The organism is Acidovorax benzenivorans (genome assembly GCF_028680575.1).
GTDB classification, from domain to species: domain Bacteria; phylum Pseudomonadota; class Gammaproteobacteria; order Burkholderiales; family Burkholderiaceae_C; genus Acidovorax; species Acidovorax benzenivorans.
The window spans coordinates 1-57,671 of record NZ_JAPCKI010000016.1 but is presented as its reverse complement, the minus strand read 5'-3'; the positions used below and the strand labels follow the sequence as shown (position 1 = coordinate 57,671).

At 65.3% G+C, this 57,671-nt stretch carries 47 protein-coding genes and 1 pseudogene (1 of these 48 running past the window's edge); 19 read left to right on the top strand and 29 right to left on the bottom strand.

The window, feature by feature from the left end:
* The 4 genes from kdpB to OIN59_RS20465 all read right to left on the bottom strand — a co-directional run.
* Positions 1-1,977, bottom strand: partial view of a potassium-transporting ATPase subunit KdpB gene (gene kdpB, locus OIN59_RS20480; RefSeq protein WP_274113329.1) — the 5' portion only. It extends 123 nt beyond the left edge of the window; only the first 1,977 of its 2,100 coding nucleotides appear in the window; the start codon lies at positions 1,975-1,977; its stop codon lies beyond the left edge, outside the window.
* A 9-nt stretch (positions 1,978-1,986) separates the two neighbouring features.
* Complete coding sequence (kdpA, locus tag OIN59_RS20475) at positions 1,987-3,792, bottom strand: potassium-transporting ATPase subunit KdpA (RefSeq protein ID WP_274113326.1); 1,806 nt, start codon at positions 3,790-3,792, stop codon at positions 1,987-1,989.
* A gap of 1 nt (position 3,793) precedes the next feature.
* Positions 3,794-3,892, bottom strand: a complete 99-nt coding sequence (locus tag OIN59_RS20470; protein WP_108616196.1) for a potassium-transporting ATPase subunit F — start codon at positions 3,890-3,892, stop codon at positions 3,794-3,796.
* A 229-nt stretch (positions 3,893-4,121) separates the two neighbouring features.
* Complete coding sequence (locus tag OIN59_RS20465) at positions 4,122-5,096, bottom strand: magnesium and cobalt transport protein CorA (protein WP_274113322.1); 975 nt, start codon at positions 5,094-5,096, stop codon at positions 4,122-4,124.
* Between the two features lie 172 nt (positions 5,097-5,268).
* Between OIN59_RS20465 and OIN59_RS20460 the strand changes: the two genes are divergently transcribed.
* Positions 5,269-6,000, top strand: coding sequence for a TorF family putative porin (locus tag OIN59_RS20460; RefSeq protein WP_274113320.1), 732 nt, complete (start codon positions 5,269-5,271; stop codon positions 5,998-6,000).
* A 33-nt stretch (positions 6,001-6,033) separates the two neighbouring features.
* Here the strand turns inward: OIN59_RS20460 and OIN59_RS20455 are convergent, their stop codons facing one another.
* Complete coding sequence (locus OIN59_RS20455; protein ID WP_274113318.1) at positions 6,034-6,987, bottom strand: helix-turn-helix transcriptional regulator; 954 nt, start codon at positions 6,985-6,987, stop codon at positions 6,034-6,036.
* A 93-nt stretch (positions 6,988-7,080) separates the two neighbouring features.
* Between OIN59_RS20455 and OIN59_RS20450 the strand changes: the two genes are divergently transcribed.
* Entirely contained in the window at positions 7,081-7,689 is a 609-nt protein-coding gene (locus OIN59_RS20450) for a glutathione S-transferase family protein (protein ID WP_274113316.1), read from the top strand.
* Positions 7,690-7,713: 24 nt separating this feature from the next.
* On the opposite strand, the gene rng is transcribed toward OIN59_RS20450, so the two are convergent.
* The 7 genes from rng to OIN59_RS20415 all read right to left on the bottom strand — a co-directional run bounded on the left by rng (position 7,714) and on the right by OIN59_RS20415 (position 14,629).
* Entirely contained in the window at positions 7,714-9,204 is a 1,491-nt protein-coding gene (rng, locus tag OIN59_RS20445; RefSeq protein WP_274113314.1) for a ribonuclease G, read from the bottom strand.
* Between the two features lie 25 nt (positions 9,205-9,229).
* On the bottom strand, positions 9,230-9,844 hold the full coding sequence (locus tag OIN59_RS20440; protein WP_274113312.1) for a Maf family protein: 615 nt from the start codon (positions 9,842-9,844) through the stop codon (positions 9,230-9,232).
* A gap of 100 nt (positions 9,845-9,944) precedes the next feature.
* Positions 9,945-10,412, bottom strand: coding sequence for a 23S rRNA (pseudouridine(1915)-N(3))-methyltransferase RlmH (rlmH, locus tag OIN59_RS20435; protein ID WP_007858784.1), 468 nt, complete (start codon positions 10,410-10,412; stop codon positions 9,945-9,947).
* Between the two features lie 71 nt (positions 10,413-10,483).
* On the bottom strand, positions 10,484-11,350 hold the full coding sequence (gene rsfS, locus OIN59_RS20430) for a ribosome silencing factor (protein WP_274113306.1): 867 nt from the start codon (positions 11,348-11,350) through the stop codon (positions 10,484-10,486).
* 193 nt (positions 11,351-11,543) lie between these two features.
* Positions 11,544-12,515 (bottom strand): oxygen-dependent coproporphyrinogen oxidase, encoded by a 972-nt coding sequence (gene hemF / locus OIN59_RS20425; RefSeq protein WP_274113304.1) that lies wholly within the window; start codon positions 12,513-12,515, stop codon positions 11,544-11,546.
* Entirely contained in the window at positions 12,515-13,795 is a 1,281-nt protein-coding gene (purD, locus tag OIN59_RS20420; protein ID WP_274113302.1) for a phosphoribosylamine--glycine ligase, read from the bottom strand. Before purD ends, hemF begins: the two co-directional genes overlap by 1 nt.
* A 114-nt stretch (positions 13,796-13,909) precedes the next feature.
* Positions 13,910-14,629 (bottom strand): YebC/PmpR family DNA-binding transcriptional regulator, encoded by a 720-nt coding sequence (locus OIN59_RS20415; RefSeq protein ID WP_274113300.1) that lies wholly within the window; start codon positions 14,627-14,629, stop codon positions 13,910-13,912.
* Positions 14,630-14,709: 80 nt separating this feature from the next.
* Here OIN59_RS20415 and OIN59_RS20410 point away from each other — a divergent pair, with 80 nt between their 5' ends.
* From OIN59_RS20410 to OIN59_RS20355, 12 genes are all read left to right on the top strand, one after another.
* Positions 14,710-16,248, top strand: coding sequence for a helicase HerA-like C-terminal domain-containing protein (locus OIN59_RS20410; protein WP_274113298.1), 1,539 nt, complete (start codon positions 14,710-14,712; stop codon positions 16,246-16,248).
* A gap of 198 nt (positions 16,249-16,446) precedes the next feature.
* Entirely contained in the window at positions 16,447-17,253 is an 807-nt protein-coding gene (locus tag OIN59_RS20405) for a glycine-rich domain-containing protein (protein WP_274113296.1), read from the top strand.
* Positions 17,254-17,404: 151 nt separating this feature from the next.
* Positions 17,405-18,247, top strand: coding sequence for an enoyl-CoA hydratase-related protein (locus OIN59_RS20400; RefSeq protein WP_274113294.1), 843 nt, complete (start codon positions 17,405-17,407; stop codon positions 18,245-18,247).
* A gap of 198 nt (positions 18,248-18,445) precedes the next feature.
* Positions 18,446-19,420: a threo-3-hydroxy-L-aspartate ammonia-lyase gene (locus OIN59_RS20395; protein ID WP_274113292.1), complete on the top strand. Its 975-nt coding sequence runs from the start codon at positions 18,446-18,448 to the stop codon at positions 19,418-19,420.
* 88 nt (positions 19,421-19,508) lie between these two features.
* Positions 19,509-20,138 carry a uracil phosphoribosyltransferase gene (upp, locus tag OIN59_RS20390; protein WP_274113290.1) on the top strand — a complete coding sequence of 210 codons (630 nt, stop codon included), beginning with the start codon at positions 19,509-19,511 and terminating at the stop codon, positions 20,136-20,138.
* Positions 20,139-20,439: 301 nt separating this feature from the next.
* Positions 20,440-21,450: a BMP family protein gene (locus OIN59_RS20385; RefSeq protein ID WP_274113288.1), complete on the top strand. Its 1,011-nt coding sequence runs from the start codon at positions 20,440-20,442 to the stop codon at positions 21,448-21,450.
* 124 nt (positions 21,451-21,574) lie between these two features.
* A complete protein-coding gene (locus OIN59_RS20380) occupies positions 21,575-22,540 on the top strand; it encodes a 5'-methylthioadenosine/S-adenosylhomocysteine nucleosidase (RefSeq protein ID WP_274113286.1) in 966 nt (321 codons plus the stop codon).
* Positions 22,541-24,097 carry an ABC transporter ATP-binding protein gene (locus tag OIN59_RS20375; RefSeq protein WP_274113284.1) on the top strand — a complete coding sequence of 519 codons (1,557 nt, stop codon included), beginning with the start codon at positions 22,541-22,543 and terminating at the stop codon, positions 24,095-24,097.
* A 24-nt stretch (positions 24,098-24,121) separates the two neighbouring features.
* Entirely contained in the window at positions 24,122-25,183 is a 1,062-nt protein-coding gene (locus OIN59_RS20370; RefSeq protein ID WP_274113282.1) for an ABC transporter permease, read from the top strand.
* 114 nt (positions 25,184-25,297) lie between these two features.
* A complete protein-coding gene (locus OIN59_RS20365; protein ID WP_274113280.1) occupies positions 25,298-26,221 on the top strand; it encodes an ABC transporter permease in 924 nt (307 codons plus the stop codon).
* The gene (locus OIN59_RS20360; RefSeq protein WP_274113278.1) at positions 26,222-26,860 is read left to right on the top strand and encodes a LysE family translocator; all 639 of its coding nucleotides are present in this window, start codon (positions 26,222-26,224) and stop codon (positions 26,858-26,860) included.
* Between the two features lie 30 nt (positions 26,861-26,890).
* Positions 26,891-28,165 carry an amidohydrolase family protein gene (locus OIN59_RS20355; protein ID WP_274113276.1) on the top strand — a complete coding sequence of 425 codons (1,275 nt, stop codon included), beginning with the start codon at positions 26,891-26,893 and terminating at the stop codon, positions 28,163-28,165.
* A gap of 58 nt (positions 28,166-28,223) precedes the next feature.
* Here the strand turns inward: OIN59_RS20355 and OIN59_RS20350 are convergent, their stop codons facing one another.
* From OIN59_RS20350 to OIN59_RS20305, 10 genes are all read right to left on the bottom strand, one after another.
* Positions 28,224-29,357: an ABC transporter permease gene (locus OIN59_RS20350; RefSeq protein ID WP_274113274.1), complete on the bottom strand. Its 1,134-nt coding sequence runs from the start codon at positions 29,355-29,357 to the stop codon at positions 28,224-28,226.
* A gap of 1 nt (position 29,358) precedes the next feature.
* Entirely contained in the window at positions 29,359-32,133 is a 2,775-nt protein-coding gene (rbbA, locus tag OIN59_RS20345) for a ribosome-associated ATPase/putative transporter RbbA (protein WP_274113272.1), read from the bottom strand.
* Positions 32,130-33,200: an HlyD family secretion protein gene (locus OIN59_RS20340; RefSeq protein ID WP_274113270.1), complete on the bottom strand. Its 1,071-nt coding sequence runs from the start codon at positions 33,198-33,200 to the stop codon at positions 32,130-32,132. Before OIN59_RS20340 ends, rbbA begins: the two co-directional genes overlap by 4 nt.
* Positions 33,201-33,410: 210 nt before the next feature.
* Positions 33,411-34,070, bottom strand: coding sequence for a DUF1569 domain-containing protein (locus OIN59_RS20335; RefSeq protein ID WP_274113268.1), 660 nt, complete (start codon positions 34,068-34,070; stop codon positions 33,411-33,413).
* Positions 34,071-34,236: 166 nt separating this feature from the next.
* Positions 34,237-35,460 carry a GGDEF domain-containing protein gene (locus OIN59_RS20330; RefSeq protein ID WP_274113266.1) on the bottom strand — a complete coding sequence of 408 codons (1,224 nt, stop codon included), beginning with the start codon at positions 35,458-35,460 and terminating at the stop codon, positions 34,237-34,239.
* A gap of 128 nt (positions 35,461-35,588) precedes the next feature.
* Positions 35,589-36,881 carry a hypothetical protein gene (locus OIN59_RS20325; RefSeq protein ID WP_274113264.1) on the bottom strand — a complete coding sequence of 431 codons (1,293 nt, stop codon included), beginning with the start codon at positions 36,879-36,881 and terminating at the stop codon, positions 35,589-35,591.
* Positions 36,882-37,050: 169 nt separating this feature from the next.
* Entirely contained in the window at positions 37,051-37,812 is a 762-nt protein-coding gene (locus OIN59_RS20320) for a hypothetical protein (protein WP_274113262.1), read from the bottom strand.
* A gap of 5 nt (positions 37,813-37,817) precedes the next feature.
* On the bottom strand, positions 37,818-38,393 hold the full coding sequence (locus OIN59_RS20315) for a hypothetical protein (protein ID WP_274113260.1): 576 nt from the start codon (positions 38,391-38,393) through the stop codon (positions 37,818-37,820).
* The gene (locus OIN59_RS20310) at positions 38,390-38,686 is read right to left on the bottom strand and encodes a DnaJ domain-containing protein (protein ID WP_274113258.1); all 297 of its coding nucleotides are present in this window, start codon (positions 38,684-38,686) and stop codon (positions 38,390-38,392) included. The genes OIN59_RS20315 and OIN59_RS20310 overlap by 4 nt, the downstream gene beginning before the upstream one ends.
* Before the next feature lie 84 nt (positions 38,687-38,770).
* On the bottom strand, positions 38,771-39,484 hold the full coding sequence (locus OIN59_RS20305) for a YebC/PmpR family DNA-binding transcriptional regulator (protein ID WP_274113256.1): 714 nt from the start codon (positions 39,482-39,484) through the stop codon (positions 38,771-38,773).
* Positions 39,485-39,753: 269 nt separating this feature from the next.
* Here OIN59_RS20305 and OIN59_RS20300 point away from each other — a divergent pair, with 269 nt between their 5' ends.
* Positions 39,754-40,983: a nucleoside recognition domain-containing protein gene (locus OIN59_RS20300; protein WP_274113254.1), complete on the top strand. Its 1,230-nt coding sequence runs from the start codon at positions 39,754-39,756 to the stop codon at positions 40,981-40,983.
* Between the two features lie 63 nt (positions 40,984-41,046).
* Here the strand turns inward: OIN59_RS20300 and OIN59_RS20295 are convergent, their stop codons facing one another.
* The 3 genes from OIN59_RS20295 to sbcB all read right to left on the bottom strand — a co-directional run bounded on the left by OIN59_RS20295 (position 41,047) and on the right by sbcB (position 45,293).
* Positions 41,047-42,375 carry a protein kinase domain-containing protein gene (locus tag OIN59_RS20295; RefSeq protein WP_274113252.1) on the bottom strand — a complete coding sequence of 443 codons (1,329 nt, stop codon included), beginning with the start codon at positions 42,373-42,375 and terminating at the stop codon, positions 41,047-41,049.
* Between the two features lie 51 nt (positions 42,376-42,426).
* Complete coding sequence (locus OIN59_RS20290; protein ID WP_274113250.1) at positions 42,427-43,674, bottom strand: cystathionine gamma-synthase family protein; 1,248 nt, start codon at positions 43,672-43,674, stop codon at positions 42,427-42,429.
* A 170-nt stretch (positions 43,675-43,844) separates the two neighbouring features.
* Complete coding sequence (sbcB, locus tag OIN59_RS20285; protein WP_274113248.1) at positions 43,845-45,293, bottom strand: exodeoxyribonuclease I; 1,449 nt, start codon at positions 45,291-45,293, stop codon at positions 43,845-43,847.
* Positions 45,294-45,614: 321 nt separating this feature from the next.
* On the opposite strand from sbcB, the gene OIN59_RS20280 reads away from it, so the two are divergent.
* The 3 genes from OIN59_RS20280 (at position 45,615) to OIN59_RS20270 (ending at position 49,662) form a co-directional block, all read left to right on the top strand.
* Positions 45,615-46,895: a lytic murein transglycosylase gene (locus tag OIN59_RS20280; protein ID WP_274113444.1), complete on the top strand. Its 1,281-nt coding sequence runs from the start codon at positions 45,615-45,617 to the stop codon at positions 46,893-46,895.
* Between the two features lie 444 nt (positions 46,896-47,339).
* On the top strand, positions 47,340-49,094 hold the full coding sequence (locus OIN59_RS20275) for a methyl-accepting chemotaxis protein (protein ID WP_274113246.1): 1,755 nt from the start codon (positions 47,340-47,342) through the stop codon (positions 49,092-49,094).
* A 67-nt stretch (positions 49,095-49,161) separates the two neighbouring features.
* A complete protein-coding gene (locus OIN59_RS20270; protein WP_274113244.1) occupies positions 49,162-49,662 on the top strand; it encodes a chemotaxis protein CheW in 501 nt (166 codons plus the stop codon).
* A gap of 116 nt (positions 49,663-49,778) precedes the next feature.
* Here OIN59_RS20270 and OIN59_RS20265 read toward each other — a convergent pair whose 3' ends face one another.
* From OIN59_RS20265 to OIN59_RS20250, 4 genes are all read right to left on the bottom strand, one after another.
* Positions 49,779-53,042: an error-prone DNA polymerase gene (locus tag OIN59_RS20265; RefSeq protein ID WP_274113242.1), complete on the bottom strand. Its 3,264-nt coding sequence runs from the start codon at positions 53,040-53,042 to the stop codon at positions 49,779-49,781.
* Positions 53,043-53,061: 19 nt separating this feature from the next.
* Positions 53,062-54,654: a Y-family DNA polymerase gene (locus tag OIN59_RS20260; protein ID WP_274113240.1), complete on the bottom strand. Its 1,593-nt coding sequence runs from the start codon at positions 54,652-54,654 to the stop codon at positions 53,062-53,064.
* Positions 54,617-55,507: a translesion DNA synthesis-associated protein ImuA gene (imuA, locus tag OIN59_RS20255; protein ID WP_274113238.1), complete on the bottom strand. Its 891-nt coding sequence runs from the start codon at positions 55,505-55,507 to the stop codon at positions 54,617-54,619. The genes OIN59_RS20260 and imuA overlap by 38 nt, the downstream gene beginning before the upstream one ends.
* 223 nt (positions 55,508-55,730) lie before the next feature.
* A complete protein-coding gene (locus tag OIN59_RS20250; protein ID WP_274113236.1) occupies positions 55,731-57,041 on the bottom strand; it encodes an HD-GYP domain-containing protein in 1,311 nt (436 codons plus the stop codon).
* A 528-nt stretch (positions 57,042-57,569) separates the two neighbouring features.
* Between OIN59_RS20250 and OIN59_RS20245 the strand changes: the two are divergent.
* A pseudogene (locus tag OIN59_RS20245) lies at positions 57,570-57,671 on the top strand (DUF4148 domain-containing protein); the annotation flags it as partial.

Here is a 57,671-nt window from a genome sequence, read left to right as displayed (position 1 = left end):
GCGGTAGCGCACACCGCGCAAGGCCAGGGGAATCAGGAACACGATCACCAGTGCATTGAAGATCACGGCCGACAGGATGGCGGACGAAGGGCTTGCCAGCTGCATGACGTTGAGCGCGGACAGCTGCGGGTAGGTGGACACGAAGATGGCTGGCACGATGGCGAAGTATTTCGCCACATCGTTCGCGATGGAGAAGGTGGTGAGCGAGCCGCGTGTCATCAAGAGCGCCTTGCCGGTCTCCACCACTTCCAGCAACTTGGTGGGGTTGGAGTCCAGATCCACCATGTTGCCCGCCTCCTTGGCGGCCTGCGTTCCGCTGCCCATGGCCACGGCCACGTCGGCCTGGGCCAGCGCGGGGGCGTCGTTGGTGCCGTCGCCGGTCATGGCCACCAGGCGGCCTTCGGCCTGGTACTTGCGGATCAGCTCCAGCTTGTCTTCGGGCGTGGCTTCGGCCAGGAAGTCGTCCACCCCCGCCTCGGCCGCAATGGCCGCCGCCGTGAGCTTGTTATCCCCGGTGATCATCACGGTCTTGATGCCCATGCGGCGCAGCTCGATGAAGCGCTCCTTGATGCCCGCCTTGACAATGTCCTTGAGCTCGACGATGCCCAGCACATGGCTGCCCTCAGCCACCGCCAGGGGCGTGCTGCCCCGCAGGGCCACCTGGTCGGCAGCGCTCATGACATCCTGAGGCATCTTGCCGCCCAGGGCTTCCACATGCTTGGCCAGTGCCAGCACGGCCCCCTTGCGCAGCATGGTGAGAGCAGATTCCGGCGGCCCCTCGCCTGCGGGCAGGTCCACGCCGCTCATGCGGGTCTGGGCCGTGAAGGGCACCAGCTTGACGCCCTGCGGGTTCTGTCCATCCACGCCAGCGCGGCGGGCCAGCTCCACAATGCTGCGGCCTTCAGGCGTTTCATCTGCCAGCGACGCCAGCAAGGCGGCGCGCGCAAGGCGCTCTTTGGACACACCCGGCGCAGGCAAAAATGCGCTGGCCTGGCGGTTGCCGTGGGTGATGGTGCCGGTCTTGTCCAGCAGCAGCACATCCACATCACCGGCCGCCTCCACGGCCCGGCCCGAGGTGGCGATCACATTGGCCTGCATCATGCGGCTCATGCCAGCCACCCCCACGGCAGACAGCAGGCCGCCAATGGTGGTGGGGATCAGGCACACCAGCAGGGCCACCAGCGCGGTCAGCGAGACCACGGTGCCCGCGCCCGACGCCTGCACGCTGAAGATCGAAAACGGCAGCAAGGTCACGGTAACGACCAGGAACACGATGGTCAGCGCCACGAGCAAAATGGTCAGAGCGATCTCATTGGGCGTCTTCTGGCGCTTGGCGGCTTCCACCATGCCGATCATCCGGTCGAGGAACGACTCGCCCGGGTTCACTGCCACGCGCACCACCAGCCAGTCGGACAACACCCGGGTGCCGCCGGTCACAGCAGAAAAATCACCACCGGATTCGCGCACCACAGGGGCCGATTCGCCGGTGATGGCGCTCTCGTCCACCGAGGCCACGCCCTCGATCACCTCGCCGTCCAGCGGGATCACATCGCCAGCCTCCACCAGCACCACATCGCCCCGGCGCAGGTTGGTGGCCAGCTCGGGCAAAAACGCAGCACCGTGCACAGGCTCCTTGAGCTTCTTGGCCCAGGTCTCCTTGCGCAGCCCACGCAGCGAGGCGGCTTGCGCCTTGCTGCGCCCTTCTGCCAGTGCTTCGGCAAAATTGGCAAACAGCACGGTGAACCACAGCCAGACCGTGATGGCCAGCACAAACGCCGGGCGCATGCTCGCATCCTCAGGCGCATTGAGTGCATGCAGCCACAGCAGCGTGGTGAAGATGCTGCCGATGTACACAATGAACATCACCGGGTTGCGCCACTGCACCAACGGACTGAGCTTGGCCAGCGCACCCCAGAGCGCGGTCTTGATCAACGCTGCATCCAGCAGCGAAACGGAAGAAGTTTTTTTCTTGGTCATTGCCATACCTCACTGAACCCGGAGCATCAGGTGCTCCACCATCGGACCCAGGGCCAGGGAGGGCACGTAATTGAGAAGACCCACCAGCAGCACGGTGCCGATCAGCAGCGTGACAAACAAGGGACCGTGTGTGGGCATGGTGCCCGCCGTGACTGGCAAGCGCTTCTTGGCCGCCAGCGAACCCGCAATGGCCAGCACCGGCACGATCACGCCGAAACGGCCCAGCCACATCGCCAGCCCCAGCAGCACGTTGTAGAACGGCGTGTTGGCCGACAGGCCCGCAAACGCGCTGCCGTTGTTGTTGGCGGCAGACGTCAGCGCATACAGAATTTCAGAGAACCCATGCGCGCCCGGGTTGGCGATGCCCGCCCTGCCCGCGGCCGTGGCCACGGCAATCGCCGTGCCCACCAGCACCAGAATGGGCGTGACCAGGATGGCGGCCGAGGTGAGCTTCATCTCACGCACCTCGATCTTCTTGCCCAGGTACTCCGGCGTGCGGCCAATCATGAGGCCCGCCATGAAGACGGCGAGGATGGCAAACACCAGCATGCCGTAGAGGCCCGTGCCAACGCCACCAAACACCACTTCGCCCAGTTGCATCAGCACCAGCGGCACCATGCCGCCCAGGGGCGTGAAGGAGTCGTGCATGGCGTTCACGGCACCGCATGAGGCGGCAGTGGTCACGGCAGCGAACAGTGCCGACGCATTGATGCCGAACCGTACCTCCTTGCCTTCCATGTTGCCCCCCGCTTGCAGGGCACTGGCGGTTTGCTCCACGCCCAGGCCCACCCATTGCGGATTGCCGACTTTCTCAGCGGAAACCACAGCGATCACGGCCACCACAAACATCACCGCCATAGCCGCCAGGATCGCAAAGCCTTGGCGCTGGTCGCCTACGATCCGACCAAACGCAAAACACAGCGCGGCGGGAATCAGAAAAATCGCCAGCATCTGCACGAAGTTGGTCAGGGCCGTCGGATTCTCATAGGGATGGGCGGAGTTGGCGTTGAAAAAGCCACCGCCGTTGGTGCCCAGCATCTTGATGGCTTCTTGCGATGCCACCGGGCCCATGGCCAGGGTCTGGGTGTTGCTGGTCTTGGCTTCCATCACCGGCGCGCCATCGCTGCCCACCACCGGCTGGCCCGATGCGTCGAGCTTGGGCACTTCATAGGCCGTTGTCTCCAGCGTCGCCACATCCTTGTAGGCGTCAAAGTTCTGGATCACGCCCTGCCCGACCAGCACGATGGAAATCACAAACGCGATGGGCACCAGCACCCATGCCGTGATGCGCGTGACATCGGCCCAGAAGTTGCCCACAAAGCCCTGGCCATCGGTGCGGCGCGCAGCAAAGCCGCGCGCCAGCGCAAACGCCACGGCGATGCCAGTAGCCGCCGAGAAGAAGTTCTGCACCGACAGGCCCAGCATCTGCGTGAGATAGCTCATCGTGGACTCGCCCCCATAGCCCTGCCAGTTGGTGTTGGAGACAAAGCTGATGGCGGTGTTGAACGAAGAATCGCCCGACACTGCGGCCATGCCCTGCGGATTGAGCGGCAGCAGATGCTGCAAACGCTGCAGGCCATACACAAAGAGAGCTCCGATGGCATTGAAAGCCAGCAGCGCCAGCGCATAACTGCGCCAGTGCATCATCTGATCAGGTGCCACCCCGGCCAATTGGTACAAAGGTTTTTCGGCGGCATGCATCCAATTTGGGAGCCGTCCTTCACAGACTGCAGCCAGCCATTTACCAAGCGGCCACGCCAGCACGCCCAGCACGATCAAGAAGAGCCCCAGCAGGCTCCAGGCAGAGGTATCCATATCAGAACTCCTCCGCGCAGATCAGCGCAAACACCAGATAGGCCAACAAGACCAGGGCCACGATGGCACCAAAGCCGTAGAGCATTTCCATACTGATCATGAGCGCTCACCCTTGGCCGGGCCAAACTTGCCCAGCAAAACAACGGCCTCGGCCATGACCACCCACAACGCCGCCAACGCGGCCATCCATATCACGTCCATCGACAACTCCTGCATCAAAACGTATGTTTGATTCTCAGAAAGTGGCCGTAAAAAGTGTGCACAGACTGCAGGGGGCGCCGTAAAAACGGCGTAAAAATGCCAGACAGGACAACGGATCGCAGGCTGATCTACAGCCAGCCCGCCTTGCGAAAGCGGTAATACAGATAACCACAGGTGCTCGCGATGAGCGCGAGCGCAGTCGCATAGCCATAGCGCCATTTCAGCTCGGGCATGCTGTCGAAGTTCATGCCCCAGATGCCCGCAAACGCCGTGCACACGGCGAACAGGCTGGCCCATGCAGCCAGGCGCTTGACGACCTCCCCGTCCTCGATGGTGACCATGGAGAGGTTGACGTGGATGGCGGTGCCAATGGTGTCGCGAATGGAATCAATCGAAGTGTTGATCCTGCTCAGGTGGTCCACCACGTCACGAAAGTACTCCTGCGAGCCCATGCAGATCTGCGGAACACGCCCGCCGTGCAGCTTGGCCGTCCCTTCCAGCAGCGGGGCCACCGCATGCTTGAGCACCGTGAGACGCTGTTTGAGTTCATACAGCCGCCGGATGCTGGCTCGCGCAGCGCCTTGCGTAAAAATCTGCTGCTCGATGGTTTCCAGCTCCACCTCCAGCGCATCAATGACGGGGAAGTAGCGGTCCACCACCGCATCCATGAGTGCGTACAGCACGAAGCCCGGCCCATTGCGCAATAGCTCGGGTTCCTGCTCGCAGCGCGCACGCACATCCACAAAGCCACGTTGACTGCGGTTGCGCACCGACACAACATAGTTCTTGCCCACAAAAACATTGAGTTCACCAAGCCGTGACACCGGATCGGCAGCACCGCTGGATTCAAGCAAGTGCAGCACCACGAAGAGAGAGGACGCGTACTCTTCGACCTTGGGCCGCTGATGGCCATGCCGGGCGTCTTCTACCGCCAATGGGTGCAGGCCGAACTCGGCCTGCAGCTCATCCAGTTCTTCGGCCGTTGCATCCTGCAAGGCCACCCACACGAAGCACCCAGGCAGCGACATGTGCTCGCTGATCTCGCTGACGGGGATGTCGGCCAGCTTGGTGCCATTCTCGTAAACAACACAATTGATCAACACCGCAGCACTCCTTGCAACACAGACTTGAAGATGCCAGCGATCTTGCCATTGCCACCACGCCCCGCACCCAAGGGCTTGCGCAACATTTACGGGGTGGGCTGCAATTTTTGCGAACTTTATACGCAGGCTTTTCTACGCTTGCGCTCTTGTCTTTTTCTCAAAACTTGCTGCCATGAATCCCGCTTCTTCCAAAGTATTCGCCGTCGCCCTGCTGGCCGCGCTGCCCGCGCTGGCCAGTGCCCAGCTCACCGGCAACATCAGCCTGACCACCAACTACAAGTTCCGTGGCCAGGACCAGAACGCCACCAAGGCCAAGGCCATCAAGCCCGCGCTGCAAGGCGGCTTCGACTACGCCTTTGGCGACAGCGGCTGGTACGTGGGCAACTGGAACTCCAGCGTGGACTGGCTGGCCAACAATTCGCTCGAATCCGACCTGTATGGCGGCTACAAGTTCAAGGCTGCAGGCGCCGACTTCGACGTGGGCGCGTTGACCTACATCTACCCCGGCAACAGCAACGGCAATACCACCGAGCTGTATGGCGCGGCCACCATGGGGCCCTTCACCGCCAAGTATTCGCACACCCTCTCCAAGGACTACTTCGGCTTTGCCGGCGCCAAGGCTGGCTCGGGCCTGAAGGGCCGCAACACGGGCTACCTGAACTTCGGCTTTGCCCAGGAAGTGGCGCCCAGCATCACCGTGAAGGCCTCGGTGGGCTTCACGCGTTTTGCCAGCGACATCAAGGACCTGGGCGTGCCCAACTACATGGACTACCAATTGGGCGGTGCGTATGACTTCGGCGGTGGCCTGTCGCTGGGTGCGGCCGTGGTCGGCGCCAACAAGAAGGCCTTCTTCGGCCACGTCAACAAGTCGCGCGTGATTGTCACGCTGACCAAAACCCTGTAGCCCTCCTACTCCTCGGGTGCCTGTCGCACGCCTTCACAACGTGCACCGCAGAGCCCGCTCTCCCGCCACGCGCAGCCGCGCCTTCAGCGATGCAGGCGCAAGCACCTCGAATTCAACGTCGAGGGCCATCAGCCAGTACACCAACGAGTCATTGGCAACGCATTCCAGCTGGCAGCGCTTCCCTTGGTCCAGGGTGAACACCACGCCAGCGGACTGCGGGATGCGGCGTGACATCACGGCGTAGGGCGCGTGCAGCACCACCTGCGCCTGTTCGGCATGGTGTGGTGCAGAGATGGAGCGCGACACATAGCCCTTCAAATCGCCCCCATCGGGAGAGGCCCGGGGCGCAAAATGCGCGCCCACCTGCGGGTCACCCACGATGCGATCGATACGGAAGGTGCGCCAGTCGCGGCGCACCCTGTCCCACGCCACCAGGTACCAGCGTTGGCCGGTGTGCACCACGCCCTGCGGTTCTACCGAGCGCTGTGCTCTGCGACCCTGGCCGTCCTCGTAATTGAATTCGGTGCGCAACTGGTCGCGGCAGGCGGACGCCAGCGCGGCCAGCAACGATGCCTCCACCACTGGCCCCGTGCGATCGAGCGGCAGGATGGCCGAGCGCAGCGCGTCCACCCGCTTGCGCAAGCGCGCCGGCATGGCCTGCTCCAGCTTGACCAGTGCGCGCAGTGCGGGCTCTTCAATGCCGCCAACGGCACCGGCGGTGGCAGTGCGCAGCGCAATGGAGACGGCCAGGGCCTCTTCATCGTCCAGCAGCAGCGGTGGCAACGCCTGCCCGGCCCGAAACGCATAGCCGCCCGCCACGCCACTGCTGGCATGCACGGGGTAGCCCAGCTGGCGCAGGCGGTCGATGTCGCGCCGCAGCGTGCGCGGATGCACTTCCAGGCGTTCAGCCAACTCTGCGCCCATCCAGTGAGCACGCGTTTGCAACAGCGAAAGCAAGCGCAGCAGGCGGGTCGATGAACTGAGCATGTGGGCAATGTACTTTTTATTGAGGACCGAAATTGTCCGCAATGGTTTTTACAGTGGCAACACCTTTTTTCCACAACCCCAAGGAGCTCTTGTATGTCCGTCATCCTCTACTGGTACCCCATGTCCAGCGCCACACCCGTCGCCTGCGCCCTCGCCGAACTGGGCGTCCCCCACGAGCGCGTGAAGATCGACATCCGCGCTGGCGAGCAGCGCCGCCCCGAATACCTGGCCCTGAACCCGAACGGCAAGGTGCCTACGATGACTGTGGACGGCACGCCCATGTTCGAGGCCCTGGCCATCCATTTGTGGCTGGGCCATCGCTACGGCATCGAGCGCGGGCTTTGGCCCGCTGCAGGCACGCCCGAGGCGCTGCAGGCCCTGTCATGGTGCACTTGGTCCTATGTGACCTACGGCGCGCTGGTGGGACGCCTGCATGTGGCGACCCAGGGCGAGGAGGTTTGGCGAAGCGCCACCCAGGCCGAAGCCACCATGCGCGGACTGAACGAACTGCTGGCCGTGCTGGATGCTCGCCTGGCCATGCAGCCCTGGATGCTGGGCGCCGACTATTCGCTGGTGGACCTGGTGGTGGGGTCGGTGCTGGGCTACAGCCTGTACCTGGGCGCGCCCGTCAACGCGCACCCGCATGTGCAGGCCTGGCTGGCCCGGGTGCAGGCACGCCCGGCGATGCAGATCGAGGCCTGAGCACGCGGTCGATCAACGCTGCTGCTACAGCAGCACGATGTCGTACTGCTCCTGCCCCATCGCACTTTCGGCCTGCAGCGAGATGGGTTTTTTGATGAAGTCCGAGAGGCCAGCCAGGTGCTGGCTTTCTTCGTCCAGAAACAACTCCACCACCCGCGCCGAGGCCACCACGCGGAACTCGCGTGGGTTGAACTGGCGCGCTTCACGCAGGATCTCGCGCAGGATGTCGTAGCACACGCTGCGCGCGGTTTTCACGCTGCCCTTGCCCTGGCACACCTCGCAAGGCTCGCACAGCATGTGGGCCAGGGATTCGCGGGTGCGCTTGCGCGTCATCTCCACCAGGCCCAGTTGCGAGAACGTGCCGGACGACATGGTTTTGACGCGGTCGCGCGCCAGCTGCTTCTTGAACTCCGCAAGCACGGCCTGCTGGTGGTCGTCGCGCACCATGTCGATGAAGTCCACGATGATGATGCCGCCCAGGTTGCGCAGGCGCAGCTGGCGGGCAATGGCCTGGGCGGCCTCCAGGTTAGTCTTGAAGATGGTGTCGTCGAAATTGCGCGCGCCCACGTAGCCACCGGTGTTCACGTCGATGGTGGTGAGCGCCTCGGTCTGGTCCACGATGAGGTAGCCGCCCGATTTCAGGTCAACCCGGCGGCCCAAGGCCTTGGCCACTTCTTCGTCGATGGAGTACAGGTCAAAGATGGGCCGCTCGCCCTTGTAGTGCTGCAGCTTGCCAGCAGCAGCGGGCATGAACTCTTGCCCGAACGCACGCAAGCGGTGGAACTGCTCCATCGAGTCAAGCCGGATCGTCTGGGTGTGGTCACCCACCAAATCGCGCAGCACGCGCTGCAGCAAATCCAGGTCCTGGTGCAAGAGCGAGCCCGCAGGCAGCTTGAGCGAGGCTTCCTTGATGCGCGCCCAGGTCTTGCGCAGGTAGGCAATGTCTTCGGCCAACTCTTCGTCTGTGGAGTCTTCGCCGTTGGTGCGCAGGATAAAGCCACCACCACCGCCCGTGGACTTGTCTCCCACCAGGGCCTGCAGCCGCCCGCGCAGTGCATCGCGCTCGGCGGGCGGGATCTTCTGCGACACGCCCACATGGTCGTCCTGCGGCAAAAACACCAGCAGGCGGCCTGCGATGCTGATCTGCGTGGACAAGCGCGCGCCTTTGGTACCGATCGGGTCCTTGATGACCTGCACCATAAGAGCCTGGCCCTCGAACACCTGTTTTTCAATCGGCACCTGGGGCTCGTTCTTGCGGGCGAATGCGGGCGGCTCACCATCGGGCTGGCGCTGCCACACATCGGCCACATGCAAAAAGGCTGCACGCTCCAGCCCGATGTCGATAAAGGCCGACTGCATGCCAGGCAGCACGCGCGACACCTTACCCAGGTAGACGTTGCCCACCAGGCCACGCTCCAGCGTGCGCTCAACGTGCAACTCCTGCACGGCGCCGTGCTCCACCACGGCCACGCGGGTTTCCTGGGGTGACCAGTTGATCAGGATGTCTTGTTGCATGACTGGGTAAGCCTGTTGTTTTTGCTTATAGAGGGAAGCCCGCCGCGCGCAACAGTTGCGCTGTCTCGTACATGGGCAGGCCCATGATGCCCGAATAGCTGCCCGCCAGGTGCTCTACATACGCCGCCGCCCGGCCCTGGATGCCATAGGCGCCCGCCTTGCCCAGCGGCTCGCCCGTGGCTACGTACGCATCGATCTGCGCAGGCGTCATGGCGGCAAATGTGACACGCGACACCGACAACGCGCTGAGGCGCTTGGGGCCCACCTGCAGCGCCACGGCGGTGAGCACGCGGTGCTCATGCCCGGCCAGCTCGGCCAGCATGCGCGCGGCATGCGATGCGTCGTCGGGTTTTCCGTAAATCGTGCGGCCCAGGGCCACGGTGGTGTCAGAACACAGGATGGGCGCATCCGGCAACCCCCGGCGCGCACGCCGGGCCACGGCCGCGTCGAGCTTGAGGCCAGTCACGCGCTCTACATAGGCCGTGGGCGCTTCGCCGGGCAGCACCGCCTCGATGGCTTCGGCGTCTTCAGCCTCGTCACCCGCCACATTGGGCAGCAGCAGTTCGTGGCGCACGCCCAGCTGTTCGAGCAGCTGGCGCCGGCGGGGGCTCTGGGAGGCAAGGTAGATGAAGTCAGGCATGAACGGATTTTGAATAAAAACCAGCTCTAGCGCTTATTCATCAAGCGCGAGCAGCTATAAAAACAGGAGTAATCCAGGCCATCATTAACACGGACCCAGATCATTCACGGTGGTAAGGATGCCCGGCATTCACCGACCAGGCGCGGTACAGCTGCTCGATGAGCAACACCCGCACCATGGCGTGTGGCAAGGTCAGGTCGGACAGGCGAATGCGCTCGTGCGCAGCCTGACGAAAGGCCGGGTCCAGCCCGTCGGGGCCGCCAATGACCAGCGCCACGTCGTCACCGCCCAGTTGCCAGCCCTTGAGCCGCTCGGCCAGGGCCTTGGTGGTGAGGTTGGTGCCACGCTCGTCCAGCGCCACCACGCGGGTGCCGCGTGGGATGGCGGCTTCGATGCGCTCACGCTCGGCGGCGTACAGCGTCTCCAGCGTCTTGGAGCCGCGCGGCTCGGTCTTGACGGCCTTGAGCTCCACCTTGAGTTCGGGCGGAAAACGTTTGGCGTAGTCGTCGTATGCGGTTTGCGCCCAGTCGGGCACCCGCTGACCAACCGCCACTATCAGCAGCTTCATGGATCAACCTGGATGCTTGAGTGACCTCCGCAGCGCGCGCAAGGGATAGAGCGCGCTGCAGCGGAAACGGATCAGCCCCTGCTGCGAGCAGGTGCCTTCTTGGCCGCAGGCTTGGAGCCCGATGCGGACGCTGGCTTGGCAGCCGCGCGTGCAGGGGCCTTGGCAACTGGCGACTTCTTGGCCGCAGGCTTCTTGGCGCCACCGGGCTTGACCACCACCGTCTTGACAGGGGTCTTGGTGGCCGCGGGCTTCTTGGCAGCGACTGCGCCAGTGGTCTTGCTGGCTGGCTTGGCGGTGCTTGTCTTGGTAGCGCTGGTCTTGGCCGCCGATTTGGCGGGTGCGGCCTTGACTGCAGTTTTTGCAGCGGGCTTGGGTGCTGTTTTGGCGGCGGTCTTGGCGACCGCCTTGACGGTGGCCTTGCCCGAACGGGCGGCTACGGTGGGGGCCGCCGCCTTCTTGGCTGGCGCCTTGCCCGCCGCCTTGGCGTCCGACTTGGCCGCCTTCTGGGCCGACTTCTTCTCGGCCAACTCCGTGGCCGCGCTGGACACCGGCTTGGCCGCGCCAAGCTTCAGGCGCACGGGGGTGTCGCCCCACAGCTCTTCCAGGCGGTAGTACTGGCGGATGGCCGGTTGCATGATGTGCGCCACAGCCGCGCCGCAGTCCACGATGATCCATTCGCCGTTGTCTTCACCTTCGATGCGGGGCTTGGAAAAACCAGCTTCCTTTACCGCATCGCGCACACTGGCGGCCAGGGCCTTGGTCTGGCGGTTGGAGGTGCCCGATGCCACGATCACCCGTTCAAACAGTGGCGAGAGATGCTCGGTGTTGAAGACCTGGATGTCTTGCGCCTTGACGTCTTCCAGGCCATCAACGATGGCGCGCTGGAGTTTGGTGACGTCTTTTTTGGCGGCGGTTTCCGATTTGGTGGAGGTGGTCATCAGGCGGTGATTAGAAAGGGAATGGAATCAATATAGCGTGCAACGCAGCGCACAGCCAGCGGGCTGAGCCTTGGATGTTGCGCGGGTGTTGTGCTGGGGCGCTGCAGCAATGTGAGGTGTTTTTGGCCTCTTGCGCTCATGTGAAAAGCGCTGGCAGCTATTGAAATTATAGCTTTTGCGCTTTTCAAGGCTTTCAGGCGACCGTGGCAGGCCCGCCACCGAGCCAGTCGCGCCGCACCAGAAAGCGCTGCAGCAACGCGGCCTCCGCCGAATCCGCAGCATCAGAGCGCTGGTAAGACCACGACACCAGCGGCGGCATGGACAACAAAATGGACTCGGTGCGCCCACCCGACTGCAGGCCAAAGTGTGTGCCCCGGTCCCACACCAGGTTGAACTCGACATAACGGCCCCGGCGGTAGAGCTGGAAGTCGCGCTCGCGCTCACCGTAGGACATGCCCTGGCGCTTCTCGACAATAGGCAGGTAGGCGCTCAGGAACGCATCGCCCACTGACTGCGTCATGGCCAGGCTTTGTTCAAAACCCAGCTCCGAGAAGTCGTCATAGAACACGCCACCCACGCCACGCTGCTCGCTGCGGTGCTTGAGGTAGAAGTATTCGTCGCACCACTGCTTGAAGCGCGGGTACTTGTCGTCGCCAAAGGCGCTGAGCGCATTGCGGCAGGTGCGGTGAAAGTGCACCGCGTCCTCTTCAAACCCGTAGTACGGCGTGAGGTCCATGCCGCCACCAAACCAGCAGGTCGGGGCCTGGCCGGGGTGCCCGGCCGCGATCATGCGCACGTTCATGTGCACCGTGGGCACATAGGGATTGCGCGGGTGGAACACCAGCGACACACCCATGGCCTCGAACGGAGCGCCTGCCAGCTCGGGCCGGTGCTGCGTGGCCGATGGTGGCAACTGGGGGCCGCGCACATGGCTAAAGCCACAGCCCGCGCGTTCGAACACGCGGCCACCTTCCATGATCTTGGTGATGCCGTCGCCCTGCAGCGGCTCGCCGGGCGACTTGCTCCAGGCATCGGCCAGAAAGCGTGCTCCGCCCTCGCCTTCCACCGCTTCCAGTGCATCGGTGATGCGTGCCTGCAGGCCCACCAGGTAGCCGCGCACACGGGTCACCGTGTCTGCGGGGTTCAAGGTCTGAGCGTCTGCCATCAGCTTTTCAGGGCACGAAAGCCAATATCGCGACGGTATTGCGCACCATCAAACTGGATGCCGCGCGCCACGTCATAGGCACGTTGCTGCGCCTGCTTGACGCTGTCGGCCAGCACCGTCACGCACAACACGCGGCCACCCGTCACGCTGACCACGCCGTCTTTCAGCTGCGTGCCTGCGTGGAACACCACGGCATCATCCGCCTCGGCAGGCAGGCCGGTGATGGGGTCGCCCTTGCGCGGGGCCTCGGGGTAACCGTGGGCGGCCATGACCACGCCCAGCGCAGTGCGACGGTCCCATTGCAGTTCCATCTGGTCGAGCTTGCCGTCAGCGGCAGCGGCCATCACGTCGCTGAAGTCGCTTTTCAGGCGCATCAGGATGGGCTGCGTTTCGGGGTCACCCATGCGGCAGTTGAATTCGAGCGTCTTGGGGTGGCCCTTGGCGTCAATCATCAGGCCGGCATACAGAAAACCGGTGTAGGGAATGCCGTCTTTTTCCATGCCACGGATGGTGGGCAGGATGATCTCGCGCATCGCGCGGGCATGCACATCGGCCGTGACCACGGGCGCGGGCGAATACGCGCCCATGCCACCGGTGTTGGGGCCTTCGTCGCCGTCTTTGAGGCGCTTGTGGTCCTGGCTAGTGGCCAGAGCCAACACGTTTTTGCCGTCGCACAACACGATGAAGGAGGCTTCTTCGCCTTCGAGGAATTCCTCGATCACCACACGCGCGCCGCCTTCGTTATGGGTCACGCCGTATTTGTTGTCCACCAGCATGAAGTCCACGGCGTCATGCGCTTCTTGCAGCGTCATGGCCACCACCACGCCTTTGCCAGCCGCCAGGCCGTCGGCCTTGATGACGATGGGTGCACCCAGCCGGTCGACAAACGCGTGGGCAGCAACCGGGTCGGTGAAGGTGTCGTAGTCGGCCGTGGGGATGCCATGGCGGCGCATGAAGGACTTGGAAAACGCCTTGGAGCTTTCGAGCTGGGCCGCAGCCTTGGTGGGGCCGAAAATGCGCAAGCCATTAGCACGGAACTCATCGACCACACCGGCCGCCAATGGTGCCTCGGGGCCCACTACCGTCAGCGCGATCTTTTCGGCCTGCGCCCACACACGCAGTTCGCGCACATCGGAGATCGCCACGTTTTCGAGCTTGGGGTTCAGGGCCGTACCACCGTTGCCGGGTGCCACAAACACCTTGGTCACCTTGGGGGACTGGCTCAGTTTCCACGCCATCGCGTGTTCACGGCCGCCGCCACCAATCACAAGTACTTTCATAGGAGCCTTTGGTGAACCCGGCCCGCAGTGCTGTACTGCTGGGCAGGATTCGGGGGAATATCAGTCGGAAAACAGGTCAGGGCAAGAAAAAAGCGGTTATCCACGGGTGCAGAGTCACAATGCCGCGTTGTGATAGACCTCTTGGGTGTCGTCCAAGTCTTCCAGTACATCCAGCAGCTTCTGCATCTTGGCGGCGTCTTCGCCCGTCAATTCAATGGTGTTTTCGGGCCGCATGGTCACGCCCGCCACCTCAGCCGTCAGGCCTGCGGCCTCCAGCGCGTTCTTCACGGTTTCAAAGTCAGCCGGGGCGGTGAGCACCTCTACCGCGCCGTCTTCGTCAGTCACCACGTCTTCGGCACCCGCCTCCAGCGCCACTTCCATCACCTTGTCTTCGCTGGTGCCGGGGGCAAAAATCAGCTGGCCGCAATGCTTGAACTGGAACACCACCGAGCCCTCGGTGCCCATGTTGCCACCGTGTTTGCTGAACGCGTGGCGCACTTCGGCCACGGTGCGCACCCGGTTGTCGGTCATGGTATCGATCATGATGGCCGCGCCGCCAATGCCATAGCCTTCGTAGCGGATTTCTTCGTAGGTCAGGCCTTCGGCGTTGCCCGTGGCCTTGTCGATGTTGTATTTGATGCGGTCGGCGGGCATGTTGGCCGCCTTGGCCTTGTCCACCGCCAGACGCAGGCGGGGGTTGGCAGACAGATCGCCGCCGCCCGAGCGGGCGGCTACGGTGATTTCGCGAATGATGCGGGTCCAGATCTTGCCGCGTTTTTCATCCTGCCGCCCCTTGCGGTGCTGGATATTCGCCCATTTGCTGTGTCCTGCCACGAGAAGTCCTTTTGTATTGATTTAATCTACTGAGCGCGATTTTACTTTTTGCCTGACCCGCACCCCCGAGGAAACCCGAAATGGCCGACCCCCTCTTGATTGCCAAGCACGACACCATTGAATGCCACCTGCTTCCAGGGCTGGCCAACCGCCACGGGCTCATCACCGGCGCCACAGGCACCGGCAAGACCGTGACCCTGCAGACCCTGGCCGAAAACTTCTCACGCATTGGCGTGCCCGTGTTCATGGCCGATGTGAAGGGCGACCTCACGGGCGCCAGCCAGCCCGGCAAGATCGGCGACAAGCTGGCCGCCGTGCTCAAGGAGCGTGGCCTGGACCTGCCCGCCCCCCTGGCCTGCCCCACCACGCTGTGGGACGTGTTTGGCGAACAGGGCCACCCGGTGCGCGCCACGGTGTCCGACATGGGTCCGCTTCTGCTGGGCCGCATGCTCAACCTGAACGAGACCCAGCTGGGGGTACTCAACCTGGTGTTCAAGATTGCCGACGACAACGGCATGCTGCTGCTGGACCTGAAGGACCTGCGCGCCATGCTGCAGTACGTGGGCGACAACGCCAAGGAATTCACCACCGAATACGGCAACGTCAGCGCCGCCAGCGTGGGCGCCATCCAGCGCGGGCTGCTGCAGATCGAGCAGCAGGGTGGCACGCAGTTCTTTGGCGAGCCCATGCTCAACATCCAGGACTTCATGCAGACGGTGGACGGCCATGGCGTGGTCAACATCCTGGCGGCCGACAAGCTCATGAATTCGCCGCGCCTGTACGCCACCTTTTTGCTGTGGATGCTGTCGGAGCTGTTCGAGCAACTGCCCGAAATCGGCGACCCCGAGCAGCCCAAGCTGGTGTTCTTCTTTGACGAGGCCCACCTGCTGTTCAACGAGGCGCCCAAGGTGCTCGTCGAGCGCATCGAACTGGTGGTGCGCCTGGTGCGCTCCAAAGGCGTGGGTGTGTATTTCGTCACGCAGAACCCGCTCGACATCCCCGACAGCGTGCTGGCCCAGCTGGGCAACCGCGTACAGCACGCTCTGCGCGCCTTCACCCCGCGCGACCAGAAGGCCGTGAAGGCCACAGCCACCACCATGCGCCAGAAACCCGGCCTGGACATTGAGACCGCCATCACCGAGCTGGCCGTGGGCGAGGCGCTGGTGAGTTTTCTGGACGCCAAGGGCCGCCCCAGCGTGACCGAACGCGTGTTTGTATTGCCCCCGGGCAGCCAGCTCGGCCCCATCACTCCACAGCAGCGGCAGGCCCTGATGGCCAACTCGCTGGTCGCGGGCGTGTATGAAAAGGTGGTGGACCGAGAGTCCGCCTACGAAAAACTCAAGGGCCGCGCCACCGAAGCGGGCGAGCAGGCGGGCAATGCTGCGGGCGGCGGCAACGGCAAGGTCGCTACCGGGGCGCCCGCCGAAGACGGCGGCGGCCTGCTGGGCGGTCTGAACGACGTGCTGTTTGGCAGCACCGGCCCGCGTGGCGGCAAACGCGACGGCCTGGCGCAGACCATGGCCAAGTCCGCCGTGCGCACCATGGGCACCACGATTGGCAAGGAGATCCTGCGGGGCGTGCTGGGCGGCATCTTTGGCGGCGGCAGCAAACGCCGTTGAGAGAGGCGATGGCGGCGCAGGGCCCTCCGTGCCTGCGCCGCGCAGCAGCCATGTTGGCTGCGCCGGTTGCCCGCCCCCCTGGTGGACCGCCGGACAAGGTGCCCTGTGACCATTTGACGACATCCCGTACATCGTCACAAATCAGTCACATGACCGCCGTGAAATCGCAGCACACAACAACAAAAAGAAGGAGGGACGATGACACGCATCGAAAACGTTCTGCTGCGCTGGGGCGGCAAGGTCATGCTGCTGGCGATTGGCGTGTGGGTGGCGGCCATCATCGGCATCTTTGCAGGCGCCTGGCGCTTGCGCTGGCCCTGGGTCCTGTACTTTTTAGCCACCGTCATCATCACGGCGCTGGTGACGCAGTGGACCAATGCAGTGCGCCAGCGCTACATCCGCGAAGCCCCCCTGCCCCGTTTTCTGCAGCGCAAGCTGCGCGAAACCTACCCCCACCTGAGCACGCGCGACTGCGAGCTGGTCGAACGCGGCCTGCGCCAATTCTTCATGGCCTGCCTACGCGGCAACCGGCAGTTTGTGGCCATGCCCTCCAAGGCGGTCGATGCGCTGTGGCACGAGTTCATCCTGCACACGCAGGCCTACAAAGCCTGGTGCCACAACGCCCTGGGTTTCTTCTTGCACCACACCCCCGCCGAGGCACTGGGAACAAAGGCCCGCCACAACGACGGCCTGCGCCGCTGCTGGTACTGGGTGTGCAAGGAAGAATCCATCGACCCCAAGGCCCCCAGCCGCCTGCCCCTGCTGTTTGCGCTGGATGCCAAGTTCGCCATTGCAGGCGGCTTCACCTACGTGCCCGACTGCTCCGACATTGCCCGCAAGAGCGACGCCGGTGGCAGCGGCGGCGACAGCTACTGCGGCACCAGCTTCTCGGACGGCGGCTACAGCGGCAGTTCGGACGACTTTGGCGGCGCCGACAGCTCGGATGGAGGTGGCAGCGACGGCGGAGGGGATGGCGGCGGTTGTGGAGGTGGGGGCGGCGATTGACAGGCTGCACCCCACAGACCTCGGCCGCCGCACACAAAGCTCCTGTTTTTATAGCTGCTAGCGCTTATCAGATAAGCGCTAGCAGCCAAAATCCCCCAAAGTCACCCAGGCGACGACCCAGCCTGCGTTCACCGGTCTACAGTGGCACCCCATGAACACCCTCACCTGCTTTTCCCTCAGCATCACCGACCACGTGGCCCATCTGGTTCTGAACAAACCCGAGGCCATGAACACCATGCACCCCACCTTCTGGCGCGAGCTGGACGCGGTGCTGGCCCAGCTGCACCAGGCGGGCGAGGCGCGGGCGCTGGTCATCAGCAGCACCGGCAAACATTTCAGCGCGGGCATGGCGCTGGAGACCTTTGGCGGCGCCATCACCATGGACGACCAGAGCCCCGAAGGCCGCGCCGCCATCTTTGACCTGCTGACCGACATGCAGGCCACCTTCACCCGCATCGACAACCTGCGCATCCCGGTCATCATGGCCATCCATGGCGGCTGCATTGGCGGTGCGGTGGACATGGTCACGGCGGGCTGCATCCGCTATGCCACGGCCGACGCGTTCTTCTGCATCCAGGAGATCAACATCGGCATGGTGGCCGACGTGGGCACACTGCAGCGCCTGCCCAAGCTCATCCCGCTGGGCGTGGTCAAGGAGCTGGCCTACACCGGCCGCCGCTTGAGCGCTGCCAAGGCCCTGGGCTACGGCCTGGTCAACGAGGTCTTCGACACACAAGAAGCCATGCTGGCCGCCGCGCTGCAGTGCGCCAAGGAGATTGCATCCAAACCCCCCGTGGCCATCTGGGGCACCAAGCAGGCTGTGAACTACGCCCGCGACCACAGTGTGGAAGACAGCCTGCGCCAGATGGGCTGGCTGCAAGGCGCCATCTGGAGCAACCAGCATGTGCGTGAATCGGTCACGGCCATGAAGCAAAAGCGGGCGGGCGAGTTCCCGGCGCTCACACCCCTGCAGCGGTTCAGCGAGCTGGGCTGACCCACACCGGGCCGCGCCATGCGGCCTGCCTTGTCGGGCGGTCGCAGGCGTGCGCCACATCAAAATGTATAGCTGCCCAGGCATACAGCACTAGCGCTTGCAGGCCATTTTGCTTGAAATGGCAAGGCAAAGGGCTATCATCTGGCCACCGAGCGTGGTGGACCGCCGCCCCGCCCCAGCCACAAGGATGCTGCCACCATGACGCTGCCCAGCCTGACCCCTCCCACCTACGACGATGTGGCCGCCGCCGCACACCGGCTCAAGGGCATGGCGCACCGCACGCCCGTGCTGCGCTCCAGCACCGCCGATGAGCGGCTGGGCGCACAACTGTTCTTCAAGTGCGAGAACCTGCAGCGCACCGGCGCCTTCAAGTTCCGGGGCGCCTTCAACACCCTGGCGCAGTTCACCGACGACCAGCGCGAGCGCGGCGTGCTGGCCTTCTCGGCCGGCAACCACGCCCAGGCCATTGCGCTGTCGGCGCGGTTGCTGGACATGCCCGCCGCCATCGTGATGCCGGAAGACGCCCCTGCCTCCAAGATGGCCGCCACCCGCGAATACGGTGCGCAGGTGGTCACCTACAACCGCTACACCGAAGACCGCGAGGCCATCAGCCGCCGCCTGGCACTGGAGCGCGGCATGACGCTGGTCCCCCCGTTCGACCACCCCCATGTGATCGCGGGCCAGGGCACGGCGGCCAAGGAGTTGTTTGAAGAAGTGCCCGACCTGGACTACCTCTTCGTCTGCGTGGGCGGTGGCGGCCTGCTGGCGGGCAGCCTGTTGGCCGCCGAGGCCCTGGCGCCGCAATGCCGGGTGGTGGGTGTAGAGCCTGCAGCGGGCAACGACGGCCAGCAATCGGTGCGCGCAGGCCATGTGGTGCAGATCCCCACGCCCCACACCATTGCCGACGGCGCGCAGACCCAGGCACTGGGCCAGCTCACCTTCCCCATCATCCAGCGCCTGGCTGACGAGATGGTCACCGCCACCGACGAGCAACTGGTCGAGGCCCTGCGTTTTTTTGCCGAGCGCATGAAGATCGTGGTGGAGCCCACGGGCGCCCTCGCGTTTGCGGGGGCCCAACACGGCAACGTGGACATCCACGGCGCGCGCGTCGGCATCCTCATCAGCGGCGGTAATGTGGATTTGTCGCGCTACGCCCGGTTTCTGGCAGACTAGCCCACACTTTTTTACTCACTGTTTCACTGTTTGGCAGAGCGTGACTGTGCATCGGCACAGAAGCCTCTGCCCTCCTTTCAGGTTCCCCATGAGCAACGTCACCGTCATCACCCACCCCCTCGTCCAGCACAAGCTCACGCTGATGCGCAAGAAAGACGCCAGCACCAACAGCTTTCGCCGCCTGCTGGGCGAGCTGTCCACACTGATGGCGTACGAAGTAACCCGCGACATGCCGCTGCAAGATGTGCAGATCGAAACCCCGCTGGAAACCATGACCGGCAAGATGATCGACGGCAAGAAGCTGGTGCTGGTGTCCATCCTGCGCGCGGGCAACGGGTTCCTCGACGGCATGCTCAACGTGGTGCCCGGCGCCCGCGTGGGCCACATCGGCCTGTACCGCGACCCGGCCACGCTGCAGCCCGTGGAGTATTACTTCAAGATGCCGTCCGAGATGGACGAGCGCGACATCATCGTGGTGGACCCGATGCTGGCCACCGGCAACTCGGCCGCCGCGTGCGTGGACCGCCTCAAAAAACTCAATCCCCGCTCCATCAAGTTCGTCTGCCTGCTGGCCGCGCCCGAAGGCATCGCCACGCTGCAAAAGGCGCACCCCGATGTGCCCATCTTCACTGCCGCCATCGACCGCGAGCTGAACGACCACGGCTACATCCTGCCAGGCCTCGGCGATGCGGGCGACCGGATTTTTGGCACCAAATAAGCACACAACGGCAGCGCCCGTGCACCAGCCACCGTAGGGCCTTGCCGCCCAGCGGTGGCTTTTTTTCATCACCGGGCCTCTCTGCGTTGCGTAATAGTCAATTTGGGGCCCTACCCTGGTGGGGTGCCCCAGCCTGGTTTCCGGATGCGCTGCACGCGTGCACCATTTTTTTACCAACTGGTGGCTTTCCTCTGGCAGACTTGCCGCTGGTTTGCAGCTACACAGTCCACCGACTGGCGCGCTCCTTGCTTGGTAGCAGCACACTCAACCTCCTTGTTTGCTTGTCTGAAGGAACCCCACCATGACCACTCGCCGCATCTTCACCGGACGCCTGCTCTGCACCTCCATGGCCCTCTCGGCCGCCATGGCGATGGCGCCCTCTTTGGCCACAGCGCAGTCCAAGCTCAAGGTCGCGGCGATCTACACGGTGCCCTTCGAGCAGCAATGGGTCAGCCGCATCCACAAGGCGCTCAAGGCGGCCGAAGCACGCGGCGAGATCGAATACAAGGCCAGCGAAAACGTCAGCAACGCCGACTACGAGCGCGTGATGCGCGAGTACGCCACGGGCGGCAACCAGCTCATCCTGGGCGAGGCCTTTGCGGTAGAGGCCGCTGCCCGCAAGGTAGCCAAGGACTTCCCCAAGACCTCCTTCCTGCTTGGCTCGTCGGGCAAGCCACAGGCGCCCAACTTCAGCGTGTTCGACAACTACATCCAGGAGCCCGCCTACCTCTCCGGCATGGTCGCGGGTGGCATGACCAAGACGAACAAGATCGGCATGGTGGGTGGCTTCCCCATCCCCGAGGTCAACCGCCTGATGCACGCCTTCATGGTGGGCGCCAAAGAGACCAACCCCAAGGTCGAGTTCACCATCACCTTCATCAACAGCTGGTTTGACCCACCCAAGGCCAAGGAAGCCACCTTTGCCATGATCGACAAGGGCGCCGATGTGCTCTATGCCGAGCGCTTTGGCGTGAGCGACGCTGCCAAGGAAAAGGGCAAACTCGCCATCGGCAACGTGATCGACACCCAGCCGCAGTACCCCGACACCGTGGTGGCATCCGCCCTGTGGCACATGGAGCCCAGCATCGACCGCGCACTCAAGCTGGTCAAGGACGGCAAGTTCACCGCCGAGGACTACGGCCCGTATTCGATGATGAAGCACAAGGGCTCTGAACTCGCGCCGCTGGGCACGTTCGAGAAGAAGGTACCGGCCGACATCGTCGCCAAGGTCAAGGCCAAAGAGGCCGACATCCTGGCGGGCAAGTTCACCGTGAAGGTGGACGACAGCCAACCCAAGTCCACGGCCAAATAAGCACAGAATGCAGCGGGCACCCTGCCCGCGTTTTTTCTTGCTGAGCGCAGGCCACCCCAGCAACGCGGTGGCCTGTTCGCTTTTACGCTCACCCCTATTTCCGCTCTGACGAAGCACTCCCACCATGCACGCACTCCACACCGCCAAGCCCACCCTGATCTCCCGGTGTTCACGCCTGCTGGGCGCACTGGCCCTGGCCGCGGTGGTAGTTGGCTGCGCCGCCACGGCACCCGGCAAAACGGCATTGCGGCTGGATGACACACCGCGCATCGCCGTCATCTCCGCCTTTGCGCCCGAGCTGACCGTGCTGCTGCCGCAGGTGCAGCAACCCACCCGGCACAGCATCAACGGCGTGGAATTCACCACCGGCACGCTCGAAGGCAAGCCCGTGGTGGTGTTCCTCTCCGGCATCAGCATGACCAATGCGGCCATGAACACCCAGCTGGTGCTGGACCGCTTCAACGTCAGCCACGTGGTCTTCAGTGGCATTGCGGGCGGCGTCAACCCCAGCCTGCACATTGGCGACGTCACGGTGCCCGCGCAGTGGGGCCAGTACATGGAGTGGCTGATGGCGCGCGAAGACCAACCCGGCCAGTACAGCGCCCCCGCCTGGATGAAAAGCGAGCTGACCATGCCCGCCTTCGGCATGATGCACCCGCGCCCCGTCGAGGTGCGGTCTGCGGCCAACCCCAAGCTCAGCAAGAAATTCTGGTTTGAAGCCGACCCCAAAATGCTGGCCACCGCCCGCAGCCTGCAGAACGTGGGCCTGGAGCATTGCCTGGCCGCCACCTGCCTCAAGCAGCGCCCGCAGGTGGCGGTGGGCGGCAACGGCGTATCCGGCCAGGCGTTTGTGGACAACAAGGCCTTCCGTGAATACGCCTTCAAGACCTTCGAGGCCAACGTGCTCGACATGGAAACCGCCGCCACCGCCATGGTGGCGCACAGCAATGGCGTGCCTTACATCGCGTTCCGATCACTGAGCGATCTGGCGGGAGGTGGCGAAGGAGAAAACGAAATGGGCACCTTCATGGGCTTGGCGGCGGCCAACTCGGCCAAGGTGTTGCGGGCGTTTCTGGCGGCCTGGAAGTAGATGGCCTCCACCATCGCCCCCGTCCTGCGCCTGTCGGGCATCACCAAACGCTTCGGCAAGCTCGTCGCCAACGACAGCATCAGCCTGACCCTGGCACGCGGCGAAGTGCTGGCCCTGCTGGGCGAGAACGGCGCGGGCAAGTCCACGCTGATGTCCATCCTGTTCGGGCACTACGTGGCCGACGAAGGCAGCATTGAAGTCTTTGGCCAGCCTCTGCCGCCCGGCCAGCCGCGTGCGGCGCTGGCGGCGGGCATTGGCATGGTGCACCAGCACTTCACGCTGGCCGACAACCTCACGGTGCTGGACAACGTGCTGCTGGGCAGCGAGCCGCTGTGGCAGCCCTTCTCGCGCCGTAGCGAGGCACGCGCCAAGCTGCTGGCCGTTTCGCAGCAATTTGGCTTGCCTGTCAGCCCCGATGCGAAGGTCGGCAGCCTCTCGGTGGGCGAACGCCAGCGCGTTGAAATCCTGAAAGCCCTCTACCGGGGCGCCCGCATCCTCATCCTGGACGAACCCACCGCCGTGCTCACCCCGCAGGAGAGCGAAGCCCTGTTTGACACCCTGGCACAGATGGTGGCGCAGGGCCTGTCCATCATCTTCATCAGCCACAAACTGGGCGAGGTGCTGCGTGTATCGCACCGCGTGGCCGTGCTGCGCCAGGGCAAGCTGGTGGCCGAGGCGCCTGCACAGGGCACCACCCAAGGGCAACTGGCGCAGTGGATGGTGGGCCATGCCATCGAGGCCGCAGAGCGCCGCCCAGCGCGAAACGTGGGCGCGCCCATCTGCACCCTCAGCAACGTGAGCACCGCCCCCACCCGGCGCGACCGGTTGAGCGATGTATCCCTCACCCTGCGCGCAGGCGAAATCGTGGCGATTGCAGGCGTCAGCGGCAACGGCCAGGTGGCGCTGGCCGATGTGCTGTGTGGCGTGCGTGCCGCCACCGCAGGCCAGGTCACGCTGCGGGGCGCGCCATTACAGGCCCACCCCGCCTGGGTGGTGAACCAGGGCGTGGCCCGCATCCCCGAAGACCGCCACGCCGTGGGCGTGGTGGGCGATTTGCCGGTGTGGGAGAACGCCGTGTCCGAACGCCTGCGCGGCCCCTGGTTTGCGCACCCGTGGTTCCGCGCCTTCTGGGTCAAACGCCGCGCCGCACGCCAGCACGCACAGCGCGTGGCCGAGACCTTTGACGTACGTGGCGGCGGAGCCGATACACCTGCGCGGTCGCTGTCGGGAGGCAACATGCAAAAGCTCATCCTGGGCCGGGCGTTGATGCCGCCACAGGACGCCGCAGGCAACACTGCAGCCGCGCCCAAGCTCATCGTGGCCCACCAGCCCACCTGGGGGCTGGACATTGGTGCAGTGATTTTTGTGCAGCAGCAGCTCATTGCAGCGCGCGATGCGGGGGCGGCCGTGCTGCTGATTTCAGATGACTTGGACGAAGTGCTGGCCCTGGGGGACCGTGTGGCGGTCATGCACGACGGGCATTTGAGCGAGGCGCGGCCCGCAGAAGACTGGACACGCGGAGCCATCGGTCTGGCCATGGCCGGTGCTGCCCACTGAGCGACATCCACAACAACAACCCCCATGAGACTCGAAAAACGCAACCACACCTCCCCCGCCGCCTATGTGCTGGCGCCCGTCGGCGCTGTTGTCTTCACCCTGCTCATCAGTGCCCTGCTGGTGCTCTGGGCCGGGGCGCCTGTGGGCCAGACCTACACACTGTTGTTGCAAGGCGCGTTCGGCTCGGTGTTCGCACTGACCGAAACCCTCACCCGCGCCACGCCGCTGATCCTGACGGGGCTGGCGGCCGCCGTGGCCTTTCGGGCGCGGCTATTCAACATTGGGGCCGAGGGGCAGCTTTATGCTGGAGCGCTGGCCGCTGTGGCCGTGGGCGGCATGCATGGGGGCACGGGGCTGGAGTGGTCGCCGTATGTGCTTTTCCCGCTGATGATGCTGGCGGCCGCGCTGGCGGGCGCCGCGCTGCTGCTGGGCCCGGCGCTGATGAAGGCGCGGCTGGGGGTGGACGAGGTGGTGACCACGCTGCTGCTCAACTTCATCATGCTGCTGCTTGTCTCAGCCTTGCTGGACGGGCCGATGAAAGACCCGCTCTCCATGGGATGGCCGCAGAGTGTGGCGCTGCAGGGCGATCTGGAACTGTCCAAGTTGGTGCCGCAGACACGGCTGCACACCGGGCTGCTGTGGGCCGTGTCGCTGGCCGTGATGCTGTGGGCGCTGCTGGCGCGCACGATGCCGGGGTTTGACATTCGCGCCGCCGGGGCCAACGCACGGGCAGCGGCGTTTGCTGGCGTGCCCATCACGCGCACCGTGGTGCTGGTCGCCCTGCTCTCGGGCGGGCTGGCCGGGCTGGCGGGCGCCATCGAGGTAGCGGGCCGCACCAGCTACGTAACGCTCGATATGTCACCCGGCTATGGCTACAGCGGCATCGTGATTGCCATGCTGGCGGGGCTGCATCCGCTGGGCGTGATCGCGGCGGGCACCTTTGTGGCGGGCGTGCTGGTGGGGGCCGACAGCATGAGCCGCGCGGTGGGCGTGCCCACCTACATTGCGGACGTGATCGTGGCGACCTCGTTGATTGCGGTGCTGCTGGCTGGCTTGCTCACCCAATACCGCGTTCGCTGGAAATGAGGACGCCATGAACAAGCGCGTGCACCAAAATTTCAAGCCGAATTGGCCTCTAGCGCTTATTCAGCAAGCGCAAGCAGCTATTAAAAATGAAGTAAACAATACTGAGGCGGGTGCATGACCGAACTGCTCGACATCCTCGCCAACCCCGCGTTCTGGATCGCCACGTTGCGGGTGGCCACGCCGCTCATCCTGGGCACGCTGGGGGTTCTCATGTGCGAACGCGCCGGGGTGCTCAACCTGGGCATTGAAGGGATCATGGTGGCGGGTGCATTCACCGGCTGGCTCACCGTGTATGCAGGCCATGGACTGTGGACCGGCGTGCTGGTGGCAGCGCTGACTGGCGCGGTGTTTGGCCTGCTGCATGCCTGGCTCACCGTGGGGCTGGCGCTGTCGCAGCATGTGTCTGGGCTGGGTATCACGCTACTGGCCACGGCGCTCAGCTATTACGGCTACCGCGTGAGCTTCCCCAAGGTCAACACGCCGCCCACCATCGAGCCCTTTGCGCCGATGGAGTGGCTGGGCATCCCCATCCTGGCGGACCAGACGCCGCTCACGCTGTTGGCGTTGGTGCTGGTGCCGCTGCTGGCCTGGGTGCTGATGCGCACCCCGCTGGGGCTGGCGGTGCGCATGGTGGGCGAGAACCCGCAGGCGGCCGAGGGCCAGGGCATCTCCGTAGCGGCGACGCGCACGGGCGCCATCGCGCTCGGCTCGGCGCTGATGGGCGTGGCGGGGTCGTTCCTCACGCTGTCGGCATTCAACGCCTTCTTCTTCAACATGATCAACGGCCGTGGCTGGATCTGCGTGGCCCTGGTGGTGTTTGCCTCCTGGCGGCCTGGCAAGGCGCTGCTGGGCGCCCTGCTGTTCGCATTCTTCGATGCGCTGCAGTTGCGCCTACAGCAAGCGGGCGACGCGTGGCTGCCGTACCAGGTGTATTTGATGCTGCCCTACCTGCTGTCCATCCTGGCGCTGGTGCTGGTGGCACGCAAGGCGGCTTATCCTCAGGCCTTGATGAAACCTTATCGCAAAGGAGAACGCTGAATGCCCACGCTGCAAACCCTCTTGATGTTCGCTGCCGCCTCGCTGGCGCTGGCGGTGATCCCTGGCCCCACCATGCTGCTGGCGCTGGCCAATGGCATGGCGGGCGGTATGCGCCGCGCAGCCTGGGGCATGGCGGGCGCCGGGCTGGGCGCAGGCATCCTCATCGTGGTGGTCGCGGTAGGGCTGGGTTCGCTGCTCAATGCGTCGGCCACGCTGTTCAATGTGGTGCGTATTGCGGGCGTGCTGTACCTGCTGTGGCTGGCGGTGCAACTGTGGCGCAGCCCACCCGTCGATGTGCAGGCCGCGCTGGCCCATGTGCCCGGCCAGCAGGCCGTGGGGCGTGCCGCCTTCGCGCGCAGCCTGGGCGTAGCACTGTCCAACCCCAAAACGCTGCTGTTCTTTGCAGCCTTCCTGCCGCAGTTTGTGGACCCCGCCCAACCCCAGGCGGTGCAGTACGCCGTGCTGGGTTCGCTGTTCGTGGGACTCGATACGCTGGTCATGGTGGCCTACGCAACGGCTGGCTGGCAGGCCGTGCGCTGGATGTCGCAACGCGGGCTGCGCTGGCTCAACCGGGGCTGCGCCGCGGGCATGGCTGTGCTGGCCGCCTTGCTGGCAGGCTACCGCAGGCATGGCGCCTGATTCGTTCCGTCGTCCTTTTTGCCGATCACCATGCTCGACCTGCTCATCCACAACGCCACCCTGCCCGACGGGCGCCAGAACATGTCCATCGCCGTGCAAAACGGCCGCATCACCGAAGTGACTGAGGGCCTGCAAGCCCCCGCGCACGAAACGGTGGATGCGGGTGGCCTGCTGGTGAGCCCGCCGTTTGTGGACGCGCACTTCCACATGGATTCGACCCTGAGCTACGGCCAGCCGCGCGTGAACGAGAGCGGCACGCTGCTCGAAGGCATTGCGCTGTGGGGCGAACTCAAGCCCACGCTGACACACGATGCCATCGTGCAGCGCGCGCTGCAGTATTGCGACATGGCCGTGGCGCGCGGGCTGCTGGCCGTTCGCAGCCATGTGGACACCAGCCACCCCAGCCTGCTGCCGGTGCAGGCCCTGCTTCATGTCAAGCAGCGCGTGGCGCCCTATCTGGACCTGCAATTGGTGGCCTTCCCCCAAGACGGCGTGCTGCGCGCGCCCGGCGGGCTCGACAACCTGAAACGCGCGCTGGACATGGGTGTGGACGTGGTGGGCGGCATTCCGCACTTCGAGCGCACCATGGCCCAGGGGGCCGAGAGCGTGAAGATCCTGTGCGAACTGGCGGCAAGCCAGGGCAAGCGCGTGGACATGCACTGCGACGAATCGGACGACCCGCTGTCACGCCATGTCGAAACCCTGGCCTTTGAAACCCAGCGCCTGGGCCTGCACGGCCGCGTGACGGGCTCGCACCTCACCTCCATGCACAGCATGGACAACTACTACGTGAGCAAGCTCATCCCGCTGATGGCCGAGGCCGACCTGGGCGTGGTGGCCAACCCGCTCATCAACATCACGCTGCAAGGCCGCCACGACACCTACCCCAAGCGCCGGGGCATGACCCGCGTCCCCGAACTGATGGCCGCGGGCCTGACGGTGGCGTTTGGCCATGACTGCGTGCTGGACCCCTGGTACAGCGGCGGCAGCGCCGACATGCTGGAGGCCGCGCACATGGGCCTGCACGTGGGCCAGATGACCAGCCAGGCGGCGATGCGGCAGTGTTTTGATGCAGTGACGGTGAATCCCGCCAAGCTGCTGGGGCTGGAGGGCTACGGCATCGAGCCGGGCGCGTATGCCGACTTTGTGCTGCTGCACGCGCGCAATCCGGTGGAGGCCATCCGCCTGCGCGCAGCGCGCCTGGGCGTGTGGCGGCGCGGCAGGCTGCTGGCCAGCAGCCCGGCACCCGTGGCGCAACTGCACCTGCCGGGGCGGCCCGACAACGTGAATTTCACGTCAAATTAGCCTCTCACGCTTATGTATCAAGCGCAAACAGCTACACATTCAATAGCATTTTTAGCGTTCACGCCATCCGCGCAATCGTTTTGCGAAACCGTGCCAGCGCCAGGCTGAACAGCACGGCCCCAATCCCCAGCAGCCACACCAGCGACGGCCACACCACCGCCCAGCCCGCACCCCGGTAGAGGATGGCCTGGGCCAGCTCGGTGAAGTGCGTGGTGGGCGCCAGGGCCATCCCATACTGCACCCACAGCGGCATGCTCTCGCGCGGGGTGACGCCGCCCGACAGCATCTGTAGCGGCATCATCACCAGCACCATCAGCAGCCCAAACTGCGGCATGCTGCGCGCCACCGTGGCCATGAAGATACCCATGGAGGTGGTGGCAAATAGGTGCAGTGTGGCCCCCAGCAGGAACAGCGGCACCGAGCCCTCGATGGGCACACCAATCGCCCAGCGGATCACCGCCGTGAGCGACACCCAGGTAGCGACCAGCACCACCAGCGCCATGGCCCAGACCTTGGCCAGCATGATTTCGCCAGGGGTTACGGGCATCACCAGCAAATGCTCCACCGTGCCATGCTCACGCTCGCGGATCAGCGCGGCGCCGGTGAGGATGATGGAGAGCATGGTCACGATGTTGATCAGCTCCATGAGCGAGCCGAACCACGCGGGGTTCAGCGCCTGATTGAAGCGCGAGCGCACCGTGAGCTCAATGGGTTGGTCGGCCACGGTGCGGTCATGCTGCACAAACTCAGCCGCCTCCAGCTGCACGATCTGCTGCACCGCCCCGTTGGCCGCAAACGCCTGCCCCATGCGCGTGGCGTCGATGTTGAGCTGCACCTGCGGCACCCGGCCCGCCAGCACGTCGCGCTGGAAGTGGGCGGGGATGTGCAGCACCAGCGTGAAGCGGCCAGCATCCAGCCCCGGGTCCACCTCGCGCATGCTGATCATGGCGGGGCGTGTGAACTGGGGTGCGTAGAACGCGGTGGCGATGCGCTGGGACAGCGCCGAGTCGTCCTCGTCCACGATGGCAATGGGCACGTGGTGCAGCGTCTCGGGCTGCGCCATGCCTGCCGAATACACCGCCAGCGTGGTGGTGTAGACGATGAGGAACAACATGGCCGGGTCGCGCCACAGGCTCCACAGCTCCTTGATGCCCAGGCGGAAAATATTGGACCAGCGGCCACGCAGCGCCATGTCAGGTCTCCTGCTTTCTGAGGAGCGCAATGGCGGCGCCAATGATGACCGGCACAGCCACCAGCATGGGCCAGAACTCGGTCTGCAGGTCTTGCAGGCCCAGCGCCTTGTTGAACACGCCCCGGCTGATGGTGAACATGTGGCTGGCCGGGTAGACCTCGCCCACCCAGCGCGCAAAGCCCGTCATGGACGACACGGGGTTGATGAGCCCCGCAAACTGCACGGCCGGGATGAGCGTGCCCACCATGGCAAAAAACATGGCCGCAATCTGGCTGCGCGTGACGGTGGAGGCCAAGAGGCCCATGCCTGTGGAGCACAGGCTGAACAGCACGGCGCCCAGCGTCAGCGTGGCAAAGCTGCCGGTGATAGGCACGCCAAACACCGTCACCGCCGCCAGGCACATCAAGCCAAAGTTGAACAACGCCAGCAGCACATAGGGCAGCTGCTTGCCCAACATGAATTCGGTGCGCGTGGTGGGCGTGACATACAGGTTGATGATGGAGCCCAGCTCCTTCTCACGCACCACGGCCAGCGCGGTGAGCATGGCGGGCAGCATCAGCAAGAGCAGCGGGATCACGGCGGGCACCATGGATGGCAGGCTGCGCACGTCGGGGTTGTAGCGGTAGCGCGGCTCCACCTCCAGCAAGCCCCGGGGCACGGTGCCCGTGCGGCTGCGGCTTTGCTCCACCAGCCACTGCTGGTGCAGGCCCTGGGCGTAGCCGATGACGGTTTCGGCGCGCTGGGGCATGGCGCCATCCACCCACGCGCCGATCTGCACCGGCTGGCCGCGTGCCACGTCGCGTGCAAAGCCAGGCGGGATCTCCAGCGCCAACGATATCTCGGCGGAGCGCATGCGCGCGTCCAGCTCGGCATAGGTGGCCAGCGGTGGCTGCTCGGTGAAGTAGCGCGAGCCCGCCAGGTTCAGCGTGTAGGCGCGGCTCAACGCGGTCTGGTCGCGGTCCAGCACGGCAAAACGCAGGTTCTCCACATCCATGCTGATGCCGTAGCCCATCACAAATAGCAAAATCAGCGAGCCCAGTAGCGCCATGGCGCCACGCACCGGGTCCCGGCGCAACTCCAGCGATTCGCGCCACTGGGTGCTGTGGATGCGGGCCAGGCTCTGGCGCAGGCGGGCGGGCCAGGTGGGCGCGCTGAGGGTGGGCACGGGAGCTAGCGCGGGCTGCTCTGAAGGCTCAACAGGTGTCTGGGCCGGTGTGGTGCCCGCAGCATCCTCCAGGTAGCCGATGAAGGCTTCTTCGAGTGTGGCGGCGCCGCGCTTGGCCACGATGTCCTGCGGCGCAGCGCTCTCCAGCACACGCCCTGCGTGCATCAGCGAGATGCGGTCGCAGCGCTCGGCCTCGTTCATGAAGTGGGTGGAGATGAAGATGGTGACCTTGTCGCGCCGCGCAAGCTCCACCATCAGGCGCCAGAAGTTGTCGCGCGCCATCGGGTCCACGCCGGAGGTGGGCTCGTCCAGGATCAGCAGCTCAGGCTGGTGCACCATCGCCACGGCCAGAGACAGGCGCTGGCGCATGCCCAGTGGCAGCTTCATCGGTAGCGAGCTGCGTGCGGCCTGCAGGTCAAAGCGCTCTAGCATGGCCGTGACGCGCGCAGGCACTTCGGCCTCGGGCACGTGGAACAGGCGGGCGTGCAGCACCAGGTTCTGCTCTACCGACAACTCGCTGTACAGCGAAAACGCCTGCGACATGTAGCCCACCCGCCGCCGCGTGGCCATGTCCTTGGGGTCCACCGGTTGGCCGAACAGCCAGGCCTGCCCGTCGCTGGCGGGCAGCAGACCCGTGAGCATCTTCATGGTGGTGGACTTGCCGCAACCGTTGCTCCCCAAGAAGCCAAAAATCTCGCCGCGCTGAATGCGAAAGCTCACATGGTCCACCGCCACAAAGTCGCCAAAGCGCATGGTCAGGTCGCGCGCCTCGATGGCCACGTTGGCGGCATCATGGGCCTGCGAGCGGTCCAGCGGCGGAATCTGCACCGCCTGGTGGCCCCGGCGCTTGGCCTCGGGCAGCAGGGCCACAAAGGCCTGCTCCAGCGAAGCGTGCCCGGTGCGGGCCATCAGCTCCGCAGGGGTGCCAGTGGCCAGAATGCGCCCTTCGTCCATGGCCACCAGCCATTCAAAACGCTGGGCTTCTTCCATGTAGGCCGTGGCAACAATCACGCTCATGCCCGGCCGCGCGGCGCGGATGCGACCGATCAGGTCCCAGAACTGGGCGCGCGCCAGCGGGTCCACACCCGTGGTGGGCTCGTCCAGGATGAGCAGGTCGGGGTCGTGGATGAGCGCGCAGCACAGGGCCAGCTTTTGCTTCATGCCGCCCGAGAGCTTGCCCGCAGGCCGCGCCAGAAACGGGTATAGCCCCGTGCTGCGCGTGAGTTCATCAATGCGGCGCCGCCGCTCGGCCGCGTCATGCCCGAACAAGCGGCCAAAGAACTGCAGGTTTTCTTCCACCGACAGCGTGGGGTACAGGTTCTTGCCCAGGCCCTGCGGCATGTAGGCGATGCGGGGGCAGACCCGGCTGCGGTGGCGGCTTTTGGCCATGTCCCCGCCCAGCACCTCCACGGTGCCCTGCTGCACCGCCCGCGCGCCCGCCACCAGCGCCAGCAGGCTGGACTTGCCCACGCCGTCCGGCCCGATCAGGCCCACCATGCGGCCTGCGGCCACCTCCAGGTCAATGCCCTCCAGCGCCACCGTGCGCCCATAGCGCTGGCCCACGCCGCGCAAGCGGGCCACGACAGGGGCCAGGTCAGCAGAGAGGTTCACTGACCGGCCTTGACGGCGAGTTCTGCAGGCCACTCCACCGCAGGGTCCACCCGCAGCCAGGCCACGCCGGGCAGGCCGGTCTTGACCTGCTCCTGGTGGCGCAGCAGCAATGCCTTGTCGATCTGCGCGCGCACGCGGAACATGAGCTTCTGGCGCTCGCTGGCGGTCTCCACCGTCTTGGGGGTGAACTGCGCGGTGCTGGCCACGAACGAGACCTCCGCAGGGATCACAAAGTCCGGCGCGGCATCGAGCACGATGCGCACCTCGCTGCCCAACGCCACGCGGCCCGCCACGGTTTCGGGCAAAAAGAAGGTCATGTACACGTCGCTCAGGTCCACCAGCTGCAGCACGCGTGCGCCTGCGCCCACCACCTCGCCGGGCTGCACCACGCGGAACTGCACGCGGCCATCGCGCGGGGCCTTGAGCTCGCTGTCGGCCAGCTCCACATCGATGCGGGCCAGCGTGGCCTCCAGCGCGCGCACATTGGCCTCGGCGCTGGTCACCTGCGTGCGCGATGCGCCAATGCCCGCCTGCGCAGCCTTGGCCTGGGCTTTTGCAGCGGTCACAGCGGCCTGCTGGCTGCGCACCTTGGCGCGGTCGTCATCGAGCAACTGGCTGGAGAAAAAGCCTTCGCGCGCGAGCTGCTCGGAGCGCGGCAGGCGGCGGTGGGCGGTGTCAAGGTCGCTCTCGCGCTGCGCCACCACGGCCAGCGCAGCCTGGTAGTCGCTCTCGCGCTGGGCCACCTGCACCTGGGCGCTGCTGATGGCCAGCTGCGCCTGTTGCAGCCGGGCCACGGCCTCTTCGCGCTGGGCCTGCAGGCCGTCGATCTGCATCCGGGCCAGGGGTTGACCGGCTTTTACAAAGTCGCCCTCGGCCACCAACACATCGAGCACCCGGCCCGCCAGCTTGGTGGCCACGGCGATCTCGGTGGCCTCGATGCGGCCGTTGCCGCTCACAAAACCGGGGCCTGGCCCTTTGGCCTGCCAGGGTGCCCATCGCACGACCAGCACAGCGCCCAGCAACAACAGCGCTGCGGCTACCGCGTAAATTTTCCACTTGCTGCCCATGGCTCTGATCCTCTTTGGTGTGGAGGCAGGAGCGCATTCCAGGTCACACCAGCGAAGCCGCCTCCCATCCAAAAAGCATCGTACGCGCAGCGCCCTCATCCGCTCTGTGCGGCAAGCCACCTCACTTGACTTGCATCAATTTGACCGCAATTGCGCACGGCAATGGCAGACGTTGCGAGGCCCGCCGAGCAGACCCAGCAGGGCACGGTGTCAGCCCTGAGCGCGCCCGTCAAAGGCCGACAGATGATTCGCCAAGTGCATGGCATGCGCTTGCTCGTACTGCGCCCGGCCCAAGGCGCCGTAGGCAAAGTGAGGCTGCAGTGCACCGGTGTGAACCGCAAAATCCTGCACCGCCTGGCGCAGCCGGGCCATGGCGACAGAGGCGTCCGTGGCCTGCGCGTCCAGCGACGGAGCACCCGGAATAGGCTCCGCCAGGTTGTGGCTCATGCGGCCACGCAGGGCAAACACCTTGAAAGCCGCAGCCCCCAGGGTGCTCTGGAACAGCGCAGACTTGGGCGACGGAAAACCTTGCAGCGAATATTCAATGCTCTGTGCGCAATGCACCACCGTCTGTGCCCAGGTCCAGGCCGTGGCAGGCTCCAGCGCATGGACAGAGGCTGCGTTCAGCCGCTCGGCCTCGCGCATCGCATCGTGCAGGGTGGCGAACACCAGCTGCCTGTCATTGCCCGGCTGGTGCAAAAAATAACCGGCGGCACCAGCCGCAACGAGAGCCGCCCCGGCGCCGGTGGCCAGAAACACCCTTCGGCCAGGCGCTGCAGGCGGAGCAGAGGGCACGGGATGGGCACCTGTGGGGTGCGTGGCGGCGGGTGTGGCGGCGTTGGGGGCGCCAGATGGGGGTGGAACTGCCATGGGGTTGTCTGCTCGCGTCACCGTGGGTGGGGTGAAAGTGGCGATTGTGCCGCGCAGGTGCCGCTTTGTGACCACCTGTTGCCATCGCCAGGGTCGGGCAGCCGACACAGCCCACGATGGCGCAAGGCGCACCGGGGCCAAGGGTCTCACCGGCGCGCGGCTGCCTCTACGCCGCCAGGGTCGTTGGCGTGGCAGGCGTTGTGGGAACAACTGGGGCCAAGGGCGCTGCGGGCGCCGCCGCCATTTCCACCCGGTTGCGCCCCCGCCCCTTGGCCAGGTACATGGCCTCGTCCGCGCGCTGCAAGGCCGTGCCCGCCGACTCGCTGCCCGAGCACAGGGTGACGCCGACACTCACCGTGAGCGCGATGCTGCGCGGCTCGGTCGCCACAGGGTGCGCCTCCACCATGGCGCGCAGGCGCTCGGCCACCGCAATGGCGCCACCGGCCCCCGCATTGGGCAAGAAGATGGCGAACTCCTCGCCTCCCAGGCGGCCCATCACGTCTTCCTTGCGCAGGCAGCGTTGGGCCAGCATCACAAAATGCCGCAACACATCGTCACCCGCACGGTGGCCCCAGCTGTCGTTGATCTTCTTGAAGTGGTCCAGGTCCATCACCAGCACGGGCAACGCCGTCTGCGTGCGCTGGGCATTGCTGATGGCCTTGTCCAGCAAGGTGAGAAAGGCACGGCGGTTGAACACATTGGTCAGTGGGTCTATCTCAGCCAGGTGGCGCAGTTCGTTGGTGATGAACTCATTGGCGAGCATCAACGCACCAAACGCCACCAGCACCAGCGCCATGGTGGACTCCAGCACCACAAACTGCGACAGCGCAGCAACTATGCCCGCCTCGGGCTGCGATGCATCGGCGGGCGTGGCCAGCTTGAACAACAAGGGCCGCACCAGCAAAAACGCGCCATGCACACCCAACGTGCCCGCAAACAGATACCGGGCCGGCACCTTGCGAAAGCCGCCCTTGGCCATGGAGTGCGCTGCGATCAAAAAACACACGCCAGGCACCAGCCCCGACAGCACAAAACGCACCTCCAGGTGGGGCTGCACCACGGTGAAATACGCCACCGTCACCAGCAGCAACACCATGGCGCCTGCAGCCACGCCGTGTCGCAGCGGCGCTCGCCCCACGTATTCACGCGCACCCAGCAGGCACAGGTAGGCCGTCAACGCGATGGAACCCTGCGCCAACAACACCGAGGGCAACAGCGGGACAAAGTCGCGCAGCAACAGGTTGACGCAAAACACAGTGGTGCAGAACAATGCCAGCGCCCACAAGCGCAGCCCCGGGATGTTCCTGTTGAAGAACCACACGGCAGACAGCACGGCGGTAACCAGCGCTGCAAGAATGGCCGCTACGATGACGAGGGTGGGGCTGTGCACGGTGGTGTTGGACTTTGTCTGCGCAATGGCCGCAAGGCAGGTAAGCAATCTGTGTGGCGCAATGCGAGGGCCTTGGAACGCGGTGCGTTCTGCGGGCCATCCGTCGTATGGAAGGAAGAACGGTTTGGTCAGTCTCCCACGTGGCATTCGCGCCGCAGCAGGGCCAGAGCATCGTGCATCTGGTAGTCGCGGTCGCTCAGCAGTGTAGCTTGGGCGTCCTGCACGAATGCAGTCCACAGCGCAAGGTAGTCCTGCTGGAACGCACCCGCTGCATGGCTGCGGATGAAGTCAGACGCCAGCTCGGGCTGCAGGCCGGACTTGCGGATCTTGCGCACCAGGCTGGCGGCGGTTTTCTCGGTGAGCAGTGTCTTCTTGGGCGCGCCAGCAGCGAGGCACAAGAACAGCGTGAGCAGCGAATGCTCGTCGTCATTGCCTGCAGTCGCCTTGGTCCATGTCTTGCTGGCGGACTGTGGAGGCTCGTCGTCATCCTCCAACACATCCAGGCTGCGGTGAAAGTTGTCCACTTCGGCCAATGGGTCGTCCAGCAAGAAGTAACGCGCCCTGAAGGCCCCCATGGGGCGCAACAGGGTGCGCAGCGGCGCAGAGGACTGCAGCAGCTTAGGCAAGTCGGCCAGCACCGTGGCGCACTGAGCTTGCAGCACGTCGCGCAACTCTGCTGGCACACCCGATGGCAAACGCAGTGCGGTGGGCAGGGCGGGCTTCTTTTTGCGCAGGGCGGTCACCAGCTTTTCAAACGCGGGGGCACTGGGCCATTCGCCTGCCACCATGGCCTTGGGGTTCAGCGCCTGCATCAGCAGCCCTGTGCGGATCACGGCCTCAGCGTCGGCACCGGCGGTCTCCAGCTCGTCCGTGTCCAGGTCGTACTGCGCGGCCAGCCACTCTGCGGCGGCGATGGCTTGGGCAATGTGGCTGCGCCGGGCCAGCTCTGCGCGGTAGTCGGCATGGCTGCGCAGCGACCAGGCAGCCAGCAGCGGGGTCTCGGCATCGGCATAGCCGCCCATGCCAAAGTTGCTGCTCTCGGGCATGGCGATCAGGCGCTTGAGCATGTCCGAGCCGCCCTTGGAGCGCGACAAAAAGGAGTGGTCGCGCAGCGACACCGCCGCCTTGGCCAGATCACCGTCCGTGGTCTCCAGCAGGTACAGGCTGATCAGGTTGACCATGCGGTCCCGCGCCTTCTCCAGTTCTGGGCGCAGAAACTCGCTGCCAAAGTAACGCGCGATCTGCACCATGCCCTTGGGCGCATCGGCATTGATGGCCGCCAGCCGGTCCGCGTCAATCAGGCCGTGCTGCACGCCGTAGACCAGCGCCTTTTCAAAGAAAGGGCGCGCGTCGTGGAGTTGCAGGGCATTGGCAGTAGCGACTGGTGCAGAAATTGAGGAAGGCGTGGGAGGCACGGTCATGTCTGAATCTATCGCGCTTCGCGCTGCTCATGGGCTATGAAACTGGCGCGGCCCATACCAGGACCGCCGCGCAAGGGCCGCCCCGCCGCGCTGGCGGTGTCCCCCTTCCCGAATGGCACAGCCATTCGAGAGAAGGGGGAAGGCGCGAAGCGCCTCAGGGGGTTGTTCACTAAATTGCAGACTCTTCGTCAGAAGCACGTGCGGCCGGCGTGGCCTTGCCCCGGTCGGTTTCGCTGGTCTCGAACTTGCCATCGTCTTCTTCGGCCGTCTCGTCGCCCTCTTCCAGCCCCAGGTCAAACGCGCGGGCCTTGGCGCGCAGCACCAGCAGCATCTCGATGAACAGGTCGCGGCACTCATAACGCAGCAGCCAGGCCATCTGCATCCAGTCGCGGTCGGCCACCTCATCGAGGTCGATGCGCGGCTGCACATAGCCCGAGGCCAGCAGTTCGTCGTCGCTCAGCGTGAGGCCGTAGTCTTCAGTCGCGTCAAAGGTGCCGGTGCGGGCGAATGCCTCGATACGGCTCCACTTTTCGGCAAAGTAGTTGGCCAGAGCCTCGGCGCCCCCCTCCAGGTCGCCAATCGCGGTGAGGAACTCCACCGGGTCGGCATCGTCACGGAACACCACGGCGTTGACCATGTTGCGAAGGTGGGTGTGGGTGAGGTCCTTGTACTGCTTTTCCAGCACCATGGCGCGGGCAAACTGCTCGGGCGTGACCAGCATGTTCACCACCGAGGCCTTGGAGTCGTCGTACTCGCGCATCACGGCCAGGATGTCCTTGGGCGCCAGCTGGTCCAGCACCACCATCAGCGCGCCGTCGCCATCGCTGTCGGCCAGTTCGGCCAGCGCCGACTCGGCGCCCACGATGTCACCGGCGGCGATGAGGCTGGTGGTCTTGGTGATGAGGGCGAGGTGTTGGTTACTGCTGCTCATGGTCGTCATTCCTTGCGCTCAAAGCCCACATCGGCCAGCCAGTTGGCGCTGGACTCTTCGCGGCTGCGGCTGTTTTGCGGGTCCACCGCGTCATCGGCGCTCAAGGCGTTGTAGTCGTCGTCGTGCTCGGCGGCATCTTCACCATCGTCCTCGGCATCGCTGTCGGCATGCGACGCTGCGGCCGGAGCCAGGCGCGCGTGCTGTTGCAGGTATTCCAGGCCGGCAGCCACCGTCAGAAAACGTGCGCCCTGGGGCTCGCGCAACACGGTCTGGGCCAGACTCATTGCCCAGGGCTCCAACGCCACGGCGTGGGTCAGGCTGTGCCAGTCGGGCAGCTCGTTCACCGGCAAGCCCAGTAGGTGCTCCATTGCAGCCGGTTTGGTAAAGCGGAAGCCCCGGTGAAAGACCACAGCCACCATTTCAGGGGCCAGTTCCATCATCTGCACCAAAAACGCCATCTCGTTGCGCTTTTCGGCCAGGCGCTTGCGCAGAACGTCGTTGCCCTCGGAGTCGGACACCAGATCGTCCAGCTCAGCCTGGTAGGCCGAGCGCAGGTCATAAAAATAGGGAGAAAGTTTCACAGGGCAGAAGGATGAGAAAGAATGCGTGCGCGGTAGGCCTGCCAGATCTCCTGGGCAGTCTGCAGCGGGTCGTCCAGCAGGTTGCGGCGGCGGTTGTCGTCATAGGCCTGGCGGGCGTCGTCGTCAGACAGCACCTCGTAAGCCTTTTGCACCTCGGCAAAACGCTGTGCGGCGTCGTGGGCCGTGTTGCGGTCGGGGTGGTAGAACGAGGCCTTCTGGCGAAAAGCCTTCTTGATGTCCGCCAGCGACGCGTTGGCCGCCAGCCCGAGGGCTGCGTAGTGGTCAGCAGTCATGAAACAGTGGGTTCGTCCGTCAAAGCCAGGGGTGCCATCCGCAGCGCCGTCTTCAGCACCGGTGCCTGCACCAGCGCACCCGCGTCAGCCACCCAGGCTCACAAACACGTTTTGCACGTCGTCGTTCGAATCGATGGCCGCCAAGAAGTTCTCGACCTCCTCCAATTGCTCAGCCGTCAGGTTGGCAGGGTTCACCGGGTTCTTGGGCTTGTAACCCAGCTTGGCCGACAGCACCGTGAAGCCGTTGGCGGGCAGCGCGCGGCTGACCAGGTCGAGGTCGGTGGGGTCGGTCCAGAAGGTGGTGGTGCCCTCTTCGTCGCCCGCTTCAAAGTCTTGCGCACCAGCTTCGATGGCGGCCAGCTCGGGGTCCGCGTCGGGGGTGGCGGGTTCGGCTTCGATCATGCCGACATGGTTGAAGTCCCAGGCCACCGAGCCTGAGGTGCCCAGCTGGCCCTTGCGGAACAGCACACGCATCTCGGGGGCCGTGCGGTTCACGTTGTCGGTCAGGCATTCAACCATCACGGCCACCTGATGGGGGGCAAAACCTTCGTAGATCACGCGTTCGTAGTTCACCGCGTCGGCGCCAGTGCCGGAGCCCTTCTTGATGGCACGCTCCAGCGTGTCCTTGGGCATGGAGGCCTTGCGAGCCTGCTCCACCACCAGGCGCAGGCGTGCATTGCTGGCCGGGTCGGCGCCGCCGCGTGCGGCCACGGTGATTTCCTTGACCAGCTTGCCAAACAGCTTGCCCTTGGCGTCGGCCACCTGTGCCTTGCCTTTTGCTTTCCACTGCGCGCCCATGATGGATCTCTTTTCCTTGGTGTGAATGCGGCGCGCCAGGGCGCCGTGTGTGGGAGTTGCTGCGGCCGTGCAGGAGGATCAAAAGCCCACCAAACAGCCCACCAGAAGGTGGCTGCGCAACTCCGGACCGAACCCTGTAGGGTACCACTGACCACCACTGGCAGTTTCGTTGCCCTCCCGCCACGCTCCAAACCACCCATGCGCCGCAGGGCAGTTAACCTCGGCAACATGCGCAAAGCCCTTTCTCTTGCCTTCTCCCCGGTGCACTGATGCTCAACACCCTGTGGCTGGGCTTTTTCCTCACGGCGGCGGTGGCCGCGCTGGCCCAATGGCTGGTGGGCGGCAACGCCCAGATTTTTGCGGCCATGGTCGAGGCGCTGTTTGCCATGGCCAAGCTGTCGGTCGAGGTGATGGTGCTGCTGTTTGGCACGCTCACGCTGTGGCTGGGTTTTTTGCGGATTGCCGAAAGAGCGGGATTGGTCGATGCCCTGGCCCGCTGGCTGGCCCCGCTGTTCCAGCGCCTGATGCCGGGCGTGCCCCGAGGCCACCCCGCCCTGGGCCTGATGACGCTGAACTTTGCTGCCAACGCCTTGGGGCTGGACAACGCGGCCACGCCCATGGGCCTGAAGGCCATGAAGGCCTTGCAAGAGCTGAACCCGGAGCCCGATACCGCCACCAACGCGCAGATCCTGTTTTTGGTGCTCAACGCGTCGTCGCTCACGCTGCTGCCGGTCACGATCTTCATGTACCGCATGCAGCAGGGCGCGCCCGACCCGACGCTGGTCTTTTTGCCCATTCTGCTGGCCACATCGGCGTCCACCCTGGTGGGACTGCTCAGCGTGGCCGTGGTGCAGCGCCTGCCGCTGTGGAGCCCCGTGGTGCTGGCCTACCTGCTGCCCGTGGCGCTGGTGCTGGGCGGCTTCATGGCGCTGCTCACCACGCTCAGCGCGGCGGCCCTGGCCTCGCTGTCGTCGCTGCTGGGCAACCTCACGCTGTTTGCGCTGGTCGTGTTGTTTGTGGCCCTGGGGGCCTGGCGCAAGGTGCCGGTGTACGAGGCTTTCATCGAGGGCGCGCGCGAAGGCTTTGACGTGGCCAAGGGCCTGCTGCCCTACCTGGTGGCCATGTTGTGCGCGGTGGGCGTGTTCCGCGCCTCGGGCGCGCTGGGCTATGTGCTGGACGGCATCCGCTGGTGCGTCACCACGCTAGGCGCAGACGCCCGGTTTGTGGACGCGCTGCCCACCGCCCTGGTCAAGCCGTTTTCAGGCAGCGCGGCACGCGCCATGCTGATTGAAACCATGCAGACCCAGGGCGTGGACAGCTTTGCCGCCCTGGCAGCCGCCACCATCCAGGGCAGCACCGAAACCACGTTTTATGTGCTGGCGGTGTACTTTGGCGCCGTGGGCATTCAGCGTGCACGGCACGCCGTGGGCTGTGCCTTGCTGGCCGAACTGGCGGGCGTGGTGGCCGCCATTGTGGTGTGCTACCGGTTTTTTGGATGAAATTGACCGATAGCGCTGATGGAATATACCCAAGCAGCTATCAATTAAGTAGCAATCAAGGTATCAACCGAGGGCAGGCCCAGGCGCAGCCACCAGCTCCCACTCGGCCAGTTGCTCGTTGGTGGCAATCAGCCGCCCTACCAGCAGCTTGATGAAGGCCTTGTCAAACCGCGACTGCAAGTCCTCCGACGCCTCGCGCAACGCGGGGTTGCGCACCTTGAGTACCAGCACCTCGGTTTCGGCCACGGCTGTGGCTGTGCGGATGCGGTTGTCGGGGCGCAGGTAGGTCATCTCGCCCAGGGTGACGCCGGGGCCCAGCGTGCTGAGGTTCCAGCCCTGGCGGCTGACGGCCACCTGGCCTTCGATGAGGATACAAAACGAGTCGCCCGGCGTGTTCTCGCGCATCAGCACCGTGCCCTGCTCCAGGCGGCGCCAGCTGCCCAGGCGCATCAGCTCCCACAGCGCGACGTCGTGAAAGTCGGCAAAAAACGGCAGCACCCGCAGGCGGGCAAAGCGCTCGGCCTCGGTGTCTTGCGACTTCTGGCGGGGCAGGCCCCGGTGCGCCGCCAGCAGCGCTTGGGCAAAGTCGGCCCAGGTGGCAAAACGGTCGGCGGGCTGCTTGGCCAGCGCGCGCAACAGCACTTCGTCCACATGCGCAGGCAGCGCCGCGCGCAGCAGGCTGGGCGGTGTGGGCGCCTCGTTGCTGATCTTGTAGAGCGTGGCGAAGTCGGTGTCGCCATCAAACGGGCGGCGACCGGTGAGCAGCTCGTACACCACCACGGCCAGCGAAAACATGTCGCTGTGGTGGGTGAGGTCCTGTTCGCGCACTTGTTCGGGCGACATATACGACGGCGACCCCACCAGGCCGGACAGCTGCGTGGCATCGCTGCGCAACGACAAGGCGGCGCCAAAGTCGGTCAGCTTCACATCGCCGCCGCGCGCCAGCATCAGGTTGGCGGGCTTGATGTCGCGGTGCACCAGGCCCTCGCGGTAGGCGTATTCGAGCGCGTTGCAGCACTTGAAGGCAATGTCCAGCACCTGGGGCACGGGCAGCAAGGTGTCGGGCGTCGCAAAGTCGGACAGCGGCTGGCCGTCCACGTATTCGAGCACCAGATAGGGCGGCAGCGCTTCTTCATCGGCGTCGAGCAGGCGCACGATGTTGGGGTGGCGTAGCCGGCCCGACAGCGCGGCCTCGTTGCGCAGCAGCTTGCGGTAGCGCTCGGCCTGCTCGGGCACCTTCAGCAGGTGCGCGTGGGTCTGCTTGATAGCCACCTTGCGGCCCCGAAAGCCGTCCAGCCCCAGGAACACGATGCCACTGGCGCCCCGGCCCAGTTCACGCTCGATGCGGTACTTGCCGATGGTGGCGGGCGGTGCAGAGGTGGCGGTGGCCATGGTGGAACTCCCGGTCAGGGTGGGCGGTTCAAAGGGTGTGCAGGCCCAGGTTCACGCTCCGGCAAGCGCCTGCTCAAAGTCGGCCAGCAGGTCTTCCACCTCTTCCAGGCCCACCGACAGGCGGATCATGCTGTCGGCAATGCCCATGGTGGCCCGCACGGCAGGGCCGGCCTCCCAGAAGATGGTGTGCGCCACCGGGATGATCAGCGTGCGCGTGTCGGCCAGGCCTGTGGCCTTGATGGGCAGCTGCAGGCGGTTGCACACGGGCAGGCACTGGTCGGGGTTGCGCAGCTCGAACGACAGCAGCCACGAGCCCGCCTTGAGGTGCTTGCGCGCAAAGGCGTGCTGCGGGTGCGAGGGCAGCATGGGGTACAGCACGCGCGAGACGGCCGGATGCTTCTGAAGCCACTGCGCCAGCGCCAGGGCGGTGGCACTGGTGCGGTCCATGCGCAGCGACAGGGTCTCCGCGCCCAGCGCCAGTTGGTGGGCGGCATGGGACGACAACGTGCCGCCCATGTCGCGCAGCCCCTTTTTGCGCAGCTGCTGTAGCCCCCAGCCCTTGGCGTCGCCCTTGCGGTAGGCCGCAAAGATGTTGGGGTAGCCCGACCAGTCGTACAGCCCCGTGTCGGTGATGGCGCCGCCCAGCGCATCGCCCTGCCCGCCAATGCTCTTGGTGAGCGAGTTGACCACCAGGCCTGCCCCCACGGTGGCCGCGCGGAACAGGTAGGGCGAGGCTACGGTGTTGTCCACCACGTACAGCACGCCGCGCTGCTGGCACAGCGCGCCAATGCCTTCCAGGTCCGGGATCTGCGTGCCGGGGTTGGCAATGGTCTCGACAAACACCATGCGGGTGTTGAGGCGCAGCGCAGCGGCCACATTGGCCGCGTCGGTCACGTCCACCGTGGTCACTTCGATGCCCAGGTCGGCCAGCGTGCCCAACACGCTGTTGGTGTTGCCAAACACAAACTGGCTGGCCACCAGGTGGTCGCCCGCCTTGAGCAGCGTGAGGAACACCGCGCAGATGCCCGCCATGCCGGTGGAGAACACGATGGAGCCGCGCCCGCGCTCCATCTGCGTGATCTTGGCCTCCAGCGCCGCCGTGGTGGGCGTGCCCTGGCGCGCGTAGTTGAAGCCGCCCTTGGCCGTGCCCTGGAAGACGGCGATCAGGTCTTCGACCTTGTTGTAGCCGTACTGCACCGAGGTGTGGATGGGCTGGTGGATGGCCCCCTGCTCGGCGCCAGCCAGGCGGTCGGCGTGCACGATCTGGGTGGTGAAACTGTGGTTCTGCGGTGTCGTCATAAAAATCTGCGGCTGCTCTGTTTCTACTGGTCTACGTGCAAGGCAAGACGATAAATTCCGGCGCGCCCTTAACGCCAGCGCACCCGTGGAACTGGCTCTGCCAGGCCACCGGGTGCGTCCCCCCTCAAGGGGAAAGGCGCGCAGCGCCTCAGGGGGGCTTCTCTCGATGGCTACCGTTCAGGTGCGATGTGTTCGGCGTAATCGTACAAGGCGCCCAGGATGTCCTGCGTCCGCTCATCGTCGGCGGTCTCTGACAGGGTATCGATTTCGGTGAACAACTGCTCTACCGTGCGCGCCCCGCCCTGCCCGTCGAACAGGCAGGCTGCGCGGTGCGCCTCCCAGCGTTCCTGCTCCTCGAGCGACAGCGTCTGCGGAAAGTTGCGCGCCCGATAGCGCCACAACAGCTCGTCCAGGCGCGGGTCGTCAAAGTTCGCACGCGCCTTGGCCAGCTTGTCACCGCTCATGGTGCGCAGGTCGTTCAACAAACGCCGGTCGTTGTTGCCGACAAAACCACCGTACAGGTCCTGGTCCACATCCGGTGCGGGCTCTTGCGGGCGGGCGAACACCGCGGGCCAGATGCCGCTCATGTCGGGCAGCGCGCGCGCCACCTCAGCATGCTGCGCGGCCTGGGCCAAGTCAATGCCCCAGCGCTGCGCCAGCGCGGGCGTGAGCGTGTTCACATTGCCGACCACCATGGGCGACTTGTTCAGGTGGATGGTTTTGATGGGCAGGCGCGTGACGCCCTCGGGCAGGTCGGCCGAGCGGGTGAACATGCGCAGGCGGATCTCATCCACGTTCAGCGCGGCCAGCTCGCGCGGGTCGTGGGCCAGGTCCCAGGCGATCAGCTCGTTCTTGTTGGTGGGGTGGCTGGCCAGCGGCCACATCACGGCCAGGCAGCCACGCTCGGTGGGGAACATGCCCGAGACATGCAAAAAGGCCCGCGCCGTGGCCGTGGTGGCGGGCAGCCGCAGTTCGGCGGCCACGCGGTCCTTCTTGTGCAGGCTGAGTGCAAAGTCAAACAGCTTGGCGTTGTGCTGGCGGATCAGCCGCGCCAGCGCAATGGTGGCGCGCACGTCCGACAGCGCATCGTGCGCGGCCTCGTGTTGCAGGCCGTTGGCCTTGGACAGGTGCTCCAGCTTGAAGCTGGGGGTCACGCCGTCTTCCTTCTTGGGCCAGTGGATGCCGTCGGGCCGCAGCGCATAGGTCATGCGCACCACGTCCAGCAGGTCCCAGCGGCCGCACTGGTTTTGCCACTCGCGCGCATACGGGTCGATGAGGTTGCGCCAGAACATGAAGCGCGTGATCTCGTCGTCGAACCGGATGGTGTTGTAGCCCACGCCTATCGTGCCGGGCTGCGCAAACTCGGACTCGATGCGCGCGGCAAACTGGTGCTCGGGCACACCCTGCTCCAGGCACTGCTGGGGCGTGATGCCGGTGATGAGACACGACATCGGGTCGGGCAGATAGTCGTTGGCGGGCTGGCAATACAACATCAGCGGCTCGCCGATTTCGTTCAGCTCCGCATCGGTGCGGATGGCCGCAAACTGCGCAGGCCGGTCGCGGCGCGTGTTGGCGCCAAAGGTTTCGTAGTCGTGCCAGAGAAAGGTGTGGGGCGCCATGGTCGGTAGGCTAACAGGGGGCAGGCGTTGGCTCACGCGCAATCGGCGGGAGCTGGTGGCGAATAAGCCGCCACTGTAACCGCATTTTTCAGTGTTTTTGGCCTCTAGCGCAAGTAGAATATGCGCCAGCAGCTATCAAAAACATAGTAAACACACCCTCTATACGGACTGATGCACATTCGTGCCCTGTGCAGGTGCAGCCTCGCGGGACAATGGCGCATGCCCAGCTCCATTGCATCCTCTTGCCCCGGCGGGCAAAGCCCCGCCCTGCCCTCAGCCTCCTCACGCGCCCACGCCCCCGCACGGACTGCCTGGGTCGCTATGGCCGCCGCCCTGACCCTTGCGGGCTGCGCGTCGGCCCCCAGTACCAATCCTTCGCCCGTGACAAGGTCCACGGTAGCCACCTCAACGACCCCAGCGCCCACCGCATCGCCCATGGCGGCACCCGCACAGCCACCAACCAGCCCCGATGCCGACCACACGGCCGGTTTTGCCCAATGGCTCGCCACCTTTTCTGCCCAGGCGCTGGAGGCCGGCATCCGCCCCGCCACCGTGCGCGATGTGCTGGGCCAGGCACAGTGGCTGCCCCGCGTGGTGGAGCTGGACCGGGCCCAGCCCGAGTTCACCCGCACCCCGTGGGCGTACCTGGACAGCGCAGTCTCCCCACAGCGCATCGCCCAGGGCCAGGCCCAATTGGTGGCGAACAGCACTGCGCTGCAGGCCGCAGCAGCCCGCTATGGCGTGCCGGCCAGCGTCATCACCGCCATCTGGGGCATGGAGAGCAACTACGGCAGCAACTTTGGCACCTTCCGCACGGTGGATGCACTGGCCACCCTGGCCTACGAAGGCCGCCGCCGCGCCTGGGCGCAGACCGAGCTGCTGGCGGCCCTGCGCATCATTGACCAGGGCGACATCGCCGCCGACCGCATGATCGGATCGTGGGCCGGGGCCATGGGGCACACGCAGTTCCTGCCCTCGGTGTTCCTGGCCTACGCGATTGATGCCGACGGCGACGGGCACCGCGACATCTGGGGCAGCGTGCCGGATGTGACGGCGTCCACCGCGCACTTCCTGGCCCGGTCTGGCTGGCAGGCCCGCGAAACCTGGGGGGCCGAAGTGCAGTTGCCCCCCACCTTCGACCATGCACGCGCCGACCCCGCCGTGCGCCAGACCACCGCCCAGTGGCAGGACGAAGGGGTACGCGCCTTGGACGGTGCCCCGCTGCCCGACCTGGCGGCAGCCTCCATCGTCACCCCCGCAGGCGCGCGGGGCCCGGCGTTTTTGGTGGGCAACAACTTCCGCACCATCCTGCGTTACAACAACTCGGTGAACTACGCGCTGGGCGTGGCCCTGCTCGCGCGCCAGATCGACGGGGGCAACCCCTTGGCAACCCCCTGGCCCCGCGACATCGAGCCCCTGTCCCGCGCGCAGTTGCAGGCACTGCAAGAGGCCCTGAACCGCAAGGGCTTTGCGGCAGGCACCCCCGACGGCGTGATGGGCCCCGCCACCCGCGCAGGACTGCGCGGCTACCAGCGCAGCCTGGGCGTGGTGACTGATGGGTATCCGACGCTGGAGCTGTTGCAGAAGCTGCAGGCGCCTTGAGCCTCCCAGCACGCGCTGGCGCGTGATCAACGACAACAGCCAGGGCGTCACCCGACACAGCGCGTGGCGCAAGGCATAGCGGACTTTGGCATCGACTCGCCCGTAGGCCACGCCGAGGCACTGCGCTGCGTGCAATCACCCGATTTCACCCCAACCCTTCGGGCAACAGGCTTGGCGGGGGCACGCCCCTGGGAGATCGCTAACAGGCTTAAAAAAATAAATATGACAAATTCAGCATGTTTCGCCTGTCTTATTTATCATTTTTATCTAATAATTCATAAAAATGAAATGACCTGTTGCCTTGTGTGCTGATACCCGTTGCAATGAAGGGTCAGGGAGTCGCAAGAAGTTTCGTTTGTCAGCCCGTTGAGTTCTGCTGGCTTCTGCCATGGGTGTCACCCAGCCCAGCAGGCTCTTCTCACTTGGATGTAAAGAGAGGACCGCATGAACCGCTTGAAAGTCTCTACCCGCCTGATTCTGGGCTTTGGATTGCTGACACTGATCGGCATCGTGATCGCGGTGGTCGGCTCGCTGAATATGCGGTCCATCGTCCAAGATTTGCGCGAGGTCTCTGAGAACCGCATGCTCAAAGTGGCTGAGTTCACAGACCTCAAGGACAATCTGAATGCCATCGGGCGCTACGCTCGAAACATCCTGATTTCTGACGACCCTGCGTTCCGCACCCAAGAAAAACAGAAGATCGCAGAGCTGCGCAAAGCCAATAACGAGCTCCTGCAAATACTGGACAAGACCGTCACTTTGCCCAAAGGCAAGGAATACCTTGAGGTCATTCAGCAAAATCGTGGCCCCTACAACAAAGCCATAGACCGTGCGATAGAAATGGCAGAGCAAGGCGACAAGGCTGCCGCAGGGGCTCTGCTGATCGGTGAGGTTCGCTCACTGCAGAACGTGGTCTTCAAGGCGGTGGAAGATTCGCGCGCCTTGCAAAAGGAGATCGCAGACAAATTGGCGGGTGAGGCTACCAAATCTGCAGCCAGCTCCATGTTGCTGATCGCAACCCTGGGGGCAGTCATGCTGGTGCTAAGTCTGTTGGTGGGTTGGATCATTGTGCGTGACCTGTCCAAGGCCCTGGGTGCGGAGCCCGCAGAGCTGGCCGATGCCGCCCAGCGCGTGGCAAGTGGTGACTTGAGCGTGGAGCTGCATGCCCGCAGCGGCGACGAAGTCAGTGTCATGGCCGCCATGAGCGCGATGCAAAAAGCACTGACGGGCGTGGTCGCCACAGTGCGCAGCGGGGCTGACGGGGTGGCCACGGCCAGCTCCGAGATTGCGCAGGGCAATTCAGACCTGTCCAGCCGCACCGAGCAGCAAGCCAGTGCGCTGGAAGAGACGGCAGCCTCCATGGAAGAGCTTGCCAGCACCGTCAAGCAAAACGCTGACAGCGCCCGCCAGGCCAATCAGCTGGCCGTGAACGCCTCGACCGTCGCGGTACAAGGCGGCGAGGTGGTAGGCCATGTGGTCAACACCATGAGGGTTATCAACGAAAGCTCCAAGAAAATCGCAGACATCATCAGCGTGATCGATGGCATTGCGTTCCAAACCAACATCCTGGCGCTGAACGCTGCGGTAGAGGCAGCACGGGCTGGTGAGCAGGGGCGCGGTTTTGCCGTGGTGGCCAGTGAAGTGCGCAACCTGGCCCAGCGCAGCGCCAGTGCGGCCAAGGACATCAAGGCACTGATTGACAACAGTGTTACCGAGGTGGAACGGGGCACGTCCTTGGTGGACCAAGCGGGCACGACCATGACCGAGGTGGTTGCCGCCATTCGCCGTGTGACGGACCTGATTGGAGAGGTGAGTGCCGCCAGCAATGAACAGAGCCAAGGCGTTGCCCAAGTGGGCGAGGCGGTGTCGCAAATGGACCAAGTGACACAGCAAAATGCGGCGCTGGTTGAGGAGAGCGCGGCGGCTGCCAGTAGTTTGAATACGCAGGCGCAGCAACTGCAACAGGCGGTGGCTGTGTTCAAGCTCGGAAGTGATGGTGCCCACAACACAGCCCGCCCCACCAGCGCATTTGCCACGCATACGTCTACGACTACTGCACGCTCAGTACCGGCGCCTGCAGTGCGCCCTTTGGTTGCAAAGACAACCGGTCAGAAGGCCGGTCAGAAAATCGGCATGTCCAGCAGCAAACCTGCCGCAGCCTCGGCCGCTGCTGAGGGCGGCGAGTGGGAGAACTTCTGATAAGTGGTCCGACTGGCTAACCATATCTATCTAGTTGAGGAATCCGATGATCAACGCTGCCACAAACATGCCTTCTTCCTTCGCAGCATCCTCGGCCAGCGCAGGGGCGCTGACCCAGATTCGAGAATTTCTGGCGTTCAAGATTGCGAACGAGGAATACGGCGTGGACATCCTGCGCGTGCAGGAAATCCGCTCTTACGAAAAGCCCACCACCATCGCCAATGCTCCCGAGCACGTCAAGGGTGTGATGAACCTGCGCGGTGTGATCGTCCCCATCATCGATCTGCGCATCAAGCTGGGCGTGGCAGAAATTCAGTACAACCACCTGACCGTGGTGATCGTGCTGAGTATTGGCCAACGTGTAGTCGGGGCCGTGGTGGATAGCGTGTCGGATGTGCTCACGCTGGAGCCTTCACAACTACGCCCTGTGCCTGCGCTCGACTCGAATTTCGACCGCGAGCATCTGCTGGCGATCGGCTCGGTGGACGAGCGCATGCTCATTTTGCTGGACATCGAGAAATTTTTAGCGGATACCGTGTTCGACAAAATGGCCATCACAGCCCATTGACATTGACCTGGCGCGCAATCTCGCTTGCGCGACAGCTATCTGGCAAGCAAGTCAAGATGCCGCGAATCGGCGCCATGCTGCGTTGCACATCCCCGCGATAGCCAGAGAACTCCCCCTCAATGAAAATCCCGGCTCCCCTGCAGCGCCTGCCCCATGCGGCCCAGCAGTGGTGTCAGGTCCTTGAAACGCTGGGCCACCAGGTGGCGCACCACGGCATTGCCACCGGGTGGGCCGGCACTGCATTGCCACACGCCTTCCACCGCCAGCAGCTGTGACCGCAGCAGCGCATTGCGCCACACATCGACCATGGCGGGCCAGACGATGACGTTGACGGGGCCGGTTTCGTCCTCCAGCGTGACAAACATGGTGCCCTTGGCCGTGCCGGGGCGCTGGCGCACGGTGACGATGCCGCAGGCGCGCACCTTGCGGCCGTGGGCGGCGCTGTGCAGTTGCAGCGCGGTTTGCAGGCGCCAGCGGGCCAGGCGGGGGCGCAGCAGGGCCAATGGGTGGCGGCGCAGGGTGAGGCCGGTGGCGGCGTAGTCGAACAAAATTTCTTCACCCTCGGGGGCCTCGGGCAGTTGCAGCGGTGCCTCGTGCACGGGCACGTCGCGCCACAGGGGCGGCGCGTTGTGCTGGGCGGCGGCGTCCCACATCTGCTGGCGGCGGTGGCCCGACAGGCTGGCCAGGGCGTCGGCGGCGGCCAGGGCCTGCAGGTCTTGCTGGCTCAGTTGCGCACGCAGGGCCAGGTCTTCGGTGCTGGCAAAGGCTGGGCCTGTGGCGCGGGCTTGCAGCAGGCGCTTGGCAGCCTCGCGCTGCAGACTGCCCACCAGCCGCAGGCCCAGGCGCACGGCGGGCTGGGGCAGCGGCGGTGCGCCCAGGCCGCGCGCGGGGCGCAGTGGCTCGGGGTCGCCCTCCAGCGTGCAGTCGATATCGCTCACAGTCACGTCGATGGGCAACACGCGCACGCCGTGGCGGCGGGCGTCTTGCACCAGTTGCGAGGCGCTGTAAAAACCCATGGGCAACGAGTTGAGCAGCGCTGCCAAAAAGCATGCGGGCTCGTGGCATTTGAGCCAGCTGCTGGCATAGGCCAGCAACGCAAAGCTGTGGGCGTGGCTTTCGGGAAAACCGTATTCGCCAAAGCCCAACATCTGCTGGAAGATGCGGTCGGCAAATTCGGCCGGGTAGCCCCGGTCTTTCATGCCTTGCTTGAGAGGCTCTTCAAAGCGGTGCACGCCGCCCTTGCGCTTCCAGGCGGCCATGGAGCGGCGCAGGTCGTCGGCCATGCCGGGCGTGAAGTCCGCCGCGATCATGGCGATCTGCATCACCTGTTCCTGAAAGATGGGGATACCCAGCGTGCGCGCCAGCGCGTCTTCCAGCTCGGGCTTCTCCAGCTCCAGGGGCAGGCCCTGGCGTCGGCGCTCGCGCGCCTGCAGGTACGGGTGCACCATGCCGCCCTGGATGGGCCCGGGCCGCACGATGGCGACCTCGACCACCAGGTCGTAGAACTGGCGCGGCTGCAGGCGGGGCAGCATGCTCATCTGGGCGCGGCTTTCGATCTGGAACACGCCCACGGTGTCGGCAGCGCAGATCATGTCGTAGGTGGCGGGGTCGTCGCTTGGGATCTCTTTCAGGCCCCAGCGCTCACCGCGCAGGGCTGCACGCAGGTTGAGGCAGCGGCGCAGTGCGCTGAGCATGCCCAGCGCCAGCACATCGACCTTGAGCAGGTTCATCTCATCGAGGTCGTCCTTGTCCCACTGGATGACGGAGCGGTGCTCCATGCTGGCGGGCTCCACCGGCACCAGCCGCGTGAGCTTGCCCTGGGTGAGCACGAAGCCGCCCACATGCTGGCTCAGGTGGCGCGGAAAGTCTTTCAGGTCGGCGGCCAGCTCCATCCACAGCCGGGCGGTGTGCCGGTGCAAGGGCGTGCCCAGGCTTTGCGCCAGCTCTTGCAGGCGGTCGGTGGCGAAGGTCTCGTCAAACCAGTGGTGGTCTTTGGCAAATGCATCGACCAGCGCGGGCGCCACGCCCAGGGCCTTGCCCACGTCGCGCAGGGCGCTGCGCGTGCGGTAGCAGGTGACCACGGCCGCGATGGCGGCGCGGTCGCGGCCGTATTTGTCGTAGATGTACTGGATGACCTCTTCGCGCCGGTCGTGCTCAAAGTCCACGTCGATGTCGGGCGGCTCGCTGCGCTCCTTGCTGATGAAGCGCTCGAACAGCAGATGGGAGTCCTTGGGGTCCACCGCCGTGATACCCAGCACGTAGCAGACCACCGAGTTGGCCGCCGAGCCGCGCCCCTGGCACAGGATGCCCACGCTGCGCGCAAACCGCACGATGTCGTACACGGTCAGGAAGTACATCTCGTACCGGCAGTGCGCGATCAAGTCCAGCTCTTTGCGGATCTGCGCGGCGATCGCGTCGGGCACGCCGTCGGGGTACAGGCCAGCCGTGTTGGCATCGACCAGCCAGGCCAGACCCTGGGTCGGCGTCATGCCCTGGGGCACGGTCTCCAGCGGGTACTGGTACTGGATCTCACTCAGGCTGAAGGTGCAGCGCCCAGCCACGGTGAGCGTGGCCGCGAGCAGGTGGGGCGGGTAAATGCCCGCCAGCCGCACGCGCTGGCGCAGGTGGCGCTCGGCATTGGGCTGCAGCGCAAAGCCGCACTCGGCCACGGAGCAGCCCCGCTTCACGGCCGTGATCACGTCCTGCAGCGGCTTGCGCGAGCGGGCGTGCATGTGCACATCGCCCGCAGCTACCAGCGGCAGGTTGAGCGCGGCGCCCACGCGCTGCAGCGTAGCCAGCCACAGGCTGTCGTCAGGGGCCATGTGCAGCTCTACCGCCAACCACAGATGGGCATCAAAGTTTGAGCCAAATTGGCCTCTAGCGCTCGTTATACAAGCGCTGAAAGCTACAAAATCAGAAGCATCAAAGTGCTGGCGACATGGCGCCAGCAGCAGCTCGCACCCCTGCAGCAAATGCCAGGGGCTGCCCGTACCCACGTGGTAATGCCCCTTGGGCGCGGCGGCGCGGGCGGCGGTGATGAACTCGCACAGGTTGCCCCAGCCCTTTGCATCGCGCGCCAGCGCCACCAGCCGCAGGTCGCCCCACAAAAACTCGCTGCCCACGATGAGGTGCAGGCCCCATTCCTTGGCAGCCCCCCAGGCACGCACCACCCCGGCCACCGAGCATTCGTCCGTCAGCGCCAGCGCCTGGTAGCCCAGCTTGGCTGCGCGCGCCACCAGCTCTTTCGGGTGCGATGCGCCCCGCTGAAAGCTGAAGTTGGACAGACAATGCAGCTCGGCATAGCCCGGCAGCTCGGCGGCACCCGCTGCGGGGTCTGGCACCGCAGCGGCCTGTGGAGGGGGTAGATGCGTCAAGCCCATGGACAACCGCTCTGCCTGCTCACCCAAAGATTCCGTGCAGAAACCAGCGGTGGGGGCGCGCTGGCGCCTGCGTGCCATCCAGCGCAGGCGCCAGTCGCTCGCGAAACACCCACACCAGCCCCACCACGTCGTTGTGGGCCACAAAGTAGTCGCGCAAGGCCAGGCCCGCGCAGGGGTGTGCCGGGTCCACGGCGTCGTCGGTGGCAGACCACCAGCCCGCCTCAAACCGATGGGGCCCAGCCAGCAGGCGCAGCAGGCCGTGGTGGCAGGGGCGGTTGCCCTGCACAACCAGCCGCGGCGGCGGGTTCAGCAGCCAGGTGGGCAACAAGGGGGCATCCGGGGCGATGCCCTGCGAAGCATCGTCCGCACGCACAGACGCAGAACTGGCGGGTGTACGCGTGGCAGTCGAGGGCGCGCCCAGCACTTCAGCAGCCGCGCGCCATTGCTGCATGCGTTCGGGCCGGTGGTCGGCCAGTAGCACCGGGGCCACCACATGGTCGGCGCCCAAGCGGGCCGACAGGCGCTCCAGCAATTGGTGCAGGGCCTCGCCTGGGGCATCTGCCGGATCGGCGCTGCCATGGCTTGCGAGGTCACGCCCCCCCACATCCCCCGGGGGCAGCAGGCTGGCACTGCGGTGCGGCAGCGGAGCCGCGTCAAGCAGCCGCAGCGTGATCTGGTTGACCGGCGCTGCCAGCGTGGTGCGCGCCAGGTTTTCGGCCAGCAAGCGCCGCAGGTGCGCCAAGTCGTGGGTGGCCTGGGCGGTGCGCACCTGCAGCGCCTGGGTGGGGGGCAACACCACGCCATCCATGCGCCGCAAGTCGTGGCGCCAGGCCAGCTCCAGCGCCAGCACGCCCTGCTGGCGCGCCTGCAGCCAGGCTTGCAGGGCCGTGAGGCAGCGGCTGGCGCTCCACAGCAGTGCGTCGGCCGACTCGGCCAGTGCGGGCAGCTCGGTGGTCAACACAAACTGCTCGGGCAGTTGCAGCCAGGCATGGGCCTCGGGGGCATGGCCCAAGGCCTGGTCCAGCACCCGCAACACACCGGCCCCCAAGCGCCGCGCCACACCCGCACGCGGCAGCGCCCGCAGCGTGCCCCAGGTGCGGCAACCCATGCGCTCCAGGCTGGCTACATGCGGACGCAGCGCCGCCAGCGTGTGCAAAGGCAGGTTCTCTACCCTGCCCTGCGGTGGGCAGGGGTGCCCTGCCAGCGCCATGCGCAGCCAGGCCTGGGCCACCAGGGCCGTGGGGCCCGTGCCCCACACTGCCGGGGCCCCAGGCGACAGAGCCTTGGCCGTGGCCGATCCACAGGGATTGACAGGCTTTTCAGGATTGTTGATGGGTTGGTTGGCAACGCTATCCCCCACACCTCTGGCCGATGCGTCGGCCCAGGCTTGCAGCACCAGCGCCTGCAGCGCCTCGCGCCCGCCCCACAGGCGTTCAGTGGTGGACACCTCCAGCAACACCGCCTCGCCATCGGCCAGCGCCACACGCGGCGTAAAACGCAAGGCCCACCAGCCTGCGGCGGCGTTCAGCGCGTCGGTACTTCTCTCCGTGCCTGTACCCGCCGAGGCGGCGGCCTCATCGCACCAAGGCAATGGCAGAGCGATCCAGTGCATGCCTGCTCCCTTCTGGTCTGCCCCCCGGCGCATTGCGTGCCCGCACGGCCCCGGAGGCCCCGGCCACCCGCATCGCAGCAGCCTGGCGGCCCGCTACCAGGGCACTGGCCGCCTCTTGTGCTGCGCGCCGCCGATCGGCCTGTGCCACCAGCACCTGCGCCAGCTGGGGGTGGCAGCCCGGCAGATGGATCGCCTGCGCCAGCGGAGGCCCCCGGCGCTTGAGGATCTGCACCTGTATGCCAGGGGCCGCCGCGGCATCCCCTGGCAGGGTCAGCCCCTGTACCTGCAGCCGCAATAGGGCTGGCGACGCCTGAGACACCTGCGACGCTGGCCATGCGGCATCGACCGAACGAAACACCCACAACAATTGCTGTTGCTGGGCCGCCGCCAATTGCAACCGCCGCAGGGCGGCAGGCCGCGCTTGGGGCAGCCAGGCCATAACGGCCAGCACGCCCTGGCAGCGCAGCGCCTGCTCTGCCGCCCACAAGGCCGCCATGGCAGAGTCGGCCCGCACCACGCACACGCGCTCTGCCCGCAAACCCTGCGACTGCAGGGCCGGGCCAAAAGGCTCGCACGGCGGCGCCACCAGTACCACCGCTCCCTTCTGCCTGGCCGTGGCCTGCACCAGTGCGGGCAGCACCAGTTGCCATTCGTGCAAACCCGCCAAGGGCTGCAGCACCTCGCTCAAGGCCCCCACGGGCCAGCCGCCACCCGGCAGCTGCGCGTCCAGCGCGGCATGGCCCGTTGGCAGCACGCGCTGTGTGCCTGCACCCAGCGCGTCGGCATGCCACACCCCAGGCACGGAGGTGGGCAAATCAGACGCAACCCGCAAAATGGGGCGTGGCGCAGGCATGGTGGTGGGAGAGGTTCAGGCAACACGAATACTGTGAATATAACCAGTATTTTGACGCATGGGGGAACCAGCGGGTGAAGCCCCACCAAGGAGGTCGGTGTAAGGCGGGGCACGCTGGCGAACGGCGTACGCGTTCAAGGCAGTGCTGATGAGCACCAGCAAACGTCGCCAGCCAGTGCGCGCCACCGAAGGGGCAGCCAGCGCACCGGCAGGGTCGATACCGCTATAGCGTGCGCATCGCCCAGTCGCACCAATCCGCCACCGCTGCATCGGCAGGCGTGGCGCGGTCCGGCAGTTGGGGCCAGCGGCGGTGGCTGGCGTTCAGGATGCTTTGCAGCTGCCACAAGGCCTCGCGCCCCACCAGGGCGACCTCGGCCATGCCAATGGCGTCCCCTTGCAATTGCGCCAGCAATTCCTCCTGGTGTTGAGGGTGTGAGCCCGCTTCGATCAAGGCTTTTTGCAACGCCAAGAGGCGGGAATCGGCAAACCGAAAAGCACAGCCTGCCGGGGCCTTGGCCGCCGTGTCGGGAGGCAAGGCCGCCTTGAGCTGATCCCAGTAGGCAAAGGCTTGGGCCAGCAGCTCGATCTGGCGTGGGGCATCGTTGCCCAAGGGCATCAGGGCCGATTCGCGGGCCACTTCTTCCTGCAGCAGCGGCAGGATGGATGCCACCAGAGCAGAAGGAAACTTGCGGTGGTTGAGCCGCAGCACCAGCGACAGCCGCTGCGCGGGCATGTCGTCGTATTTCTCGTAGAACGCCGCCACCACTTCGGCCAGCAGCAGGATGCGCCCCATGGGCGTGATGTCGGCCCCCGCCAAGGCGCGCGGGTAACCGCTGCCGTCCATGCGCTCGTGGTGCTCCAGCACAGCCACCTCGGCAGCGCGTGGGTACGCCTGCGTGTCGCGGATCATGAGCATGGCCGAGATGGGATGGGCCACCAAGTGCTTGCGGCCCACCCCCACCACCTTGTGCCCAGGGTCGTCCCAGGCCGGGTCCATGTGCAACACGCCCAAGTCGTGCAGCAGCGCGGCGGCAGCCACCGTAGCGCAGTCGCGCTCGCTCAGACCACTTTTGATGGCGAGAAACACCGCCACGGTGGTCATCACCAGGCTGTGCTGGAACAGCTCGGGCCGCTGATCGCGCATCACAGTGAGCTTGCAGGCCATGGCAGAAGGCAATGGCAGGGAACGCAAGGGCGCCAACAACCGGGCACCTGAACCCAGGGCCTCGGCCAGCATGGCGGGCAGGGTTTCCTGCTCGATCAGCGTCTGGCCCAGGGCCAGCAGTGCTGGCACGTCCACGGGGTTTTCGATGGACAGATGGCGGTCGATGGGTTCGCGCAGCTTGTGCTGCACCAAGCGGTCGTACAGGCGGCTGTCGATGCGCGCCCCCTTCTCCACCAGCTTGATGCCGTTGTCGGTGTAGATGGCGGCATCGGCAACCACCGTGCGCCGGTCGGCCATGTCGGTCAGCGCACGCAGGTAGTGGGGGCTGTCAGCGGTATCAGCGTCCGCTGAAAGAGGAATATCGGTCATGCAAGCAACACAAATCGTTACTGCGCACTATAGGAGGTTCTCTTGCAGGGCTCTGACGCGCACTACGCCATGCAGACACACAATCTTGATTCAAATCAAGCGGCATGCGCTGCTGCAAGCGCCTGTGGTCACAGCCGGACGTGCCGTCTGCACCAGTGCCCCAAGGCCAGACCTGGTCCGGCCCCGTCCGACTGGGGCCAAAGCCCCTTGTCACCCCTCTGTCACTGTCCCAAATTGGCACCAGGGTTTACATGGAACGATGGCGTTTACAGCCTGCTTTTGGGTGACCCGAGACAGTCAGGCTTGGGTAAACCCTGAAAAGTTCCGCGATGATTGTTCACAATACTGGAACAGTTAGTTCGCGACCCGGTGGTTTTTCTCTGTACCCCATCGGCGTACAGTTCAACCCATCGATGAGCCGAACCCGCAAGGCGACTCACCGAACCCGGTCCGAAGCAGTTTTCTTTGTTTTTGGCTCTTTGCTCCGGTTTTTTTGAGACGCTTTTTTTAACTTCAAGGATTTTCATCATGAACAACACCGCACGTTTCCTGTCTATCGCCGCTGTCGCCGCTTTCGCTTCCTTTGGTGCCCAGGCTGACGAAGCCGATGCTTCGCAATTCGCCACCAAG

Coding starts and splice junctions, on each gene's coding strand:
- kdpA (WP_274113326.1), bottom strand. CDS start 3,792: ATGGATACCTCTGCCTGGAGCCTGCTGGGGCTCTTCTTGATCGTGCTG.
- OIN59_RS20470 (WP_108616196.1), bottom strand. CDS start 3,892: ATGATCAGTATGGAAATGCTCTACGGCTTTGGTGCCATCGTGGCCCTG.
- OIN59_RS20460 (WP_274113320.1), top strand. CDS start 5,269: ATGAATCCCGCTTCTTCCAAAGTATTCGCCGTCGCCCTGCTGGCCGCG.
- OIN59_RS20455 (WP_274113318.1), bottom strand. CDS start 6,987: ATGCTCAGTTCATCGACCCGCCTGCTGCGCTTGCTTTCGCTGTTGCAA.
- OIN59_RS20450 (WP_274113316.1), top strand. CDS start 7,081: ATGTCCGTCATCCTCTACTGGTACCCCATGTCCAGCGCCACACCCGTC.
- rng (WP_274113314.1), bottom strand. CDS start 9,204: ATGCAACAAGACATCCTGATCAACTGGTCACCCCAGGAAACCCGCGTG.
- OIN59_RS20440 (WP_274113312.1), bottom strand. CDS start 9,844: ATGCCTGACTTCATCTACCTTGCCTCCCAGAGCCCCCGCCGGCGCCAG.
- rlmH (WP_007858784.1), bottom strand. CDS start 10,412: ATGAAGCTGCTGATAGTGGCGGTTGGTCAGCGGGTGCCCGACTGGGCG.
- rsfS (WP_274113306.1), bottom strand. CDS start 11,350: ATGACCACCTCCACCAAATCGGAAACCGCCGCCAAAAAAGACGTCACC.
- hemF (WP_274113304.1), bottom strand. CDS start 12,515: ATGGCAGACGCTCAGACCTTGAACCCCGCAGACACGGTGACCCGTGTG.
- purD (WP_274113302.1), bottom strand. CDS start 13,795: ATGAAAGTACTTGTGATTGGTGGCGGCGGCCGTGAACACGCGATGGCG.
- OIN59_RS20410 (WP_274113298.1), top strand. CDS start 14,710: ATGGCCGACCCCCTCTTGATTGCCAAGCACGACACCATTGAATGCCAC.
- OIN59_RS20405 (WP_274113296.1), top strand. CDS start 16,447: ATGACACGCATCGAAAACGTTCTGCTGCGCTGGGGCGGCAAGGTCATG.
- OIN59_RS20400 (WP_274113294.1), top strand. CDS start 17,405: ATGAACACCCTCACCTGCTTTTCCCTCAGCATCACCGACCACGTGGCC.
- OIN59_RS20395 (WP_274113292.1), top strand. CDS start 18,446: ATGACGCTGCCCAGCCTGACCCCTCCCACCTACGACGATGTGGCCGCC.
- upp (WP_274113290.1), top strand. CDS start 19,509: ATGAGCAACGTCACCGTCATCACCCACCCCCTCGTCCAGCACAAGCTC.
- OIN59_RS20385 (WP_274113288.1), top strand. CDS start 20,440: ATGACCACTCGCCGCATCTTCACCGGACGCCTGCTCTGCACCTCCATG.
- OIN59_RS20380 (WP_274113286.1), top strand. CDS start 21,575: ATGCACGCACTCCACACCGCCAAGCCCACCCTGATCTCCCGGTGTTCA.
- OIN59_RS20375 (WP_274113284.1), top strand. CDS start 22,541: ATGGCCTCCACCATCGCCCCCGTCCTGCGCCTGTCGGGCATCACCAAA.
- OIN59_RS20370 (WP_274113282.1), top strand. CDS start 24,122: ATGAGACTCGAAAAACGCAACCACACCTCCCCCGCCGCCTATGTGCTG.
- OIN59_RS20365 (WP_274113280.1), top strand. CDS start 25,298: ATGACCGAACTGCTCGACATCCTCGCCAACCCCGCGTTCTGGATCGCC.
- OIN59_RS20360 (WP_274113278.1), top strand. CDS start 26,222: ATGCCCACGCTGCAAACCCTCTTGATGTTCGCTGCCGCCTCGCTGGCG.
- OIN59_RS20355 (WP_274113276.1), top strand. CDS start 26,891: ATGCTCGACCTGCTCATCCACAACGCCACCCTGCCCGACGGGCGCCAG.
- OIN59_RS20350 (WP_274113274.1), bottom strand. CDS start 29,357: ATGGCGCTGCGTGGCCGCTGGTCCAATATTTTCCGCCTGGGCATCAAG.
- OIN59_RS20340 (WP_274113270.1), bottom strand. CDS start 33,200: ATGGGCAGCAAGTGGAAAATTTACGCGGTAGCCGCAGCGCTGTTGTTG.
- OIN59_RS20335 (WP_274113268.1), bottom strand. CDS start 34,070: ATGGCAGTTCCACCCCCATCTGGCGCCCCCAACGCCGCCACACCCGCC.
- OIN59_RS20325 (WP_274113264.1), bottom strand. CDS start 36,881: ATGACCGTGCCTCCCACGCCTTCCTCAATTTCTGCACCAGTCGCTACT.
- OIN59_RS20320 (WP_274113262.1), bottom strand. CDS start 37,812: ATGAGCAGCAGTAACCAACACCTCGCCCTCATCACCAAGACCACCAGC.
- OIN59_RS20310 (WP_274113258.1), bottom strand. CDS start 38,686: ATGACTGCTGACCACTACGCAGCCCTCGGGCTGGCGGCCAACGCGTCG.
- OIN59_RS20305 (WP_274113256.1), bottom strand. CDS start 39,484: ATGGGCGCGCAGTGGAAAGCAAAAGGCAAGGCACAGGTGGCCGACGCC.
- OIN59_RS20300 (WP_274113254.1), top strand. CDS start 39,754: ATGCTCAACACCCTGTGGCTGGGCTTTTTCCTCACGGCGGCGGTGGCC.
- OIN59_RS20295 (WP_274113252.1), bottom strand. CDS start 42,375: ATGGCCACCGCCACCTCTGCACCGCCCGCCACCATCGGCAAGTACCGC.
- OIN59_RS20290 (WP_274113250.1), bottom strand. CDS start 43,674: ATGACGACACCGCAGAACCACAGTTTCACCACCCAGATCGTGCACGCC.
- sbcB (WP_274113248.1), bottom strand. CDS start 45,293: ATGGCGCCCCACACCTTTCTCTGGCACGACTACGAAACCTTTGGCGCC.
- OIN59_RS20280 (WP_274113444.1), top strand. CDS start 45,615: ATGGCCGCCGCCCTGACCCTTGCGGGCTGCGCGTCGGCCCCCAGTACC.
- OIN59_RS20275 (WP_274113246.1), top strand. CDS start 47,340: ATGAACCGCTTGAAAGTCTCTACCCGCCTGATTCTGGGCTTTGGATTG.
- OIN59_RS20270 (WP_274113244.1), top strand. CDS start 49,162: ATGCCTTCTTCCTTCGCAGCATCCTCGGCCAGCGCAGGGGCGCTGACC.
- OIN59_RS20265 (WP_274113242.1), bottom strand. CDS start 53,042: ATGGGCTTGACGCATCTACCCCCTCCACAGGCCGCTGCGGTGCCAGAC.
- OIN59_RS20260 (WP_274113240.1), bottom strand. CDS start 54,654: ATGCACTGGATCGCTCTGCCATTGCCTTGGTGCGATGAGGCCGCCGCC.
- imuA (WP_274113238.1), bottom strand. CDS start 55,507: ATGCCTGCGCCACGCCCCATTTTGCGGGTTGCGTCTGATTTGCCCACC.
- OIN59_RS20250 (WP_274113236.1), bottom strand. CDS start 57,041: ATGACCGATATTCCTCTTTCAGCGGACGCTGATACCGCTGACAGCCCC.